We start from the raw sequence: 57,671 nt of genomic DNA on the forward strand, positions 1-57,671 counted from the left end.
CCGTCGCAAGAAAGCTCATCACGATCCTCAATGCAATGCAGCGCGACAAAACTAACTTCGCTTGAACACAGTTGCCACGTCCCCACCCCGCGGGGTGGATGGTCGGGTCAAGCCCGACCATGACGAAGGAGAGGGTTTTACGGTTTTAGAGTGTTCGGCTCGTTTCACTCACGAAAGCTCGAACCAGACCGGCATATGGTCCGAGCCGTAGGCGGTCTCGTCGACCCAGGCGTCCGTCAGCCGTTCCACGAGGCCATGGCTGAGGAAGCAGTAATCGAGGAAGAGGCGCTCGGCATGGTTCTTCGGATCGACCCAGCTGTAGCTGGCGGCATGGCGCTTGCCGAGGCCGGCCAGCGCGTCCACCGGATGGGTGGCGCGGATCTGGCGGCCGTAGAGCGCATCCACGCCGCCGACCATCTCGCAATATTCCGGCGATTCCGGCACCATGTTGAAATCGCCCATCAGCACGTAGTCCTCCGGCACCGGCGGCTCGGCAAGGTCGAATTCATGGCCGCCGGAAATCGCGCCGCCCTCGACGGGGTAGAGCCGGGCACGGTCCTTCAGATACCGGATCTGCGCGATGCGCTCGTCGCGGTGCACATGGTCGAGATGCACGGAATAGACACGGAGCGGCCCCCTGGGCGTTGCGATCACCGCCTCGGTCGCGCCGCGCTGCAGGTTCAGCTTGTCGAGGGTGCGCGTGCGCGGCAGGAGCATGGTGCGGGTCGACAGGATCGGCCAGCGCGAGAAGATCATGTTGCCGAACTGGAAGCGGCGGTTGACCACGCGGCCCTGTTCGATCGCCGAGCCCGCATCGAGATCGCAGGCCGCCCCGAAGACGGAATAGTGATTGGCAAGCAGCGTCTGCAGCTCGGCGACCATGTCGACATGGCCGTTGCGGCTGAAATTGCGGGTCACTTCCTGCAGCGCGATGATATCGGCGCCGTGAATGCTGGAGACGATGCGCGGCAGATCGAACCGGTTGTCGAGACCGATGCCGTACTGGACGTTGTAGCTGACGAATTTCACGATAGTCTTTGACCTCTCACGGAAGCGGCTATATCGAAGACGGCACTATGAAAATACGAGAAAAGCGAACGGCGAGCCGATGAAGTTCCTGGACGAAGCAAAAGTCTATATCCGGTCCGGTGACGGCGGGGCAGGGGCTGTCTCGTTCCGCCGTGAAAAATTCGTCGAATTCGGCGGCCCCGACGGCGGCGATGGCGGGCGCGGCGGCGATGTCTGGGTGGAGGCCGTCAACGGCCTCAACACGCTGATCGACTTCCGCTACCAGCAGCATTTCAAGGCCGCGACCGGCACGCACGGCATGGGCCGCAACCGCACCGGCGCGAACGGCGCCAGCGTGACGCTGAAGGTGCCGGTCGGCACGCAGATCTTCGAGGAAGACAACGAGACGCTGATCGTCGACCTGGTGACGGAAGGCCAGCGCTTCAAGCTGGCCGCGGGCGGCAATGGCGGCTTCGGCAACGCGCATTTCAAGTCGGCGACCAACCAGGCGCCGAACTGGGCCAATCCGGGCCTGGAAGGCGACGAGAAGACCATCTGGCTCCGATTGAAGCTGATCGCCGATGCTGGCCTTGTCGGCCTGCCCAATGCGGGGAAATCGACCTTCCTCGCCACCTGCACGCGGGCCCGGCCGAAGATCGCCAACTATCCCTTCACCACGCTGCACCCCAATCTCGGCGTCGCGACGATCGACGGCAGCGAGTTCATCCTCGCCGACATTCCCGGCCTCATCGAGGGCGCGCATGACGGCATCGGGCTCGGCGACCGGTTCCTCGGCCATGTCGAGCGCACGCGCGTGCTGCTGCACCTCGTCTCCGCACAGGAAGAGGACGTCGCCAAGGCCTACAAGACGGTGAAGCACGAGCTGGAAGCCTATGGCGGCGGCATCACCGACAAGCCGGAGATCGTCGCGCTCTCGCAGATCGACCTGCTCGACGAGGACGAGCTGAAGAAGAAGACCAAGGCGCTGGCGAAGGCGAGCGGGCAGACGCCGTTCCAGATTTCCGCCGTCGCCAATGTCGGCATGACGGGCACGCTCAGGGCGCTGCGCGACATCATCGTTGAGGCGAAGAACTCCGGATCCGACGACTGAGATGACGAAGCACCGCAAACCGCTCGGAAAATACCGCCGGATTGTGATCAAGATCGGCTCGGCCCTGCTCGTCGATCGCGCGAGCGGCCTGAAAAAGGCCTGGCTCGACGCCATGTGCAGGGATATCGCGGCGCTGCGCGCCGGCGGCACGGAGGTGCTCGTCGTCTCCTCCGGCGCCATCGCGCTCGGCCGCTCCGTGCTGAAGGTGCCCTCGGGCGCCCTGAAGCTGGAGGAGAGCCAGGCCGCCGCCGCCGTCGGCCAGATCGCGCTGGCCCGCGCCTGGTCGGAAAGCCTCTCGACCGACGGCATCGTCGCCGGCCAGATCCTCCTGACGCTCGGCGACACAGAGGAACGGCGTCGCTACCTCAACGCCCGCGCCACGATCAACCAGCTCCTGAAACTCGGCGCCGTCCCCATCATCAACGAGAACGACACGGTCGCGACGACGGAAATCCGCTACGGCGACAACGACCGGCTCGCCGCGCGCGTCGCCACCATGACCGGCGCCGACCTGCTCGTCCTACTCTCCGATATCGACGGGCTCTACACGGCCCCGCCGCATCTCGACCCGGAGGCGCGGTTCCTCGAAACCATCGCGGCGATCACGCCCGAGATCGAGGCCATGGCCGGCGGCGCGGCCTCGGAACTGTCGCGCGGCGGCATGCGCACCAAGATCGATGCCGGCAAGATCGCGACGGGCGCGGGCTGCGCCATGATCATCGCCTCCGGCAAGGTCGACCACCCGCTGCGCGCCGTCGAGCAAGGCGCGCGCTCCTCCTGGTTCGCGCCCTCGGGCTCGCCGGTGACGGCGCGCAAGACCTGGATCGCCGGGCAGCTGCAGCCGGCCGGCCGGCTGGAGATCGACGCCGGCGCGGAAACGGCGCTGACCTCGGGCAAGAGCCTGCTGCCCGCCGGCGTGCGCGGCGTCTGGGGCACGTTCTCGCGCGGCGACACGGTCTCGATCTACGGCACGAACGGGCGCGAGATCGCCCGCGGGCTTGCCGGCTACGACGCGGACGAGGCCCGTATGATCATCGGCAAGAAATCGGCGGAGATCGCCACCATTCTCGGTTATGCCGGCCGCGCCGCCATGGTGCACAGGGATGACCTCGTGGTGACCGGCCTTTCCGCGCCGCTCGCCGCCGAGGCGAAAAAGGACGTCAGCCATGCTTGACCAGGTCAGGACCGATATCGACAGCCTGATGGCCGAGATCGGCTGCAATGCCCGCGCCGCGGCGCGGCCGCTCGCCATCGCCACCGCCGATGCGAAGAACCGCGCGCTCGACGCGATGGCCACGGAAATCCTTGCCGGCCGCGATGCCATCCTCGCCGCCAATGCCGTCGACCTTGCCAATGCCCGGGAAAGCGGCGTCGCCGCTTCCTTCATCGACCGGCTGACGCTGACGGCCGAGCGCATCGAGGGCATCGCGGGCGCGATCCGCGACATTGCCGGCCTGAAGGACCCGGTCGGCGACGTCATCGCCGAATGGGACCGGCCGAACGGCCTGCATATCGAGCGCGTGCGCACGCCGCTCGGCGTCATCGGCGTCATCTATGAAAGCCGGCCGAACGTGACGGCGGATGCCGGGGCGCTGTGCCTCAAGGCCGGCAATGCGGTGATCCTGCGCGGCGGCTCGGACAGCGTGAATTCATCGCAGGCGATCCATTCCTGCCTCGTCGCCGGCCTCAAGGCCGCCGGCCTGCCGGAACACGCCATCCAGTACGTGCCCGTCACGGACCGTGCCGCCGTCGGCGCCATGCTGTCCGGTCTCGGCGGCACGATCGACGTCATCGTGCCGCGCGGGGGAAAAAGCCTCGTCGCGCGCGTGCAGAGCGAGGCGCGCGTGCCGGTCTTCGCCCATCTCGAAGGCCTGTGCCACATCTACGTCGACAAATCCGCCGATCTCGACATGGCAAAGACGATCGTCGTCAACGCGAAGATGCGCCGCACGGGCATCTGCGGCGCGGCGGAGACGCTGCTGATCGACCGCGCCGCGGCCGACACGCATCTCGCGCCGCTTCTTGAAGGCCTGCGCGCCGCCGGCTGCGAGGTGCGTGCGACGGGCGAGATCCGCGCCCGCATCGAAAACCTTGTCGCCGCGACGGAGGCGGACTGGTCGACCGAATATCTCGACGCCATCATCTCCGTCACGCTCGTCGACGGCATCTCCGGCGCGATCGAGCATATCAACCGCTGGTCCTCCGCCCATACGGAAGCCGTGGTCGCCGAGGATCCCGCGGTCGTCGAGCGCTTCTTCACGGAGATCGATTCGGCGATCCTGCTGCACAACGCCTCCACCCAGTTCGCCGATGGCGGCGAGTTCGGCATGGGCGGCGAGATCGGCATCGCGACGGGCAAGATGCATGCGCGCGGCCCCGTCGGCGTCGAGCAGCTCACCTCCTTCAAATACCGCGTGCGCGGCACCGGACAGGTGCGGCCCTAAGGTGACGTCGGACGCGGTTGCAGAGCGCTACCTGAGAATGCCGCATGCGGAAAAGGGCATGGCGATCGGCCTGTTCGGCGGCTCGTTCAACCCGCCGCACGAGGGCCATGCGCTGGTCGCGGAAATCGCCCTGCGCCGCCTCGGCCTCGACCAGCTCTGGTGGATGGTGACGCCCGGCAACCCCTTGAAGAACCACCGCGAACTCGCTCCGCTCAGCGAGCGCATCCGGCTCAGCGAGGACATCGCCCCCGGCCCGCGCGTCAAGGTGACGGCCTTCGAGAAGCGGCTCGGCCAGAGCTATACGGCAAGGACACTCCAGCGCGTGCAGGCGCTCAACCGCGGCGTCCACTTCGTCTGGATCATGGGCGCCGACAATCTCGGCACCTTCCACCGCTGGCAGAACTGGCAGAAGATCGCCTGCACCTTCCCCATCGCCGTCATCGACCGGCCGGGCTCGACGCTCGCCTACCTCTCCTCGCGCATGGCCAAGACCTTCGACTATGCGCGCATCGACGAGGAGGATGCGATGTCGCTTGCCCGCCGCCGGGCGCCGGCCTGGACCTTCATCCACGGCCCCCGCTCGCCGCTCAGCTCCACGGCGCTGCGCAGCCAGGCGGCGCTAGAGAAAACCATCCCTCAGAAGTGACGTCTTGAAAGTGGTAACCTTTGATGCCTACATTTGGTAGGTGCCGGCCCGACACGCCGGCACAAGACGTGCTTGTCCTGTTACACAGAAAGGAACGAACCTGACAACAGTGCACGCGAAGGGAAACGTCATCGGCGTTTTCTCCAAGAGCGCGGGAAGGGGCGACGATGCCGCCGACCGTGCCCTTCAACTGGTCCTCGCAAGCCTCGAGGACTCGAAGGCAGAAGATATCGTCACCATCAACATTGCCGGCAAATCGGCGCTGGGCGACTACATGGTGGTCGTGTCCGGACGCTCGAACCGTCATGTCATGGCGATTGCCGACCATCTCATCTCCGATCTCAAGGACGAAGGCCTGGGCAATGCCCGCGTCGAGGGCCTGGAGGCGGGTGACTGGGTGCTGATCGACACGGGCGATATCATCGTTCACGTGTTCCGGCCGGAAGTCCGGGAGTTCTACAACATCGAACGGATGTGGGCAGCTCCCGAGATCGAGGACGGCACCGTCCATTGAAATGACGCCGGGCGCCTGTCCGGCGAGGAAAAACGGTGGCGCGGCTTAGGCGTCACCCGAACGGACAGGGCTTGCGGCGATGCGGGTTGGACTTTTTGCGGTTGGACGGCTGAAGGCCGGCCCTGAGAAGGATCTTGCGGCCCGCTACATGGAGCGTTTCGCCAAGGCCGGCCCCGCGATCGGCCTCGAGCTCGGCAAGCTTGCCGAGGTCGGCGAAAGCCGCGCCGGCAATGCCGAGACGCGCAAGCGCGAGGAAGCGGCCATGCTGCAGAAGGCGCTGCCCGACGGCGCCGTGCTGATCCTGCTCGACGAGCGCGGCAAGGCGCTCGACTCCCCCGCCTTTGCCGATCTCATCGGCGGGTTTCGCGATGCCGGCAAGCGCGAGCTGATGATCGCCGTCGGCGGCGCCGACGGGCTCGATCCCGCCCTCTACGCGCGCGCCGACGCCACGCTCTGCCTCGGCAAGATGACCTGGCCGCACCAGCTCGTGCGCATCCTCATCGCCGAACAGCTCTATCGCGCCGTCACCATCCTCTCCGGCCATCCCTATCACCGCAGCTGACGCAAGCGTCACCGCCGCGCAAGGCTGAAGGCGCAGGATGGGCGCAGCCGTATTTTCGGCGCGGTTTGTTGACCAAGTGACATTCTTGGCGAAAGCGCCAAATCAGCATAGAGCGGGAAGAACGGACGTTCGGAAAGCGATGAGGAAAGCCCATACAGCCAATCGGGGGGAAGGCGTCGGCCGCCTGCTGCGGTCGGCTTGGCTTTGTGCTGCCCTGGTGCTGGCTTTTCTGCCCCACCCCATCGCCGCCGAGCCGAACGAGACTGGCGTCGCGCAGGAAAAGACGGGATCGCTGCCCAAGGCCGAGCCCGATCCGGCCGCCGCCCTGACGCTGCGCCGCGACAGCACGCGCCGCGAGCTGGAAACATTGTCCCGGTCGCTCACGGTTTCCGAAGAGAAGACGAAAGAGCTCGAAGCCGAGATCGCCAAGCTGGAGAAGACCCGCCAGACCCTGCGCGAGGAAATCGTCAAGTCGGCCGCCATGCGCAAGAGCATGGAGGAAAAGATCCTCGCCGGCGAAAAGCGGCTGGAGGGCATGCGCGAGCGGGAGGCGGGCGTTCGCGCCTCGCTGCACGAGCGCCGCGGCCTCCTGGCGGAGGTTCTCGCCGCGCTCCAGCGCATGGGGCGAAATCCGCCGCCTGCCCTGCTCGTCAACCCCGAGGATGCCCTGTCTTCGGTCAGGAGCGCCATTCTCCTCGGCGCGGTCGTCCCGGGCATCCGCAAGGAGACGGAAGAGCTCGTCGACGACCTGACGGCGTTGATGGACATCAAGAGCGATATCGACCGCGAGCGCACGGAACTGACCGATGCCATGCAGCTGCGCATCGAAGAGGAGAAGCGCTCCGAACTGCTTGTCGCCCAGAACGAGGCGCTGGCGCAGACCAACAGCCGCACGCTGGCCGCCGAACGCCGCCGCGCCGAGGAGCTCGCCGCCCGCGCGACCAGCCTCGAGGGCCTGATCGGCAGCCTGGAGCGCGACATCGGCTCGGTGCGCGACGCCGCCGCGCTCGCCCGCGCCAAGGAGGAGGAACGCCGGAACCAGAGCGCGGCCGAACGGGAGAAGGCGAGGGCGCTCGCCCGCGACGGCGTGCCCGACAAAAACCGCATTGCTCCGGCATATGAATTCTCCGAACTGCAGGCAAAACTGGACTTTCCCGTGGCCGGCGACGTTCTGCGCCAATTCGGCGAAGCGGACGGCACCGGCCATGATTCGCAGGGGCTGACGCTGGCGGCCAATCCGGGCGCGCTCGTCACGGCCCCCGCCGATGGATGGATCGTCTTTGCCGGCACGTTCCGCAGTTATGGGCGCATGATCATCCTGAACGCCGGGGAGGGCTACCATCTGGTGCTCGCCGGCATGGATCGGGTGAGCGTGCGGGAGGGTCAATTCGTCGTGGCGGGAGAACCGCTCGCCGTGATGGGTGAAAAAAGGGTGGCGAGTGTCAACGCTTTGACGCTGGAAACGGACAAGCCGACACTTTACATTGAATTCCGAAAGAACGGAAAACCGGTTGATTCCCGGCCGTGGTGGTCCGCAAAAAATTCTGGAAAGGCACGCAATGATACGTAGGGCTTCTCTTGTTCTCGTCGGTGCACTCATGGGTGCCACGGCGATGAGCGTCATCAACACGGCCACGCTGCCGGCCGAAGCCGCCGGCTCGTCGACCTATCGCGAGCTTTCCATCTTCGGCGACGTCTTCGAGCGCGTGCGCGCGCAATACGTGACGCCGCCCAAGGAAGACCAGCTCATCGAGAATGCCATCAACGGCATGCTCACCTCGCTCGACCCGCATTCCTCCTACATGAATGCCAAGGACGCCGAGGACATGCGCACCCAGACGCGCGGCGAATTCGGTGGCCTCGGCATCGAGGTCACGATGGAGGACGAGCTCGTCAAGGTCATCACGCCGATCGACGACACGCCGGCCGCCCGCGCGGGCGTTCTTGCCGGCGACTTCATTTCCAAGATCGACGGCCAGGACGTGCGCGGCCTGAAGCTTGAGGAAGCGGTCGAGAAGATGCGCGGCGCGGTCAACACGCCGATCAAGCTGACGCTGATCCGCAAGGGCGCCGAAAAGCCGATCGAGCTGACCATCATGCGCGACATCATCGCCGTGAAGGCCGTCAAGTCCCGTGTCGAGAACGATGTCGGCTATCTGCGCGTCATCTCCTTCACGGAGAAGACCTATGACGACCTGGAAGCCGCGATCACCAAGATCAAGGAAGAGGTTCCGGCCGACAAGCTGAAGGGCTACGTGCTCGACCTCCGCCTCAACCCGGGCGGCCTGCTCGACCAGGCGATCAACGTCTCCGACGCCTTCCTGGAGCGCGGCGAGGTCGTTTCGACCCGCGGCCGCAACGAGGACGAGACCCGCCGCTTCAACGCGACGCCGGGCGACATCACCGACGGCAAGCCGGTCATCGTCATGGTCAATGGCGGCTCGGCATCGGCATCGGAAATCGTCGCCGGCGCGCTGCAGGACCTGCGCCGCGCCACCGTGCTCGGCACGCGCTCCTTCGGCAAGGGCTCCGTCCAGACCATCATCCCGATGGGCGATGCCGGCGCGTTGCGCCTGACGACGGCGCTCTATTACACGCCATCTGGCAAGTCGATCCAGGGCACCGGCATCACGCCGGACATCACGGTCGAGCAGCCGCTGCCGCCCGAATTGCAGGGCAAGCTGGAATCCGCCGGCGAATCGAACCTACGCGGTCACATCCAGGGCCAGAGCGAGACGGAGGCCGGCTCCGGCTCCTCCGCCTATGTGCCGCCGGAAGCCAAGGACGACCTCCAGCTTCAATATGCGCTGGAACTGCTGCGCGGCCAGAAGACCGACAAGGCCTTCCCGGCCAATCCGGAAAAGGCCGAGCTGAACAAGTAACCCGCCTCCTCCGGGCCCGTGACCGCACGGGCCCGGATTTCTTCATGCACCAGACGCATGTCGTGATCGCAAAACAGCCACTGCTTTTGCGCGACATGCCCTAGAGTCTTGTTTTTACCGCATTCTCCGACGCCGAAGCGCTGCCGCTTCGGCTGGAAATGCTCTAGCGGCCGACGCGGACTGACCTTGGGCACAGACATTCACGCACCTCTCGGCCAGGACCGCAAGGCAAGGCCCCGACCGGCGGGGCCGCCGCGATTCTCCGCCGGCACGATCCTGTTCACGCTTGCCGCCATCGGCCTCATCGGCTTTTCCGGCTGGACCGCAACCGCCCCGAGCGGCCTCGGCACCACGCCTTACACCCCGCCGGCAGAAGAAACCGCCGCGCAGGCGACCGCCGGAACCGGAGCCGACCAGAAGGCCGTTGCGGCGAGGGACGGCGTGCGCCGGGCGAACGGCCTTTCCGGCGCCCGCGTCCAGGAAACGCTGACCGACGACGGCAATGTCGTGCGCACCTATACGCCCGGCACGCGCACCGGCACCGGCCCGCTCATCATCGAGACGAACCGTATCGGCCAGGACGCGCGCTCCGCCGCCTTCCCGAACGAGGACCTGCTGGAGGAAACCTCCGACGGCAAGATCCCGATCATCGGCCTCGACGGCACGCGCCCGATGGATCAATATGCAAGGCCGTGGTCCGGCGCGCGCGGCACGCGCATCGCCATCGTGGTCGGCGGGCTCGGTCTCAGCCAGACGGGCACGCAGCGCGCCATCCGCGAACTGCCGGGCGAGGTGACGCTCGCCTTCGCCGCAAGCGGCAACAGCCTGCAGCGCTGGATGCAGGAGGCCCGCCGCGGCGGCCACGAGATCCTGCTGCAGATGCCGCTCGAGCCCTTCGACTACCCGCAGAACGACCCCGGGCCCTATACGCTGCGCACCGATCTCGGCGAGGCCGGCAATCTTGCGGAACTGCACCGCGCCATGGCGCAGATCACCAACTATACCGGCATCGTGAATTTCATGGGCGGCCGCTTCCTGTCCGATGCCGACGCGCTGGAGCCGGTCATCCGCGACATTTCGAGCCGTGGCCTCCTCTTCCTCGACGACGGCAGCTCGGCACAGTCGCTGTCCGGCACCCTTGCCGGCGCCGTCGAGGCGCCGCACGCCTTTGCCGACCTCCAGCTCGACGGCGACCTGTCGCGCGAGGCGATCCTGAAGAAGCTCGACGAGCTGGAGCGCATCGCCCGGCGCAACGGCACGGCGATCGGCATGGCATCGGCCTTCGATGAAAGTGTGGACGCGATCCGCGAATGGTGCGAGGAAGCAGGCGGCCGCGGCATCGAGATCGTCGGCGTCGCGTCGCTCGCAGCGGTTCCCGCCAAACAATAGGAATTTTCGATGGGCAAGGAAAAGGACAGGGTGGTTCGGGCCGAGGACCTGCCGTACCGCCCCTGTGTCGGCATCATGGTGCTGAATGCCGAGAACAAGGTCTGGGCTGGCCGGCGGCTGGCCGTCGGCAATTCCGAATATGACGGTTCGCCGCAGCTCTGGCAGATGCCGCAGGGCGGCATCGACAAGGACGAGGATCCGCTGGCAGCGGCCTATCGCGAACTCTACGAGGAAACCGGCATCAGGAATGTGTCGTTGCTTGCCGATGCCGGCCGCTGGATCAATTACGACCTGCCGGCCCATTTGATCGGCATCGGCCTCAAGGGCAGGTATCGCGGCCAGACGCAGCGCTGGTATGCCTTCCGCTTCGAAGGCGCGGAGGACGAGATCGCCATCAACCCGCCGCCGGGCGGCCACGAGGCGGAGTTCGACGCCTGGGAATGGAAACCGATGCGCGACCTGCCGGATCTCATCGTGCCGTTCAAGCGCAGGGTCTACGAAGAGGTCGTCGCGACCTTCGCATATCTGGCGCCCTGAAGCGCAAACGAAAACCCCGGCCGCAGGACCGGGGTTTCTGTATCGGGCGTATGGCTGCGCCTTACTCGGCTTCGTTCGCCGGCGCCGCGTTGAGCTGGCCGTACTTTTCCTCGCCGAGCTTGTCGAGCAGTTCCAGCTGGGTTTCGAGAAAGTCGATATGGCCTTCCTCGTCGATCAGCAGCTCCTCGAACAGCTTCATGGTGACGTAGTCACCGGCGTCATGACAGATGTCGCGCGATTTCTTGTAGGCCGTGCGGGCATCGTACTCGCCGGCAAGGTCGGCCTCCAGCACTTCCTTGACGTTCTGGCCGATGCGAAGCGGCGCGACGGTCTGGAGGTTCGGGTGGCCTTCGAGAAAGATGATGCGGGCGACGAGCTTGTCGGCGTGCTGCATCTCTTCGATCGACTCGGCGCGCTCCTTCTTGGCAAGAAGCGTGTAACCCCAGTCTTCCAGCAGACGGTAGTGAAGCCAGTACTGGTTGACGGCACCGAGTTCGAGATAGAGCGCTTCGTTAAGCTGCTCGATGACTTTTTTGTCGCCTTTCAAGGTCCGCTCTCCTGTTTTCCTCATGGAATTGTTTGAGGCGGATCATGAAATCAAATATCTCGGCGTCCGTCGAGTCGCGGCGGGCGTGGTACTGCTCGGTCGTGCGGATGATGATGTCCACGACGTTCGGGAAACAGCCGCAGCAGCGGCCCCGTTTTTGCATCGCATGGTAGACTTTTGCAGGCACGATGAGCTGCCAACAGTCCTCGTCGAGGAGGCTGTTGATCACGTCGACAATTTCCTTATCGGTGATGAAGTTGCAGCTGCAAACCAGCATTTCGTCTTGCCTGCCATACGCAAAGTACTGAGTTTCCGGGATTAAGCAAAAGACGACCTTCGTTGTCAAGAATGAACAGGTCAGCCTTGTTGACTCATAAATTTAGAGTCATTCTAATCTTGATTTAAAATGTCGTCTTTTCAGAAGGTTACGGCTTCCCGCCAGGCACGAAAGGCACCGCCACCTGCGGCAAACTGACCGATCACATTTTGTTGCAAAACGCCTGTGGCCAACGATTTTGCGCCCGCGCCCGTTTCGGTCGGGAATGGGCTTAGCATCCGAATCGTCCCGCCCTGCGCAGGCAGGCCATGCAAATTCGACCCTCGAAAAACGCTGGAAATCGTCTATATGACGGGCAAAGGAGAGCCCATGGCCCGCATTGACCAGACCGATGATTGGCGCACGCGCCATGCCCCGACCATCAGCACGTTCGAATCCCTGGCGCTGGAGGCCTACGGCCACCTGCCGGAGGAGTTCCGTGCGCTGACGGGCAACCTCATCATCGAGATCGCCGAGTTCCCGAGCGACGACGTTTTCGAGGACATGGCGCTGGAAACGCCCTTCGACCTGTTGGGCCTCTTCGAGGGTCGCGGCATCACCGAGCGCTTCACCGTCGAGACCGGCGAGATGCCGAACCGCATCACCCTCTACCGTCGCCCGATCCTCGACTACTGGGCCGAGAACGAGGAGACGCTGGGCGACATCATCACCCATGTCCTCATCCACGAGATCGGCCACCATTTCGGCCTGTCGGACGACGACATGGAACGCATCGAGGCGAGCGCGGAGATCGCGGCGGGCTGAGCCGCCATCACCGAACCACAACCGTCTCTCTCGTCATGGTCTGTCCTCGGGTTAACCCCGAGGATGGCGAAGGTGCGCGAGGCCGAAGTGTCGGCGGCACAGGGCGCACGGGAGCATGGTCTCCCGCCTACTGCTCGGAAAGCTTGATATCCGGCGTGTAGTCCTTGCCCGGAACGTCCTTCACCACCGCCTGGCCGCATTGCATCAGCTTGGTTTCGCCGTTGTAGGCATAGGTCGGCGAGCCGTGCAACGCCCAGCCCTTGTTCAGCGCCAGCGTCACCTTGTGGCAGAACGAGGCGTCGTCGGGGCCGGTGAGGAAGCGGTAGACTTTCATGCTTTCTTCTTTCTCTCGTTGATCAGGTCGGCCTTGGCGATGAGGCGCCGGGCCTGGTCGGCATGCAGCTTTTCGACCATGCGGCCGGCGAGGCTCACCACCGCCTTGCCCGCATTTTCCGGCGCCGCGAAGGCCGCGACGATGGCGAGCGCTTCGGCGGCCTCCGCCTCCGTGACGCCGAAGACGTCGTTGGCGGCGGCGATCTGCGCAGGATGGATCAGCATCTTGCCGTCAAAGCCCATCTGCCGGCCCTGCCGGCATTCCGCCTGAAGGTTCTCGTCGTCGGAGAAATCGTTGAAGACGCTGTCGATGACGTCGAGGCCGCAGGCCCGCGCCGCCACGACGACCTGGAGCAGCAGCGGCACGAGGAAAGGGCGCCCGGGAATATCGGCGATGCCGGTTTCCTTGCGCAGGTCGTTGAGGCCGACGACAAAGCAATCGAGCCGGCCGCCATGCGTGCGGCCCGTCTCGGCGATGGCGGGAAGGTTGAGGAGGCACGCCGCCGTCTCGATCATCGCCCAGAGGCGCGGGCCGTCATCGGCCCCCGCCTCGGAAAGCCAGTCTGCGACGGCCAGCACATCCTGCGGCTCGCAGACCTTCGGCAGGAGAACCGCATCGGGCATGCACTCGAGCACCGCTTCGAGATCGAGCGCACCGTCCGGCCCCTCGAGCGGGTTGATCCGGATGACATGCTCGCGGCCGGGGGAACGGTCGAGCGTCTTGAAATGACGGATGAGGGCCGCGCGGGCTTCCGCCTTCTTCTCTGGCAGAACGGAATCCTCGAGATCGAAGATGATCGCGTCGCAATCGAGCAGGGCGGACTTGGCGAGCGCCCGGGCATTGACGGCGGGAACGCTGAGCACCGAGCGGCGCAGGCGAAGCGGGTGATGGTGCGGTGTCCTGTTCATCCGTCCTTTTTGCCGCGCTTTGCCGCGGCCGGCAAGCGCTGCGGCGCCGCGCGTCCTCCACGACGCCGCGGGACGCCGCAGCGGCGGCAAATCCGGCCCTTTCGGCCTTGCAATGGACAAAATCGCTCCCCACATTGCCTTTCAGAGAAAGGGCAAATCAAAATGCAGCGCATCCGCTCCATCGTCTTTACCGTCTTCACCATGCTTGTCGCAGGCGCGACCTTCCTGTTCGCCGCCTCCGTGGGCCTTGCCATCGCCGGCATCGTCGCCGTGCTGATGCTCGGCTCCATGCTTGCCGCCAAGCTTCAGCCGGCTCCGGTCCGCGCCAGCGCGCGCAACGACCGCCGGGCGCCCGGCGAGCGCGAACCGCGCATCTGGAACGACGGCCGCGGCACGATCATCGACCTTTAAAAGAGGTTTTGCTCCCCAAGGGGATGCACCGGGCGCTTTTTCCGCGCCCGGCATTTGCGTTTGACACCCGGCTTTTGCGAAGATTCTCCTTCAAATCCGGGGAAAACTCATCTAAACGCTTGCATCAACCGACATCACTGCATTTCGAGGGTTCTTCGCATGGAAAAGTTCGTCAAGCTGACCGGCGTCGCCGCGCCGCTTCCCGTCGTCAACATCGACACGGACATGATCATTCCGAAGGACTACCTCAAGACGATCAAGCGCACCGGCCTCGGCAAGGGCCTCTTCGCCGAAGCACGCTATAACGAGGACGGCAGCGTCAATCCGGACTTCGTGCTGAACAAGCCGGCTTACCAGAACGCCACGATCCTCGTTGCCGGCGACAATTTCGGCTGCGGCTCCTCGCGTGAGCATGCGCCTTGGGCGCTGCTCGATTTCGGCATCCGCTGCGTCATCTCCACCAGCTTCGCCGACATCTTCTACAACAACTGTTTCAAGAACGGCATCCTGCCGATCGTCGTCAGCCAGGACGACCTCGACAAACTGATGGACGACGCCAGCCGCGGTTCCAACGCCATCCTGACCGTCGACCTGGAGACCCAGGAGATCACCGGCCCCGACGGCGGCCGCATCACGTTCGAGATCGACGCCTTCCGCCGCCATTGCCTGCTGAACGGCCTCGACGACATCGGCCTGACGCTGGAGAAGGCGGCCTCGATCGACAGTTTCGAGAAGCAGACCGCGACCTCGCGCCCCTGGGCGTGAAGAGCATGCGCCGGCTGATCTCGTCCGGCTCCCCCTTTGAAGCGACGGCGGGCTATTCGCGCGCCGTCGTGGAGGGCAACTGGTGCTTCGTGTCGGGCACGACCGGCTACGACTACGCCACGATGACCATGCCCGAAAGCGTCGAGGACCAGACGCGCAACGCACTCGCCACCATCGGCAAGGTTCTGCAGGACGCCGGCTTTTCTTTCGCCGACGTCGTGCGCTGCCACTATTACGTGACCGACGCCGCCTTCGCCAACCGCGTCTTCCCGATCCTCGGCGAGACCTTCGGAACGATCCGCCCCGCCGCGACCATGATCGTCTGCGGCCTTATCCGGCCGGAAATGCTCATCGAGATCGAAGTCACGGCGCTGCGCGCGAACTGAAACATGCCGCGCAAAAGTGTGCAGCGGTTTTGCGATACGACATGCGAAAAATCAAAGACCTAAAGCGCGGGAACAAACCTGGAAGATCGCGACGCGCTTAGCCGAAAGGCGCAACGCCTCGCGCAAAATTCTTTCTTTTCGACGATTTTCCTTGAACGGAAGTTGCGCTAAGAAGCGCGCGACCATTCCGTGACATCAAGGACAATCCCATGACAGCGCGCACCCTCCTCCTTCTGCCCGGCGACGGCATCGGCCCGGAAGCCATGGCGGAAGTCCGCAAGATCATCGCCTATATGAACGCCGAACGCGGCGCGGGCTTTGAGACCGACGAAGGCCTCGTCGGCGGCTCGGCCTACGACGCGCATGGCGCGGCGATCTCGGAAGGCGACATGAAGAAGGCGCTGGCGGCCGACGCGGTGCTGTTCGGCGCCGTCGGCGGCCCGAAATGGGATGCCGTGCCCTATGAGGTACGCCCGGAGGCCGGCCTCCTGCGCCTGCGCAAGGACCTGAAGCTGTTCGCGAACCTGCGCCCGGCCATCTGCTATCCGGCGCTCGCCAGCGCCTCCTCGCTGAAGCCCGAACTCGTCGAAGGCCTTGACATCCTCATCGTGCGCGAACTGACGGGCGGCGTCTATTTCGGCGAACCGAAGGAGATCATCGACCTCGGCAACGGCCAGAAGCGCGGCATCGACACGCAGGTCTACGACACCTACGAGATCGAACGCATCGCCGGCGTTGCCTTCGAACTGGCGCGCACCCGCCAGAACCGCGTCTGCTCCATGGAGAAGCGCAACGTCATGAAGTCCGGCGTGCTCTGGAACCAGGTGGTGACGGAAACGCACAAGCGCAGCTATTCCGACGTCCAGCTCGAGCACATGCTCGCCGATGCCGGCGGCATGCAGCTCGTGCGCGCGCCGAAGCAGTTCGACGTCATCGTGACGGACAACCTCTTCGGCGACATGCTCTCCGACGTCGCGGCCATGCTGACCGGCTCGCTCGGCATGCTGCCGTCCGCCTCGCTCGGCGCGCCCGATGCCAAGGGGCAGCGCAAGGCGCTCTACGAGCCCGTGCACGGCTCGGCGCCGGACATTGCCGGCAAGGGAATCGCCAACCCGATCGCCATGATCGCCTCCTTTGCCATGTGCCTGCGTTACTCGTTCAACATGGTCGCGGACGCCGACAACCTGGAGAAGGCGATCGCCGAGGTGCTCGACAGCGGCATCCGCACCGGCGACATCATGGCCGAAGGCTGCCGCAAGGTCGGCACCGCCGAAATGGGCGACGCCATCCTCGCCGCGTTCAGGAAGCTTTCGGCCTGAACCTGACGTCATCGCGAGAAGGCTCCCGGCGCGATCGCGCGTGGAGCCTTTTTCGTTTGCCTCCCTTGAAATGCCGGCGCTCGCCAACACATGGAAGCAACGCCGTTATCAGGGTATGCTCATGAACCGATCGCTCGCGACCTCCTCGCTCTGGATCCTCGCCGCCACCGCCATTCTCGTCGTGGCCCTCGTTCCCCTCGATCCCATGCTGTCGCAGCGCGCGCAGGGCCTTCCCGACGCGATCGTGACCTTCAACGCGCGCATCACCGATTTCGGCACTTTCGCCTGGATGATCTACGGCTCCGGCTTCATCGTGATCCTCGCCTATATCGTGCGTCGGGTAAGCCGCAACGAAACGCTCGCCGGCCGGGCGCGTACCGCCCGGCGGCTGTCGCTCTACTTCTTCCTGACCATCGGCGCGACGAGCGCCCTCGTGCACCTCTTCAAGCTGATCGTCGGCCGGGCGCGCCCTGAACTCTTCGCCGAACTGGGTGCCTACAGCCTGACGCCCTTTGCCTATGACAATCTCTATGCCAGCTTTCCCTCCGGGCATTCGGCGGCGGCCGGGTCGTTCTTCGGGGCCTTTTCGATGCTGGCGCCGCGGCTGCGCCCGTTGTTCCTGCTCGGGGCGCTGGCGATCGGCATCTCCCGCGTCATCGTCGGGGCGCACTATCCGAGCGACGTCGCCGCCGGCCTTCTGCTCGGCCTGTGGGCCGCCATCGCCACGGCTTTCTTCTTCGCCGGCAGGGAATGGCTCTTCCGCTTCGATGCGCGCGGCTGGCCGCTGCCGAAATCCCTGCTGCCGCCCAAGGGCCAATAAAGAACCCGGCCCGTGTCGCCACGAGCCGGGTCGCCATGAACTATCGGAAGGGGGAGATCAATCCATGGCGTGGATGTCGCGGTCCTTCGTTTCCGGCAGGAAGAGAAGGCCGATGACCAGCGTGATGCCGGCGAAGACGATTGGGTACCAGAGGCCGTAGTAGATATCGCCCTGGGCCGCGCTCATCGCGAAGGCCGTCGCCGGAAGCAGGCCGCCGAACCAGCCGTTGCCGATATGGTAGGGCAGCGACATGCCGGTGTAGCGGATGCGGGTCGGGAAGAGCTCGACCAGGAGCGCGGCAATCGGGCCGTAGACCATCGTGACGTAGATCACGAGCACGGTCAGCACGGCGATGATCGTGATCCAGTTCACGCGCGCCGGGTCTGCCACCATGGTGAAGGCACCGCCCTTGTCGATCGTGTAGACCGCCATGTCGGTGACCCCGGCGGCTTCCTCGGCCGTCAGCAGCTTGGCCGTGACGAGGTCGACAGCCGGCATGGTCGCCTTCTCGCCGGCGCGGATGGCGGCGGCATCGAGGGCGAGTTCCGGGTTGCCTGCGACGAAGGCATCCAGCTTGGACTCCGGGACCTTGACCGCACCGCGGACCAGCGGATAACCGTTCGCCTGAAGGGCCAGGTTGGTTTCCTTCTGGAAGGCCGCGTCGAGCGTCTTGACCTGGTCGGCCGAAGCGATGGCATCGTAGCTCGAGATCGTCTTGTCGCCGATCTGGACCGTTGCGGCCGTGCCGGCAGCCGCCGTGGTGACGACGTCATAGGGCACCGAGTTGCGGGTCAGGAACGACGTCGCGATGTCGCACGAGGTGGTGAACTTCGCCGTGCCGGTCGGGTTGAACTGGAACTTGCAGTCGCCCGGAGCAGCGGTGACCGTTGCGCGGATCGTGTCCTGCGCCGTTGCCAGCGCCGGGTTGCCGGCCCAGGTCAGGGCCTTGAACAGCGGGAAGTAGGTCAGCATGGCGAGCACCAGGCCGGCCATGATGATCGGCTTGCGGCCGATCTTGTCCGACAGCCAGCCGAAGAAGACGAAGAAGCCGGTACCGATGAGCAGCGAGCAGGCGACCATGATGTTGGCCGACTGGCTCTCGACCTTGAGAACGCCCGTCAGGAAGAAGAGCGCATAGAACTGGCCGGAATACCAGACGACGGCCTGGCCGACGACGGCGCCGAAGAGCGCGAGCAGCGCGATCTTGGCGTTGCGCCACTGACCGAAGGCTTCCGTCAGCGGTGCCTTGGAGCCCTTGCCTTCTTCCTTCATCTTCGCGAAGGCCGGCGATTCGTTCATCTTCAGACGGATCCAGACGGAAACGCCGAGGAGCACGACCGACAGCAGGAACGGAATGCGCCAGCCCCATTCGGCGAAGGCTTCCTTGCCGACGATGAACTGCACCGCGAGGATGACGATCAGCGACAGGAACAGGCCGAGCGTCGCCGTCGTCTGGATCCACGAGGTGAAGTAACCGCGTCTGCCGTCCGGAGCGTGCTCGGCCACGTAGGTCGCGGCACCGCCATATTCCCCGCCGAGCGCCAGACCCTGCAGCATGCGCAGGATGATCAGGATGATCGGCGCGGCGATGCCGATGGTGGCGGCACCGGGCAGGAGGCCCACGACGAAGGTCGAGACGCCCATGATGAGAATGGTGATAAGGAAGGTGTACTTGCGGCCGACGAGGTCGCCGAGGCGGCCGAACACCAGCGCGCCGAACGGACGCACAAGGAAGCCGGCGGCGAAGGCGAGCAGCGCGAAGATGTTGCGCGTCGTCTCGGGATACTGGCTGAAGAAGGTGGCGCCGATATAGATCGCCAGCGAGCCGTAAAGATAGAAGTCGTACCATTCGAAAACGGTGCCGAGCGAAGAGGCGAAGATCACCTTCTTCTGCTCGCCCGTCATGGGCGCGGCCTTGGCGTTGCCCACCGTCGAAACATTTGCCATTTCATTGTCCTCCACGAAAACGGCGTATCGGGGCAGCCCATGACAGTCCGGAGTTTCTCCCTAAAAACGCCGGACGGGGTGCGCCTGATGAAAGGATGGCAGAAAACGCCTTGCCGCATCAGCGCTGCTTTGGGCTTATGACTTTCGGCGTAAGACTTAAGTCGAGGGCCTTGGCGAAATCCCGGATCGTTCACGCAAGGCTTGACTCTTCGGCAGATGAGCGTATGCAGCACGCACGCAAAGGAACCGCCATGTACCGCTATGGTCTCGCCATCGCCCGCATGATCGCTCCGGCCTTCAACGCCGGACGGGTTCGTCGTTGCGTATCGATTTCCAAAACAATGGCCAAAACGACGACGAAAACCGTCTGACGTCTCTGGCCACCGCTCTCTCCCCGGTACGGCCGGGGACCGAAACCCGCGCATGGCCGGCGGGTTTCACCTCCTGAACCCGCGGAGAGACAGAGAAAGAGAGCTTTAGACATGGGTTTCAAGATCGCAGTCGCCGGCGCGACCGGCAATGTCGGCCGCGAAATGCTGAACATCCTTTCCGAGCGCGGCTTCCCGGCTGACGAAGTCGTGGCGCTGGCCTCCAGCCGCTCGATCGGCACCGAGGTCTCCTTCGGCGACAAGACGCTGAAGGTGCAGAACCTCGAGAACTACGATTTCTCCGACACGGACATCTGCCTGATGTCGGCCGGCGGCACGGTTTCCCAGAAGTTCTCGCCGAAGATCGGCGCGCAGGGCTGCGTCGTCATCGACAATTCCTCCGCCTGGCGCTACGACGCCGACGTGCCGCTGATCGTTCCGGAAGTGAACCCCGACGCCGTCGCCCAGTTCACCCGCAAGAACATCATCGCCAACCCCAATTGCTCGACCGCCCAGCTCGTCGTGGCGCTGAAGCCGCTGCATGACCGCGCGACGATCAAGCGCGTCGTCGTCTCGACCTACCAGTCCGTCTCCGGCGCCGGCAAGGACGGCATGGACGAGCTCTTCAACCAGACCCGCGCCGTCTTCGTCGCCGATCCGGTCGAATCGAAGAAGTTCACCAAGCGCATCGCCTTCAACGTCATCCCGCACATCGACGTGTTCATGGAGGACGGCTACACGAAGGAAGAGTGGAAGGTGCTCGCCGAGACCAAGAAGATGCTCGACCCGAAGATCAAGGTGACCTGCACGGCGGTGCGCGTGCCCGTCTTCATCGGCCATTCCGAATCGGTCAACATCGAGTTCGAGAAGGAGATCACCGCGGACGAGGCGCGCGACATCCTGCGCGAAGCGCCGGGTTGCCAGGTCATCGACAAGCACGAGAACGGCGGCTACATCACCCCGTACGAATCGGCCGGTGAAGACGCCACCTACATCTCGCGCATCCGCGAGGACGCCACGGTCGAGAACGGCCTCAACATGTGGGTCGTCTCCGACAACCTGCGCAAGGGTGCCGCCCTCAACGCCATCCAGATCGCCGAGCTGCTCGTCAACCGCGGCCTGATCAAGGCGAAGAAGCAGGCCGCCTGACCGGGCAGGCGCCACGGAAAGACGGAACGCTTTCTGCCTTTTGGAAAAATTGGCAACGCTCCGTTAATCGACTTTAAATAAAAGTCCCGGTTGTTCCGTCTGAGGACAATCGGGACTTCGCTTTGAGGCGGTCCCGGCGGCATCGCCGGAACGGTTCACGGCAAGGTGCGGTGACAGGAACAGGGGAGCATGGCATGCTCCCGCAGAATTGACGAGATCACGGGGTTTTTCATGGGCATGACAAAGAGCGTGGCCAAGGTGCTGGCCGCAATGATCGCCACGGCAGCGGTGCCGGCGGCGGCAGAGGCAGCAAAATGCGGCAATGATGCAAGCGGGTTTCCGGCCTGGGTGGAAGCCTTCAAGGACGAGGCGGCCGGACGCGGCATCAGCCGCTCGACGATCGACAAGGCCTTCGCCAATGTCAGCTATGCCCGCGCCACGATTCGCGCCGACCGCGGCCAGAAGAGCTTCAAGCTCTCGCTCGAGCAGTTCATGCAGAAGCGCGGCGGCCAGGCGATCATCCGCCGCGGCAAGAGCCTGAAGAAGCAGAACGCCGCGCTCTTCCAGCGCATCGAGGCGCGCTACGGCGTGCCGGCCGGTCCGCTGCTCGCCATCTGGGGCATGGAAACCGGCTTCGGCGGCTTCCTCGGCAAGGAACACACGATCTCGGCCGTCGCGACACTCGCCTATGACTGCCGCCGTTCCGAATATTTCACGAACCAGCTCTACGCCACGCTGCAGCTCGTGCAGAAGGGCATCCTGTCGACCTCGGCCCGCGGCGCGGCGCATGGCGAAATCGGCCAGACGCAGTTCCTGCCGGCCAACGTGCTGAAATACGGCGTCGACGGCGACGGCAACGGCCGCATCGACCTTGTCGGCTCCAAGGCCGACGCGCTCGCCTCCACGGCGAACTTCCTGCGCGGCCACGGCTGGAGCGCCGGCGGCGGCTACCAGCCGGGCCAGGGCAATTTCGGCGCATTGCAGGGCTGGAACGCGGCCAGCGTCTACCAGCGCGCAATCGCCATCATCGGCGCGGAAATCGACGGCGAATAAACGCAGCGAACCGTCCCTCGCCAGGCCCCGGCAAGCCGGGTGACGTCGGGGACGGGCGGCATTGCCGGTCGTGACGACATGAACCCGGCCGGGCGACCGCGCCGGGTTTTCCGTTACGCGCCGGGGCGCTGGAAATCGCCGCTCTTGGCGTCCATGATCCACAATTCGCCGGTCGAGATGTCGAACCAGGCGCCATGGAGCTGGAGACGGCCGCGCTCTTCCAGGATGCGCACGCAGGGGAAGGTGCGCAGGTTGGCGATGGAATTGCGGATCGAGACGCGCTCCAGTGCGCGTTGGCGCTCGCCCTGCGTCAGGATTTCGGCGCCCTGGATCTGTTCGGCGACCGGCTTGAGCATGCCCATCCACTTGCCGATGAAATCGCCGGGCGACAGCGGCTCGGCATCCGGGTCGAGCGCGGCGGAAATGCCCCCGCAGCGGCCATGGCCCATCACCACGATATCGCTGACCTTCAGCGACTGCACGGCGAATTCGAGCGCCGCCGAGGTCGCATGGAAATTGCTGTCCGGCTCGTAGGGCGGCACGAGGTTCGCGACGTTGCGCACGACGAAGAGCTCGCCCGGCCCGCTGTCGAAAATCGTCTCCGGCGCGGCACGGGAGTCGCAACAGGCGATCACCAGCGTCTTCGGTTTCTGCCCGGTCTCGGCCAGGGCCTTGTAGCGCGCCGACTGCTCGACATAGCGGCCGGACATGAAGTTGCGGTAGCCATTCAGAAGACGATCGGGAAAGCGGTTCATGGTGTCAAAGTACCCCCGGGTGCGAGCGATCTGCTGGATGAGGCCCCATCCGGCTTCCGCATAAACCACTCTGCAAGGCATGGCGCAAGGCCGGATCGTCAAGAACGCCGCGGCTGCGCCGGATGCACGAGACGGCGCATGTGCACCATGGCCATGGGCGTGGAGATGCTGGACGCATCCTGTTCCAGCGTCAATTCGTCGGCGCCGCGCTTGGCGGTGCGCGCGACGATCTCGAAGACGCTGGCGGTGGCCATCATCAAGGCACGTTCCTCCGGCAGGCCCTCCATCAGCCGCGACAGGAAGATGGCGGCCAATAGGTCCCCGGTGCCATTCGGCGGGTTCGGCACGAGCCGGTGTTCCGCCAGCAGCGCATGGCGTCCGGAGAGATAGAGATTGCCGGTGCTTCCCGTCATCAGCGCCAGCGAGGAGGTGACGAGCATGCGGGAAGGCCCGAGCGACAGCGCCGCCTCCATGATCGCCGCATTGGTCTCGAGCGGCGCGCCGGCAAGCCAGGCAAGCTCGAACCGGTTGGGCGTGGCGATGGAAGCAAGCGGGATCAACGCGTCGCGGATCGCCGCCGCCGTCTCCTCCGGCACGTAGAGGCCGCGATCGTCGCCGCAGACCGGATCGCACATATAAAGCAGGTCGGGATTTTCCGCCCGCAGGGCCGTGACGAGCCGCGCCACCGAATGCGCCTGCGCCGCGCTGCCGAGATAGCCGGAAAGCACCGCCTTGACCTCGCCCCGCCAGGTCGCGCGGATGAGATCGGAGATCATCGCGTCGAAATCGTCCGCCGAGATCGCCACGCGGGTCGAGCGCCCGCGACCGGGATGCCAGGGCAGGATGACCGTCGGCAGCGCCCAGACCGGATGGCCGAGCGTTTCGAGCGCGAAGACGGCGGCGCGGTTGCCCACCGTGCCGCGCACCACATGGCTCGAAATCACGATGACCGCGCCCTTGTCGCTCTCGTTCATAACCGGCTCCCCTGGTTCCGGCGAAGTGATGACAAGGGGGTCATTTCCTGTCAACGCCCGCCCCTTTTCCGGCCACCGGCCGAAAAGCGGAAAAATGCCGCCGCAGCCGGTTTTGGGCTGCTTTTCGACGAAAAAACATGAATTTCGCAACAAAACGACAGCAAAACTGACCTATCTCGGACAAAATCGATTGAATTTTCTCGCAAATGCACAAATTCCGTCGCGCGTATTTTTTCTTCTGCTAACGTCCGGCCATCGGATTCGAGGGAGAATTCCATGGGTGCCAGGACCAACGTGAAACGAGAAAAACACATCGAGGCCGCAAAGGCCGCAGCCGCAGCCCTCGGCGCGAAGACGCTGAACCCGGACATCCTCTTCGGGCGGGCCAGCAAGGACGATATCGAGCACTATACCGGCGAGATGCTGGCCGTTGCCGCCGCCCATGCCATGGCCGAAATCGAGGCCTGGGACGGTACCGGGCCCCGCGTCACGGTCACCACGCTTGCGGACGTGCGCCCGCAGGGCGAGCCCGTCTCCGTACTCTCCGTCACGGACCGCAACCAGCCGTTCCTTTACGATTCGGTGATGGGCGAGGTAACGAGCACCCATCGCGACATCCATCTGGCGATCCACCCGATCCTCGTCGTGGCACCCGGCGAAACGCCGAAGCTTTTCTCGCCGGACGAAGACAGCGATCCGGCCCAGCGGGTCAGCCATATCGAGATCCACCTTTCCGAGCTCGCGCCGAACGAAGCCGCCGCGCTCGCCGAGCGGATCGGAACCGTGCTCGACCAGGTCCACCTCGCCGTCGACGACTGGCCTTCCATGCTGGAAAAGCTCGATAGCACCATGGCCGACATGGAGCGCTACGCCAAGGAAAAGCCGGGTAAGGAAGAGGCGCTCGCCTTCCTCGACTGGCTGCGCGGCAACAACTTCACCTTCCTTGGCATGCGCGAATACAGCTATTCCGGCAAGGGCGAGGCGGCCACCGTCGAACGGGGTGGCGAAGGCCTCGGCATCCTGTCCGATCCGGACGTGCGCGTGCTGCGCCTCGGCAAGGACGCTGTGACGACGACGCCGGAGATCCTCGAATTCCTCGAAGGTCCGGATTTCCTGATCGTCACCAAGGCCAATGTGAAGTCGCTCGTGCATCGCCGGGCCTATATGGACTATGTCGGCCTCAAGCGCTTCAACGAGAAGGGCAAGGTAATCGGGGAGCTGCGCATCGTCGGCCTCTTCACCTCGACGGCCTACACCCACGCCGCCGGCCAGATTCCGCTGCTGCGCTCCAAGGTGGCCGCGGTCATCGAGCATTTCGGCTACGACCCGAAGAGCCATTCCGGCAAGATGCTGATCAACACGCTGGAATCCTACCCGCGCGACGACCTCTTCCAGATCGACACCGGCCTGCTCGCCACCTTCTGCGAACAGATCAACGAACTTTCCGACCGGCCGCGCATCCGCGTGCTGCCGCGTATCGACCGCTTCGACCGCTTCGTCTCGGTCATCGTCTACGTGCCGCGCGAACAGTACGATTCCGACGTGCGCGAAAAGATCGGCAACTATCTGAAGTCGGCTTACGATGGCCGCGTCTCGGCCTATTATCCGGCGTTCCCGGAAGGCGGCCTTGCCCGCGTGCACTTCATCATCGGCCGCTCCGGCGGCAAGACGCCACGCCTTCCGCAGCAAAAGCTCGAGCAGGCGGTGCGCGAGATCGCAACCCGCTGGACCGACCGCTTCGAAGCGCTCTCCGATGCGGACGGCGTGCGGCTGGTCACCGACCGCGGCTACCAGGAGGATTTCACGCCCGCCGAAGCCCATGCGGACCTTGCCCTGATCACCACGGCGACGCCCGAGAACCCGATCAGCATCGCCTTCTACCGCAAGGCTTGGCATACGGACCTCGCCACCGTCGAATTGAAGATCTTCCATGCCGGCGAGCCCGTTTCGCTGTCGCGGCGCGTGCCTCTGCTGGAAAACCTCGGCTTCAACGTCATCAGCGAGCAGACGCACGACCTGACGCTCGCCAGCCTCGACGGCGGCGAGCGCCGCGTCATCCTGCATGACATGGAGCTGCGGCATCGCGACGGCATCGAGATCAACCTCGCCAAGCTGAGCCCGATGCTGGAGGAAGCGTTCCTCGCGGCCTGGCACGGCGAGGTGGACGACGACGCCCTGAACCGCCTCATCCTCACCGGCGGCCTTTCCGCCCGCGAAATCATGGCGCTGCGCACCTATTCGCGCTACCTGCGCCAGACGGGCATCGCCTATTCGCAGGGCTATATCGCCGATACGCTCAACAAGTACCCGACGATCGCCGCCGACCTCTTCCGCCTGTTCGAGACCCGTCTCGACCCGAAGCTTTCCGAGCGCCAGCGCGAGAAGAAATCCGCGGATGTGGCGGCGGCGATCGAGGACGCGCTAGCGAACGTGCCGAGCCTCGACGAGGACCGCATCCTGCGCCGCTACGTCAACGCCATCCAGGCCACGTTGCGCACCAACTATTTCCAGCGCGACGCGGACGGAAAGCCGCGCAAAACGCTGGCCATCAAGCTCGACCCGAAGGCCCTCGACGGCCTGCCGGAACCGCGCCCCTTCCGCGAGATCTTCGTCTACGGCGCCGAGGTCGAGGGCGTGCACCTGCGCTTCGGCAAGGTCGCCCGCGGCGGCCTGCGCTGGTCCGACCGCGCGCAGGACTACCGCACGGAAGTGCTCGGCCTCGTCAAGGCACAGCAGGTCAAGAACTCGGTCATCGTGCCGGTCGGCGCCAAGGGCGGCTTCTATCCGAAGCAGCTTCCCGCCGGCGGCAGCCGCGACGCCGTCTTCAAGGCCGGCACCGAGGCCTACAAGACCTATATCCGCACGCTGCTCTCCGTCACCGACAACATCGTCGGCCAGGACGTCGTGCCGCCGGCCGATACGGTGCGGCTCGATGGGGACGACCCCTATTTCGTCGTCGCCGCCGACAAGGGCACCGCGACCTTCTCCGACACGGCGAACGGCCTGGCGCAGGAAGCCGGCTTCTGGCTCGACGACGCCTTTGCCTCCGGCGGCTCGGCCGGCTACGACCACAAGAAGATGGGGATTACCGCCCGCGGCGCCTGGGAAACCGTCAAGCGCCATTTCCGCGAGATGAACATCGACATCCAGAAGACACCGTTCACCGTCGCCGGCGTCGGCGACATGTCGGGCGACGTCTTCGGCAACGGCATGCTGCTGTCGCGCAAGATCCGGCTCGTCGCGGCCTTCGACCACCGCGACATCTTCATCGATCCCAACCCGGACACCGACACGTCCTTCGCCGAGCGGCGGCGCATGTTCAACCTGCCGCGCTCCAGCTGGCAGGACTATGACCGCTCCGTGCTCTCCAAGGGTGCGATGATCATCCCGCGCACGGAAAAATCCGTGACGCTGACGCCGGAAGCCATGGCCGTCATTGGCATCGACAAGGCCAAGGCGACGCCCTTCGAGATCATGACGGCGATCCTGAAGGCGCCGGTCGATCTCCTGTGGTTCGGCGGCATCGGGACCTATATCCGCGGCCAGAACGAGACGGATGCGGAGGTCGGCGACCGCGCCAACGACCCGATCCGCATCGTCGCCGACGACGTGCGTGCCAAGGTGATCGGCGAGGGCGCGAACCTCGGCGTCACCCAGCGCGGCCGCATCGCCTTCGGCCTCAAGGGCGGACGCTGCAATTCCGACGCCATCGACAACTCGGCCGGCGTGAATTCGTCCGACGTCGAGGTCAACATCAAGATCGCGCTCGCTTCGGCCATGCGCGACGAGCGGCTGACGCGCGCCAAGCGCAACGTCCTGCTCGCCTCGATGACGGATGAGGTGGGCCATCTCGTGCTGCGCAACAACTACCTGCAGTCCCTGGCGATCTCGCTGACGGAACGGCAGGGCGCGGCCAACCGCGCGCCGCTCACCCGCCTGATGGATCGCCTGGAGGCCGCCGGCCAGCTCAACCGCAAGGTCGAGACGCTACCCGACGACCGCACCATGGCCGAGCGCTACCAGGCCGGCAAGCCGCTGACGCGGCCGGAGATCGGCGTGCTGCTCTCCTATGCCAAGCTGGTGCTGTTCGACGAGCTCATCCATACCGGCCTGCCGGACGAACCCTATTTCGAACCGGCGCTGACCGGCTACTTCCCGGCCAAGATGCAGAAGGCCTATGCGGATGACATACGTTCGCACCGCCTGCGCCGCGAGATCATCGCGACGATCCTCGCCAACGAGGTGATCAACCGCGGCGGCCCGGCCTTCGTCAACACGCTGACGGACGGCACCGGCTTCGGCCCGGCGGACGCCGTGAAGGCCGCCGTCATCGCCCGTGACGGCTACGGCCTCGCCGCGCTCTACGCCGGCGTGGACGCGCTGGACAATGTGGTGTCCGGTTCGGTGCAGAACGAACTCTACGAGGAGATCGGCCGCATCTACGCCTCCGTCACCAGCCTGCTCCTGACCACCGGGGCCGTTTCGGGCCCGATGAGCGAGGCCGTGCACAAGCTCAGGCAGGCGCTGAAGCAGCTGCGTCCGCATCTTTCCACCCTCATCTCCGAGCAGGCCGGCGACGAGGCCCGCCGCAAGGCCCATGCCTATGAGGACGAGGGCGTGCCGACGGAGCTTGCGGAGGAGATCGCCACGCTCTCCATGCTGACCTTCGTGCCGGAGGTCATGCTGATCGCCGGGGCGACGGGCGACACGCTCGGCAAGACGGCGCAGACCTTTGCCGGCATCAGCGCGACGCTCAATATCGGCCGGCTGCTTTCGGCGGCCAGCCGCATCCCGACCGGCGATCTCTACGAGGCGCTCGCCCTGCAGCGCAGCCTCACCGACATCGCCAATGCCCGCCGCGACCTCGCCACCGTGGTGCTGACGCGCCACAAGGGCGACAAGGCACCGCTCGCCGCCTGGCAGCAGGGCGGCCGCGAGCGTCTCGCCCGCGTCACCGCCAACCTCTCGGCGCTGACGGAAGCCGGCGAAGCCACGCTCGCCAAGGTCAGCGTCGCCGCCGGCATCCTGAGCGACCTCGCGCAGGAACGGGCACGGTAAGGCAAGCCTTGCCTCACCGCAGCCGCCTCACGCGGCTGCGGCTATCCCACGGTTGCATAATTCCAATCGCGACTACCCCCTTTGCCCGGCAGCGCAGAGGGCGCCCTAACCACACCCGTTGAATCCCGCCATCGGCAAATGCTAGCCTCCCGCCGGAACCGGCGTGAGAACCCGCCGCAGCGATTCGAGAAACGAGGGCGAGCGTGGCGGAAGTGGCAGCAGGGCGGACGAGCCGCCTCGGCATAACGGGCTGGATGCTGTTCGACTGGGCGGCACAGCCCTTCTTCACGGTCATCACCACCTTCATCTTCGGCCCCTACCTCGTCTCGCGCCTCACCGAGGACCACGCGGCCGGGCAGGCGGCCTGGAGCTACACGCTCACCATCGCCGGCGTCGCCATCGCGCTGCTCGCCCCCGTCATGGGCTCCATCGCCGATGCTTCCGGCGCGCGAAAACCCTGGATCGCCGCCTTCGCCGCCGTCAAAATCCTGTCGCTCCTCGCCCTCTGGTATGCGGCGCCCGGCAGCAGCCTCGTCTTCGCCATGGCGATGATCGTGCTCGCCACCGTGGCGGCGGAATTCTCCATCGTCTTCAACGATTCGATGATGCCGCGCCTCGTCAGCCCGGCGGATGTCGGCCGCATCTCCAACATCGCCTGGGGCCTCGGCTATCTCGGCGGCATGATCGTGCTGATCGCGGTCGTCGCGCTGCTGGCCGCAAACCCGGAGACCGGACGGACGGCGATCGGCATCAGCCCGCTCTTCGGCCTCGATGCCGCCGCCGGCGAGGACGCCCGCATCACCGGGCCGATCTCGGCGCTCTGGTATCTCGTCTTCATCCTGCCGATGTTCTTCTTCACGCCGGACCAGAGCCGGGGGCTGCCCATTGCGGCCGCGGTGCGCGCCGGCTTTGCCGACCTCTCCGTCGCCCTCGGGGAATTGCGCAGGAAGCCGGGCATCCTGCGCTTCCTCATTGCCCGGATGATCTACCAGGACGGGGTCAACGGACTGCTGGCGCTTGGCGGAACCTTCGCCGCCGGCATGTTCGCCTGGCAGACCTTCGAACTCGGCATCTACGGCATCATCCTCAACGTTGTGGCGATCGGCGGCTGCCTCTATGCCAGCCGCATGGACAGGCGCCTCGGCTCGAAGGCCGTCGTCGTGATGAGCCTTGTCTGCCTGATCCTCGCCACCATCGGCATCGTCTCCACCGGCCCGGGCTTCACGCTGTTCGGCCTCGTGCCGCTGCCGACCGCCGATTCCGGCGGCCTGTTCGGCACGGCGGCGGAAAAGGCCTATATCGTCTACGGCCTCATGATCGGCGTCGCCTTCGGCCCTGTCCAGGCCTCCGCGCGGTCCTATCTTGCCCAAAGCATCCATCCCGACGAGGCGGGCCGCTATTTCGGCCTCTATGCCCTGTCCGGCCGGGCCACGTCCTTCCTCGCGCCGCTCTCCGTCGCGCTCGTCACCACCGCGACGGGCTCCGCCCGCCTCGGCATGATGGCACTCATCGCTTTCCTGCTCGCCGGCTTCCTGCTCCTGCTGCGCACGCCCTATCCCGCGGCAAAGGTCGAGGCCTGAAACGCAAGACGCCCGGCAAGCGGGGCGTCAGGGGGATGACAGACATCGCCCCACCCACTGTCGTCATCCTCGGGTTTAACCCGAGGATCCACACGCCACCTGCGGCCATGGACGGTCGGGGCAAGCCTCGACCATGACGGAGGAAAGGAGAGGTCTGCGAAGAATCCGGCTCAGTGACGGAAATGGCGCATGCCGGTGAAGACCATGGCGACGCCGGCCTCGTCGGCCGCGGCGATCACCTCCGCATCACGCATCGAGCCGCCCGGCTGGATGACCGCCGTGGCGCCTGCGGCAATCGCCGAGAGCAGGCCGTCGGCGAAGGGCAGGAAAGCTTCCGACGCGACGGCCGATCCACGCGTCAGCGGCTCGGCAAGGCCCATGGCCTTGGCCGCTTCCTCGGCCTTCAGGCCGGCGATGCGAGCGGAATCGACGCGGCTCATCTGGCCGGCGCCGATGCCGGCCGTCTGGCCGTCCTTGGCATAGACCACGGCATTCGACTTGACGTGCTTGGCGACCTTGAAGGCGAACTTCATGTCTTCCAGCTCCTGCGCCGTCGGCGCACGCTTGGTCACGACCTTCAGTTCGAGGTCCTCGACCATGCCGTTGTCGCGGCTCTGTACCAGGAGGCCGCCCGACACCGTCTTGGCGGAAAGGCCCGGCACGCGCGGATCGGGCAGGGCGCCCGTCACCAGCAGGCGCAGGTTCGGCTTGCCGGCGATGACGGCGCGGGCCTTCTCGTCCGCGTCCGGCGCGATGATGACCTCGGTGAAGAGCTTGACGATCTCTTCCGCCGTCTCGCCGTCCAGCACCGTGTTGAGCGCGATGATGCCGCCGAAGGCCGAGACCGGATCGCAGGCGAGCGCCCGCGCATAGGCCTCCTTCAGCGTCCTGCCGGTAGCCACGCCGCAGGGATTGGCATGCTTGATGATCGCGCAGGCCGGGCCGTTTTCCGGCAGGAACTCGGCAACGAGCTCGAAGGCGGCGTCGGTGTCGTTGATATTGTTGTAGGAAAGCTGCTTGCCCTGCAGCAGCGTGGCGGACGCGACGCCCGGGCGGTTTTCGCCGGTCACGTAGAAGCCCGCCTTCTGGTGCGGGTTCTCGCCGTAGCGCATCGCCTCCTTCAGGACGCCGCCGAGCACGCGGTGGCGCGGCATGGGTATATCGAGCGCATCGGCGAACCAGTTGGAGATCGCCGCGTCATAGGCCGCCGTGCGGGCATAGGCCTTCGCCGCCATGCGCTGGCGGAAGGCGTAGGAAGTCGAACCGTCCGCAAGTTCCTCCAGCAGCGCGGGATAATCGGCGGGATCCGTGACGATGGTCACATAGGCGTGGTTCTTCGCCGAGGCGCGGATCATCGCCGGCCCGCCGATGTCGATGTTCTCGACCGTCGTCGGATAGTCGCCACCCTTGGCGCGTACCTCCTCGAAGGGATAGAGGTTGATGACGGCAAGGTCGATCGCGCCGATGCCATGCGCCTTCATCGCCTCGACATGCTCCGCATCGTCGCGGATCGCCAGCAGGCCGCCATGCACGGTGGGATGCAGCGTCTTGACGCGGCCATCCATGATTTCCGGAAAGCCCGTGACCTCGGAAACGTCGGTGACGTCGAACCCGGCATCGCTGAGCGCCTTGTGCGTGCCGCCGGTCGACAACAGCCGCACGCCCTTTTCGGCAAGGGCGCGGGCGAGATCGACGACACCGGCCTTGTCGGAGACGGACAGCAGCGCCGTGCGCAGGGCGACCCGGTCTGGGGCGGGGATTTTCTTGGAAATGACGGCCATGGGACGCTCCGTTCTGACGGCCCTGGAGAGGGGCCGGATGGTCATGCGCCCCGTTATCACAGGCCCGGCCCCGAGAAAACCGCCAAAAGCCGGGAATTCTCAACGCTGCCGCATCAGCGACCACTGGACTTCCGCCACCTTGGCAAGCGGCATGGTCAGCGTGAGCTGGCGCGACGCCCGGACGCCGGAGGGATCGGCGAAGAAGACATCCTCCTCCTCCTCCACGGCAACATCGATGCAGGTCAGCGCCCAGGCCTCGCCGTCCGGCGCGATCAGCCGCATCTCGTTGGCCGATACCCGGTAGAGCTGGATCGTCGGATGAATGTGGAAGCGCACCACGGCCGTGCCCTTCTCGATTGCCCCGTCGGGGTCGGCGGGCTTGTAGAAACGCTCCCGGCCGCGGATCTCGCTGCCCGTCGCCGCCACGAGGATGTCCCGTTCGTAGAGAAGGCCGAAGCGCTTGAGATAACCGTCATGGGTCGCCGTCACGCTGTCGGCGCCGGACTGGCGCTCGGCACGCGACACGTCCACCTTGCTGACGCCGCCGACGACGATCGGCCCGAGGAAACGGGACGTGGAGATGCGCGAGGAGGAGGTGTCGTTGAGCGTGGCGACGGAATGGGCCGCGGTGGTGCGCGCCATCTGCCTGAGCGCCTCGCCGGCAAAGCGCGGTCGCCCGGAATTGACGATGAAGCGGTTCCTGCCCGAGGACATCTCGATGGAAAGCGCACCGGCGGCTGCCGTCGCCGAAAGATCGACCGACTTGGGCACGCCGGTATCCATCAGCACGACCGTTTCCTTGACGGCCAGGCGGTCGTACCGGCTCTGCGGCAGCGCCTTGAAGGGCGCGCCGCCGGTCTCGTCGTAGCGCAGCACCGACATCAGCTCGTTCGCCAACGTATAGGTCGCGCCGTTGAACAGCGCGAGCTCGCCGCCCTGGTGGCGGAAGAAGCGCAGCGCCGGGTAGATGCGGTCGATGGAGGGGATGAGCTGCGCGGGCACGTCATGGCCGAGATTGACATAGGTCTGGCGCAGCGGAAGCAGGTCGAGCAGCACGTCGAGCGCGGCCCGCGGATTGCGCGAGGAATGGCCGCCATCGGGCAGGATCTGCCGGTCGAGCTCCTCGTCGAGATGGCGGGCGGCCCTGCGCATGCGCGAGGCGGAGGCCGGCATGGCGATGGAGGCCATGGCAAGCGCGATGCGCACCCGCAGTCGCGGCTCACCGTCACGCGTCGTGTCGGCGACATGGCGCAGATAGCGGACCTGGAAGGCGAGGCTCTTCAGGAAGCGGCGATAGAAGGGATAGTCGGCATCCTTCAGGACCACCGGCGAATGGGACAGCCAGGCGATGATGCGTTGCGCGACGACATCGGGCCGCCAGGCAAGCCCGCCGATGACGCGCCCATGGCTCTGCAGCCAGTCGTCCACGATGAAGCGGGCCGTATGGGCGGCCTTTTCCGGATCGACCAGCCGCATATGGCGCAGCCAGCCGAAGGAATGCAGGCGCACGGCGAACTCCTCCGAGGGAAGCTCCAGTGCAAAGGGTGATTCGCCGTCGCATTCGAGAACGCGGCCGGCCAGCGGGAAACGCCCGGCGACGATTTCTTCGCCGGCAAACGAATCAGCGGGGTGAAGGTCCGTCGGCGCGACGACCAGCCGGTCCGGCGTGCCGCCGGAAAAGCGCATCGCGCTGATTCGCCCGAGGGCGAGCCTCCGCGAAAACCGGCGCCAACCCTCACGCATATACAGATAGAGAAGCCGCTGCCTGTCGGAAAGCTGCATGGTTAACGAACGCCTCCTTGGCCTATAGCTAGGCCGAGAAGGCAAGCGGCGTCAATTGACCGGCGGTCGATGGGCTGTTGACGACGGCATATGTCTTTCGGAAGAGCCTGTGCAGCTCAGCCGGCACGGACGAGCCGAACGGCATAAAACCCGTCCACGCCGCCGGCATGGCCGAGTGTCGCGGGCAGCATGGCAGGCGTGGTGCGGAATTCGCCGCGCGGGGAGATCGCCGCTTCCAGACCCGGCCAGTCGGCGGGATCGACCGGCGCGATGCGCCAGTCCGGATTGTCGGCGAGAACCCGGGCGACCATGTCCTCCCCCTCGCTCGGATCGAGCGAGCAGTTGGAGAAGACCAGCTCCCCGCCGGGACGCACGAGCGTCAGCGCGTGGCGCAGCAGGCGCTCCTGCAGGCCGGCCAGCTTGCCGATATCCTCCGGCCCCTTGGTCCACAAGACATCGGGATGGCGGCGGATCGTGCCCGTCGAGGAGCAGGGCGCATCGAGCAGCACGGCATCGAACAGCTCGCCCGGATGGTATTCCGCCATGTTCGCCTCGACCGTCTCGGCCGAAAGACGCAGCCGGTCGAGATTGCCGATGAGCCGCTTCAGACGGTTGCCGGACTGGTCGAGGGCGGTGACCCTGGCGCCGGCGGCGGCAAGCTGCGCGGTCTTGCCGCCGGGCGCGGCGCAGAGATCGGCGACCCGCTTGCCGGCAAGGTCCGAAAACAGTTTTGCCGGCAGGCTTGCCGCGGCATCCTGCACCCACCATTCCCCGGCCTCGAAGCCTTCGAGCGCCGGAATGGCGCCGGACGCGACGGGCAGGCGCACCGAACCGGTCGGCAGCACCAGGCCGCCGAGCCGCGCGGCCCAGCCTTCCGGATCCGATTTTACGGTGAGGTCGACAGTGGAGGGTTCGAGCAGCGCATCGGCAATGCGCGCGGCATGGTCACGGCCATAGACGGCGGAGAGCCGCTCGTGGAACCAGGCCGGAATGACGGAAACCGCCTGCGTCGCCGTCAGGTGCGAGGCCTTTTCGCGCGACAGGCGGCGTAGCACCGCATTGGTGAGGCTGGCGAAGCGGCGGTTGCGCGGGTCGATCTGCGCCTGCTCGACCGCAAGGTCGACGGCGGAATGATCGGGCACGTCGAGATAGAGGATCTGCGCCGCCGCGACCGTCAGCACATGATGCAGCGCGCGGGCACCGTCCGGCAGCGGCGTGCCGACGAGCGTATCCAGGATGGCCTCGATACGGGGGAGGTGGCGCAGCGCCGTGTTGAGGATGGCCCGGACGAGCGCGCGGTCGGCATCGTTCAGCTGGCGGTAGGCCGGGTTGCCGTTTTCGAGGTCGAGCATGCCGTCGAGCGGCGTCTTGCGATCGACAACCGCCGCCAGGATCTTGGCCGCGGCCTGCCGGGCCCGCAGGCCCGGCTTTTCCGGATGGTTCGCAGCAGGCCCCGGAAGCGGCCCCTTGCCGGGGCGATGGCGTTTCGAATGTGTTCTGTTTTTGTGTTTGTCGTCGTTCAAGACCAGGGACCTTTGGGCGGTTCGGAACCACCGCGTCCCCAGCCGGTCGATGGGACGGAGCGCGATTTGCGCACCGGATTATCAGCCCGCACCGGCTCCGTCGAGCGTGTCTGCATGCCGCGGGCCATTTCCTCGAGCGCCGCTATGCGGTTCTCCGTGTTCGGGTGGGTGGAGAACAGATTGTCCATGCGCTCGCCCGACAGCGGATTGATGATGAACATATGGGCGGTCGCCGGATTGTGCTCGGCGGCCTCGTTGGGAATGCGGCCGGCGGCGATGGCGATCTTCTTCAAGGCCGAGGCGAGCCAGAGCGGGTTGCCGCAGATCTCCGCCCCGCGCTTGTCGGCGGAATATTCGCGCGTCCGGCTGATCGCCATCTGCACCAGCATGGCGGCGAAAGGCGCGACGATCATGGCGACGAGCACGCCGATGAAGCCGAGCGGATTGTTGTTTTCCCGGTTGCCGCTGCCGCCGAAGAACATCGCGAAGTTGGCAAGCATCGAGATCGCACCGGCGATCGTCGCCGTCAGCGTCATGGTCAGCGTGTCGCGGTTCTGGATATGGGCGAGTTCATGCGCCATCACGCCCGCGACCTCTTCATAGCTCAGGGCCTGAAGCAGGCCCGTCGAGGCGGCAACCGCGGCGTTCTGCGGGTTGCGGCCGGTGGCAAAGGCATTCGGCTGGTCGCTGTTGATGACATAGACGCGCGGCATGGGCAGACCGGCACGTTTGGCGAGATCGCGCACGATGCCGTAATATTCCGGTGCCGAGCGCTCGTCGACCTCCTTGGCGCCGTACATGGACAGCACCATGCGGTCGGAATTCCAGTAGGAGAAGAAGTTCATGGCGATCGCGACGAGAAGCGCGATCATCATGCCGCCCTTGCCGCCGATGAGCAGGCCCACGCCCATGAAAAGCGCCGTCATGGCGGCAAGAAGCATGGCTGTTCGAACGATGTTCATGCGTTTTCGGCTCCTGTCTGGTCTCTTGCCGGGTTGCCACTCCCTGTTGTCAAGGGAATGTTTCACGTGAATCAGCGCTTTCCACAGCGCCTTCATACCTAGCTTTTTGCATGTCGTTGTCGCAAAACCGCTGCACACTTTTGCGCGACATGCCTTATATGATGGGAAGCGAACAGGAATTCTTCAATATCCGGGAAGGATGCCCAATTTCATGCAAAGCGACAACGACAATCATGCCGACGGCCGGAAAGTGCTGCCGCCCGCCGCCCTGCGCGCCCTCCAGGAAGCCGAGGAGCGGCGCAAGGCCGCCCCGCAGGCCGAGCCCGCGCCGGAGATCGGCGGACGCGGCGGCGCCGACCCGGCACGCTTCGGGGACTGGGAGATCAAGGGCCGGGCGATCGATTTCTGAGAGGAAATTCGGCGAGCGGCCGTGACACATCGCCTCCCTCTCCATCGTCATGGTCAGGCTTGACCCGATCATCCACGGCCACGGGTGCCGCACGGATCCTCGGGTCGAGCCCGAGGATGACGTAGAGAGCAGGAACGAAAACGGCGGCCAAATGGCCGCCGTTTCGCTTCATGCTTCAAACTCAGCCGGCAGCCTTGTTCTGCCGGTTGGCGATCAGGTCGTCCACGACGGCCGGATCGGCGAGGGTCGAGGTGTCGCCGAGCGAACCGAAATCGTCCTCGGCGATCTTGCGCAGGATGCGGCGCATGATCTTGCCGGAGCGCGTCTTCGGCAGGCCGGGCGAGAACTGGATCTTGTCGGGCGTCGCGATCGGGCCGATCTCCTTGCGCACATGCTTGACGAGGTCCTGGCGCAGCGCATCGGTGCCTTCCTCCCCGGCCATCAGCGAGACGTAGCAATAGATGCCCTGGCCCTTGAGGCTGTGCGGATAGCCGACGACGGCGGCTTCCGAGACGAGGTGGTGCGAGACGAGGGCCGATTCGATTTCCGCCGTGCCGAGGCGGTGGCCGGAAATGTTGAGCACGTCGTCGACACGGCCGGTGATCCAGTAGTAGCCGTCCTCGTCGCGCCGGCAGCCGTCGCCGGTGAAGTACTTGCCCTTGTAGGTCGAAAAATAGGTTTCGACGAAGCGCTTGTGGTCGCCGTAGACCGTGCGCATCTGGCCCGGCCAGCTGTCGATGATGCAGAGATTGCCGTCGGCCGGCCCTTCCAGCACCTTGCCCTCGTTGTCGACCAGCTGCGGCTTGATGCCGAAGAACGGCCGCGTGGCGGAGCCCGGCTTGAGCTCCGTCGCACCCGGCAGCGGGGTGATCAGGATGCCACCGGTCTCCGTCTGCCACCAGGTATCGACGATCGGTGAACGGCCCTCGCCGACGACGTTGTAGTACCACTCCCAGGCTTCCGGGTTGATCGGCTCGCCGACCGAACCGAGCAGGCGTAGCGACGAGCGCGACGAGCGCTTCACGAAGGCGTCGCCGGCCCCCATCAGGGCGCGGATCGCCGTCGGGGCGGTGTAGAAGATGTTGACCTTGTGCTTGTCGATCACCTCCCAGAAGCGGCCGGCATCCGGGAAATTCGGCACGCCTTCGAACATCAGCGTGGTCGCGCGGTTCGCCAGCGGGCCGTAGACGATGTAGGAATGGCCGGTGACCCAGCCGACATCGGCCGTGCACCAGTAGACATCGCCGTCCTGGTAGTCGAAGACGTATTTGTGCGTCATCGAGGCATAGACGAGGTAGCCCGCCGTGGTGTGCAGCACGCCCTTCGGCTTGCCGGTCGAACCGGACGTGTAGAGAATGAAGAGCGGATCTTCCGCCTTCATCTTTGCCGGCGGACAATCGCGCGGCACCGTCAGCACCTCCTGGTGATGCCAGATGTCGCGGCCCGGCGCCCAGCCGGTCTTGCCGCCGGTGCGGCGCACGACGAGCACCTTGTTGACGATGACATGGTTCTTGGCGGCGATGTCGATCGCGGTATCGGTGTTTTCCTTGAGCGGGATCGGCTTGCCGCCGCGCACGCCCTCGTCGCAGGTGACGACGAAGGTGGATTCGCAGTCGACGATGCGGCCGGCCAGCGCATCCGGCGAGAAGCCGCCGAAGACGACGGAATGCACGGCGCCGATGCGCGCGCAGGCGAGCATGGCATAGGCCGCCTCCGGGATCATCGGCATGTAGATGGTGACGCGGTCGCCCTTCTTGACGCCGTGCTTCTTCATCACGTTCGCCATGCGGCAGACGTGTTCGTAGAGCTCGTTATAGGTGATCTTCTTGTCGATATAGGGATTGTCGCCTTCCCAGATGATGGCGACGTCGTCGCCATGCGCCTTGAGGTGGCGGTCGATGCAATTGTAGGAGACGTTTGTGATGCCGTCCTCGAACCACTTGATCGGCACCTTGCCGGTAAACGACGTGTTCTTCACCTTGGTATAGGGCTTGAACCAGTCGATGCGCATGCCGTGCTTGTCCCAGAAGCGCTCCGGGTTCTCGATGCTTTCGCGGTACCAGTTCTGATAGGTCTCGTTGTCGATCAGCGCACGGCTTTTCGCGGATTTCAGCACCGGATAGGTCTTTGCGGACATGGATTCCTCCTCACTGCGCATAGGCGGGAAAGCCGCGTCTCCTCCAGCTCCCCGCATCTCCGTTGCCATACATATCAGGTCAAATCCCTCGGGCAATTAGACAAAAGGTCATTTGCGCTTGAAGAATTGCATTTCTGCGACAGTGATTGTATAGAGGGCGCAATTCCCGGAACATAGTGGTTACACCCCACGGCCCGCGACACCGGCGCGGACGGACAGAAGGACTATATCCATGGCTCAGCAGCTCCTCATGCCAAAGGCGACCGCGGTCTGGCTGGTCGACAACACGGCGCTGTCGTTCGACCAGATCGCCACATTCTGCAAACTGCACCCGCTCGAAGTGAAGGCGATCGCCGACGGCGAATCGGCCCAGGGCATCAAGGGCCTCGACCCCATCTCGACCGGCCAGCTGTCGCGCGAAGAGATCGCCCGCGCCGAAGCCAATCCGAATCACAAGCTGAAGCTTTCCGAACCGAAGGTCCGCGTGCCGGAATCCAAGCGCAAGGGCCCGCGCTACACGCCGGTCTCCAAGCGCCAGGACCGCCCCAACGCCATTCTCTGGCTGGTACGCAACCATCCCGAACTGAAGGATGCGCAGATCTCGCGTCTCGTCGGCACGACCAAATCGACGATCGAGCAGATCCGCGAACGCACCCACTGGAACTCGACCAACCTGACACCGATGGACCCCGTGACGCTGGGCCTGTGCTCGCAGATCGACCTCGACCTCGAAGTCGAACGCGCTTCGAAGGGCCGTCCGCTGCCGACCGCCGCCGAGCTCGGTGCGACGCTGGAATCCGCGCAGGAAACGGAAAAGCTGCCCTACAGCACCGACCGCGAGGACGAGAAGGAAATCGACGCCGACGCCGTCTTCGCCAAGCTGAAGTCGCTGAAGTCGGCCACGCCGGACGAAGACGAGGACGACCGCTTCTAAGCCGCGCTCTTTTGAGGTGTTGCTCTCTCATCCGTCATGCTCGGGCTTGACCCGAGCATCCACCCGCCGCGGGTGAGGCGTAGATCCTCGGATTTAACCCGAGAATGACAACAGTGGACGGTAAGGTCTATCATTTATGCAACCCGGCCTTTCGGCCGGGTTTTTTACTACTCAAACAATCCGCCGCCCGGACAGCACTTCAGCGATCTCATCCAGGATGGCCGGATCGTCGATGGTCGCCGGCATCTTCCAGTCCACCCCGTCGGCGATCTTCTGCATGGTGCCGCGCAGGATCTTTCCGGAACGTGTCTTCGGCAGGCGCTTCACGCAGATCGCCGTCTTGAAGGCGGCGACCGGGCCGATGCGCTCGCGCACGAGGCCCACCACCTCCTGCTCCACGAGCGATGATTCACGTGAAACACCGCTCTTCAGCACGAGGAAACCGGCCGGCAGCTGGCCTTTCAGCGCATCGGCGACGCCGATGACGGCGCATTCGGCGACATCCGGGTGGCTGGCGCAGACCTCCTCCATCGCTCCCGTCGAGAGACGGTGGCCGGCAACGTTGATGATATCGTCGGTGCGCGACATGATGAAGACGTAGCCGTCCTCGTCGACATAACCGGCATCGGCGGTCTTGTAATAGCCCGGGAATTCCGAAAGGCAGGCCGAGCGGAACCGTTCGTCGGCATTCCAGAAGGTCGTCAGGCAGCCGGGGGGGAGGGGCAGCTTGATGGCGATGTTGCCGAGCGTGCCGGGCGAAACCTCATGGCCGGCATCGTCCAGCACATGCAGTTCGTAGCCCGGCATGGGCACGGTGGGGGAGCCGTGTTTCACGGGCAACTGGCCGAGGCCGAGCGGATTGCCGACGATCGCCCAACCGGTCTCCGTCTGCCACCAGTGATCGATGACCGGCACGCCGAGCACCGCCTCGGCCCAGCGGATCGTGTCCGGATCGGCCCGCTCGCCGGCAAGGAAGAGCGCGCGCAGGCTGGAAGTGTCGTGCCGCTTGACGAGCGCGCCCTCCGGATCCTCCTTGCGGATGGCGCGGAAGGCCGTCGGGGCGGTGAAGAGCACCGAGACCTTGTAATCCTCCACCACGCGCCAGAAGGCGCCGGCATCCGGCGTGCCAACCGGCTTGCCCTCATAGAGCACCGTGGTGCTGCCGTTGAGAAGCGGCGCATAGACGATGTAGGAATGGCCGACGACCCAGCCGATATCCGACGCCGCCCAATAGACCTCGCCGCGCTCCACGCCGTAGAACGCCTGCATCGTCCAGGCGAGCGCGACCATGTGGCCGCCATTGTCGCGGATGACGCCCTTGGGCTGGCCGGTCGTGCCCGACGTATAGAGGATGTAGAGCGGATCGGTGGCCGCCAGCGGCGCACAGGGAATGACGCGCCCCGCATCCCGCGCCGCCGCAAGCGCGGGGCCGAGATCGACGTCGCGCCCCGCCTTCAGCTCCGCCGCCAGTTCCGGCCGCTGCAAGACGAGGCAGCGTTCCGGCTTGTGTGCAGCAAGCTCGATCGCCGTATCCAGCAGCGGCTTGTAGGCGACCACGCGATTGGGCTCGATGCCGCAGCTTGCGGTGACGACGAGCTTGGCGGTGGAATCATCGATGCGCGCCGCAAGCTCGCTCGCGGCGAAGCCGCCGAACACCACCGAATGGATCGCCCCGATGCGCGCGCAGGCGAGCATGGCGAAGACCGCCTCGGGGATCATCGGCATGTAGAGAATGACGCGGTCGCCCTTTTCCACGCCCTGATCGACGAGCACCGCCGCCATGGCGTTCACATGGGTGAGGAGTTCGTCGTAGCTGTAGCGCGCCTTGCGGCCGGTCACCGGGCTGTCATAGATCAGCGCGGCGTCCGCGCCATGCCCCGCCGCCACATGCCGGTCCACGCAATTGTGACAGGTATTGCCGACCGCATCGGGAAACCAGCGCCCATAGACGCCCTGCTCTCCGTCGAAAATATCCGCCGGTTCGCTGAACCAGTCGATTGCCCGGGCCGCCTCGGCCCAATGACCCCTGTGGTCATTCTTCCACGCCCGATAGATCTCGGCATAGGTCTTCTGCATCGCATCCTCCATGTCCGGCCTCCTGAAACGGCCGGCTCCTCCAGAAGGAAGAATAGGAGAGGACGATGCATCGGAAAAGCCAGACGAAAGCCTCAAGCGGCACATCGCCTCTTGCGCTTCGTCAAGCGAGGATGTCAGCGCGTTCCGAAAATCGCCGAACCGACGCGCACGCTGGTCGCACCGAAGCCGATGGCGACATCATAGTCGCCGGACATGCCCATCGACAGCCGATCGAGATTGCAGCGTTCGGCGAGCTTGGCGAGCAAGGCGAAATGCGGGCCTGGATTCTCGTCCGCCGGCGGAATGCACATCAGCCCCTCGATGGTGAGGCCGAGCTCGTCGCGGCAGAGGGCGACGAAGGCGACCGTATCGTCCGGCGCGATGCCGGCCTTCTGCGGTTCAAGCCCGGTATTGACCTGGACATAGAGCCGCAAGGCGCGCCCCTGCCGCGCCATTTCGGCGGCGATCGCGCGGGCGATCTTTTCCCGGTCCACCGTCTCGATGACATCGAAGAGCGCCACGGCCTCGGCCGTCTTGTTGGATTGCAGCGGGCCGATCAGGTGAAGCTCGATGCCGGCCGCCTCGGCGCGCAGCGCGGGCCACTTGCCTTGGGCCTCCTGCACGCGGTTCTCGCCGAACACCCGCTGGCCGGCCGCGATCGCCGGGCGAATCGCCTCGGCATCGAAGGTTTTCGAGACCGCCACCAGCGTCACCGCCTCGGGCCTGCGGCCGGCCTCGGCAGCCGCCTTGCGCATCCGGTTGCGAACGTCTTCGAGACGGTCCTGAAGGTCCATGCTCATTCTCCATCGGCATCTGGTTCCGGACCTAGCGAAATCGACGCGGTTTGCCAAGCGTGCGCATGCCGCATCTCTTTGGCCCGGGGGCTGGAAAACTTGACGCTTCGGCGGTTTCATGATGAAGGTCTCGGCACCATATTCGCATGGGCGCACCGCCCTCCAAGACTCCCAAAAGACTTCCGGAACATCAAAGACATGGCCACCGAACGTTACAATCCGCGCGATGCCGAACCCCGCTGGCAGGCAAAATGGAACGACGACAGCGTCTTCCTGACCAATAACGACGACCCGCGCGAAAAGTACTACGTGCTCGAGATGTTCCCCTACCCGTCGGGCCGCATCCATATGGGCCATGTGCGCAACTATGCGATGGGCGACGTCGTCGCGCGCTACAAGCGCGCCCGCGGCTACAACGTGCTGCATCCGATGGGCTGGGACGCCTTCGGCATGCCCGCCGAGAACGCCGCCATGCAGAACAAGGTGCACCCCAAGGGCTGGACCTATGACAACATCGCGACCATGCGCAACCAGTTGAAGTCCATGGGCCTGTCGCTGGACTGGTCGCGCGAATTCGCCACCTGCGACGTGGAATATTACCACCGCCAGCAGCACCTCTTCCTCGACTTCCTGGAAAAGGGCCTCGTCTACCGCAAGCAGTCCAAGGTGAACTGGGACCCGGTCGACCATACGGTGCTTGCCAACGAGCAGGTCATCGACGGCCGCGGCTGGCGCTCCGGCGCGCTCGTCGAGCAGCGCGAGCTGACCCAGTGGTTCTTCCGCATCACCGATTTCAGCCAGGACCTGCTCGATTCGCTGGAAACGCTCGACCAGTGGCCTGAAAAAGTCCGCCTGATGCAGAAGAACTGGATCGGCCGTTCCGAAGGCATGCTGGTGCGCTGGGAAATTTCCGAAGGCGCGGGCCTGACGGGCGAAAAGGACGTCACCGTTTACACGACCCGTCCCGACACGCTGTTCGGCGCCTCCTTCATCGCCATCTCCGCCGACCACCCGCTTGCCCGCGAGGCGTCTGCGAAGAACCCCGAGATCATGGCGTTCGCCGAGGAATGCCGCCGCGCCAGCACCTCGCTCGCGGCGCTGGAAACGGCGGAGAAGAAAGGCATGGACACCGGCATCCGCGTGCGCCATCCCTTCGACGCGGCCTGGGAGCTCCCCGTCTACATCGCCAACTTCGTGCTGATGGACTACGGCACGGGCGCCATCTTCGGCTGCCCCTCCGGCGACCAGCGCGACCTCGACTTCGCCCGCAAATATAACCTGCCGGTCGTGCCCGTCGTCATGCCGAAGGATGGCGACGCGGCCACCTTCACCATTGCCGACGAGGCCTATGTCGGCGACGGCGTAATGATCAATTCCGGCTTCCTCGACGGCCTTGGCACCGAGGAAGCCTTCGAGGAGGTCGCGAACCGCCTCTCCGCCATCACGCTCGGCAACGCCCCGCAGGGCGAGCGCAAGGTGAACTTTCGCCTGCGCGACTGGGGTATTTCGCGCCAGCGCTACTGGGGCTGCCCGATCCCGGTCATCCATTGCGAGCAGTGCGGCGTGGTGCCCGTGCCGAAGGCCGACCTGCCGGTCAAGCTGCCCGACGACGTCACCTTCGACAAGCCGGGCAACCCGCTCGACCGCCATCCGACCTGGCGCCACGTCGCCTGCCCGCAGTGCGGCGGGGACGCCCGCCGCGAAACGGACACGATGGACACCTTCGTCGATTCGTCCTGGTACTTCGCCCGCTTCACCGCCCCGTGGGAAAACGACCCGACGGATCCCGCCGCCGCCAACGCCTGGCTGCCGGTCGACCAGTATATCGGCGGCATCGAGCATGCGATCCTGCACCTGCTCTATTCGCGCTTCTTCACCCGCGCCATGCAGGTTTCCGGCCATCTCGACCTGAAGGAGCCCTTCAAGGGTCTCTTCACCCAGGGCATGGTGGTGCACGAGACCTACAGCCGCAGCGTCGCCGACAAGCGCGAATGGGTGACGCCCGCCGAAATCCGCATCGAGGAGGAGGGCGGCAAGCGCCGCGCGGTCCATCTCGAATCCGGCGAAGAAATCGCCATCGGCTCGATCGAGAAGATGTCGAAGTCGAAGAAGAACGTCGTCGATCCGGATGACATCATCGCCTCCTACGGCGCCGATACCGCCCGCTTCTTCGTGCTCTCCGACTCCCCGCCGGACCGCGACGTCATCTGGTCGGAAGCCGGCGTCGAAGGGGCCCATCGCTTCGTCCAGCGCGTCTGGCGCCTCGTTTCCGAGGCAGCGCCGGCCCTGAAGGCCGCGGAAAGCCGTCCCGGCACGGAGGGCGAGGCACTCGCCGTCTCGCAGGTCGCGCACAAGACGCTGAAGGCCGTGCAGGCCGATTACGACAAGCTCGCCTTCAACAAGGCCGTCGCGCGCATCTACGAATTCGTCAACGCGCTCGCCGCGCCGCTCACCGTCGCCGCTGCCGGCAAGGCCTCGCCAGACCTCGCAGCCGCCCTGCGCGAAGCCGTCGGCATCCTGATCCGCGTCGTCGCCCCCATGACGCCGCATCTGGCCGAAGAATGCTGGCGCGAGATCGGCGGAGAAGGCCTCGTCGCCAACACACCTTGGCCCTCCTACGAAGACCGCCTCGTCGCCGACGACGAGATCACGCTGCCCGTGCAGATCAACGGCAAGAAGCGTGCGGATTTGACAATCGCCCGCGATGCGGACCAGACTGCCGTCCAGGCGGCCGTTCTGGCGCTCGAGGCGGTCCAGGCCGTGCTCGCCGGCCAGCAGCCCAAGAAGATCATCGTCGTACCGCAGAGGATCGTGAATGTTGTTGTCTGACGGAACCGGCCTTTCCCGGTTCGCAAAGGCGTTCGCCGGCATCGCCATCCTCGGCGTCGTCGCCGGCTGCCAGGTGCGGCCGCTGTATTCCACGCCCGCCGGCACGGAGGGCAAGCTTGCCTCCGTGGCCATCTCGAAGGCCGACGACCGCGTGGAACAAAGGGTCCGCAATGAGCTGATCTTCCTCTTCTCCGGCGGCGGCGGCGAGACGCAGAGCGCGCTCTACCACCTCGAGCTCAATGTCGCCGTCCGCAAGGTCGGCGTGCTGCTCGACGTGCGCGACGACATTCCCCGCGCCGGCCGCATCGTCGTCTCGGCCGACTACAATCTCGTGCAGACCGACTCCGGCGAAACATTGGCGTCCGGAAAGCGCTCCACCGTCGCGCTCGTCGATTATCCCGTGCAGGAATTCGCCAAGCTGCGCGCCGTGCGGGACGCCGAGGATCGTGCTGCCCGCGAGCTGGCGGAGCTGATCCGCGCGGATGTCGCGTCGGCGCTCGGCCGTCGCTGAGCCGGCTATGGCCGAAGTCAAGTCGCACGAGTTCGACGGTTTCCTGAAGCGCAAACCGCTGCCCGTGCGGCTGTTCCTCGTCTATGGTCCCGATCGGGGCCTGGTTTCCGAGCGGGCGGCCGCACTGGCGGCGGTCAGCGGCGTCGATCTCAACGACGCCTTTTCCGTCGTGAAACTCGATGCTGGCGAGGTCGGCAGCCAGCCGGGCCGGCTTATCGACGAGATGAACGCCATCGGCCTCTTCGGCGGCGACCGCCTCGTCTGGGTCCGCAATGCCGGCAGCGAGAAGGGTCTTTCCGACGCGCTGGAAATCCTTTCCAAGATGCCGGCCGGGCCATCCACGCTGATCATCGAGGCAGGTGACCTGAAGAAGGGCGCCGGACTGCGCAAGGCGGCCGAATCCGGTTCCGCAGTCGTCGCTATCCCCTGTTACGCCGATGACGGACGTGCCCTGCAGGCACTCATCGATCAGGAGCTCGCCGCCGAGGGCTTGCGCATTTCCCCCGCAGCCCGTTCACGCCTGGTGGAAACCATCGGCGGCGACCGGCTCGCCTCGCGCAACGAGGTGCGCAAGCTTGCGCTCTATTGCCGTGGCAGGGAACTGATCGAGGAGCAGGATGTCGAGGAGATCGTCGGCGATGCCAGCGCGATCTCGACGGACGATGCCGTCGATGCCATTCTCAAGGGCGACAAGGACGGTTTCCTGCACGCCATCCAGAAGATCGTTTCCTCCAAGACGCCGGTCTTCCTGGTGCTGCAGGGTTGCCTTCGGCAGTTCCAGCTTCTGGAGCTGATGCGCGCGGAAATGGATGAAAAACGCGCACCGGCCGCCCAAGCCATGGCGACCCTTGGCCGCCATCTGCATTTCCGTCGCAAGCCGATCGTCGAAAATGCCCTGAAAACCTGGACGGGGCCGGCGATCCGGCGCGAAACGCAACGCCTGCAGGCTGCTATCCTGCAAAGCCGGCAACGCCCGGCCTTGGAGGACACGATCGCCATGCAGACGATGCTGGCGACCGTGCTTCAATCCGCGCGGCGTTGAATCCGGCTAAGGATGTTACCGCCGGTTACCGCCGCTCAAGAAGCCGGCAGATTTCCTCGAGCTGCTCGAGCGTCTTGTAAGCAATTCGCAGCTGCCCGCCGTTTCCCTTGTGATTGACGGTCACATCGAGGCCCAGCACGTCCGACAGCGTGCGCTCCAGCGCCAGCGTATCGGCATCCTTCTCGTCCTTGCGCGGCGCCTGGCCGTGATTGGGATCGCCCTGCGCCTTGATATCGTTCTGTGCAAGACGTTCCGCGTCACGCACCGACATGCCCTTCGCCACGACGGTCTTTGCCAGGGCGACAGGATCGGAGGTCGGGATGAGCGCACGCGCATGGCCGGCCGATAGCGAACCGGAGGCCAGCATGTCGCGCACCGGTTCCGGCAGCTTGAGCAGGCGAAGGCTGTTTGCCACATGGCTGCGGCTCTTGCCGATGATCTCGCCGAGATCGTTTTGCGTGTAACCGTGATCGGCGATCAGCAGCTCATAGCCCATCGCCTCTTCCAGCGGATTGAGGTCGGAGCGCTGTACGTTCTCCACGATGGCGATTTCCAGCGCCGTGCGGTCGTCCACGTCGCGAATGATGACCGGAATGTCGATCAGCCCCGCCAGCTGCGCGGCGCGCCAGCGGCGCTCGCCGGCGATGATCTCGTAGCGACTGTCGGCCGTGGTGCGCACGACGACCGGCTGAACGATGCCGTGCTGGCGAATGGACGAGGCCAGATCCTGCAGCTCCGATTCGTCAAAATAGCGCCGCGGATTGCGCGGATTGCGACCGACGAATTCGATCGGAACCAGGCGATCGGGATTGACCGCCGGGCGCTCGCCGACATCGGCGGCGGGCAGCTGGTCCATTTCACCGATCAAGGCGGCGAGGCCGCGGCCAAGGCGCCGCTTCGAGTTGTCTTCATTCATCGGTTCTACTCACGGATACTGAAATCAGGCAGCCCGGCGCTGCCTTTCACGCTGGATCACCTCGGAAGCGAGCTGAAGATAGGCCTGGCTTCCGGCGCATTTGAGATCGTAGAGAATGGCCGGCTTGCCATAGGACGGCGCCTCGGACACGCGGACATTGCGCGGAATAAGTGTATGATAGACTTTTTCACCGAGATGCGTGCGCACGTCGTTGACGACCTGCTGCGCAAGATTGTTGCGCGAATCGAACATGGTGAGCACGATGCCCTGGATATCCAGATACGGATTGATGGTGCGGCGAACCTGGTCCACCGTCTCCAGCAGCTGGCTCAGGCCTTCCAGCGCAAAGAACTCGCATTGCAGCGGCACCAGCACGGAATGCGCCGCGGCGAGCGCATTCATCGTCAGGAGGTTGAAAGACGGCGGGCAATCGACCAGCACGTAAGAGTAAGTCAGCGCTTCGGCCGAGGCGAGGGCGCGCCGCAGCCGGAAAACGCGGTCGTTCTGCTGCGCGATTTCCATTTCGATGCCCAGGAGGTCCATCGTCGAGGGAATGATCGACAGATTGGGCACGGCCGTCTGCAGCACCGTCTCCGCGACGCCGTGGCTGCCGATCAGCAGATCATAGGAAGAGAGTTCCCGGGTGCGGCGATCGATGCCGAGGCCCGTGCTGGCATTGCCCTGCGGATCAAGATCGACAATCAGCACGCGCTCACCGATCGCGGCCAGCGCCGTGGCGAGGTTGATCGCGGTCGTCGTCTTGCCGACGCCGCCCTTCTGATTCGCAATGGTGATGATCCGGTTCTTTTCGATTGCCATGGGCATCCGCCAATCACTCGCGTCTTCGCGAAAGCTTCGAGAGTTCGAGCACCACGGAATCCGGCTCGACGACACTGGCATGTTTTACCAGATCGAATCTCCACCGACCAAGCGCTTTATCGACCTCGCGCTGGTAATCCCGGCCTTTATGAAGGAAAAACCGTAGATCCGGATTACGCTCGGCCCATGGCCAGCCGAAATCCATCAGGAGATCGAGGTCCGCCAAGGCCCGGGCGGAGATCGCGTCGCAATGGGCGATTGCCGCCGGCGCCTCTTCGATGCGAATCGCATGCACCGACGCGCGCGCACCGGTTTCGCGGATAGCCGTTCGCAGGAAGGCGGCCTTCTTGTTGTTGCTTTCGATGAGATGAACCCATCCGTCTCCCGCGCCGGCCAGCAGAATACCCGTGACAATGCCCGGGAAACCGCCCCCGCTGCCGAGATCCGCCCAAATCCGCGGCCCAGAATATAGGGCATAGATCTGCATGCTATCGACAACATGGCGGCTCCAGACTTCCGCTAAGGTCGAGGGAGCCACCAGATTGATGGTCTTCGCCCACTTCTGAAAAAGCGCAACGAAGGCGTTCAGCCTGTCCTCGGTTTCACGTGAAACATTCAGCGCGGCAAATTCGCGGGGCAAAGGCTTCATGCGCTGGCAGTCCGTTCCATCGCTGCCGCGGCGGGCACGCGCTTAAGATAGGCAAGCAGGAGAGTCAAGGCAGCCGGCGTCATGCCGTCCACCCGCGCGGCCTGTGCAAGATTCGCCGGGCGCGCCGCGGCCAATTTCTGCTGCAATTCGATGGAGAGGCCGGGGAGGGCGGCAAAATCAAAGTCGGCGGGGATGCCACGATCTTCTTCCCGCCTTGCCTCGGCTATATCTGCTGCCTGCCGATTCATGTAGACCGCATAGCCGGCCTCGATTTCGATGGCATCGCGAACACGGGGGGAGAAGGCGTCGAGCTCTGGCCAAACGGCCGCCAGCCGCGCGAAGTCGACGTCCGGATAGGCGAGCAGATCGTAGGCGGAACGGCGAACACCATCCTGGTTGATCCGGATCCCCTTGCTCGCCGCCTCATTGGGCGACAGCTTCAGCGTATCGAGCCGTTCTCGCAGGCGCTGCATGTACGCCGACCATTCCTCGAAGCGTCGGCGCCGGTCTGCACCGACAATGCCAAGCGCCATGCCGGATGCCGTCAACCGCGCGTCGGCATTGTCAGCCCGCAGCGAAAGGCGATACTCCGCACGCGAGGTGAACATGCGGTACGGCTCGGTCACGCCGCGGGACGTCAAGTCATCGAGCATCACCCCGATATAGCTCTCCGTGCGGCTGAAGACGTGTCCCTCCATGCCCGCGGCCCGCCGGGCGGCGTTCAGTCCGGCAACCAGCCCCTGCGCCGCGGCCTCCTCGTACCCGGTCGTACCGTTGATCTGGCCGGCCAGGAAAAGCCCACGCTGCCGCCGGGTTTCCAGGGTGGCGGACAGTTCCCGCGGATCGACATGGTCGTATTCGATGGCGTAACCCGGCTGCAGAATACGCACCCTCTCCAAGCCGGGGATGGTCTGAATGAAGGCCTGCTGTATATCCGCCGGAAGCGATGTCGAGATGCCGTTCGGATAGACGGTGTCGTCGTCCAGACCCTCGGGCTCCAAGAAAATCTGATGACCGTCCCGTTCGCCGAACTTCACGATCTTGTCCTCGATCGACGGGCAATAGCGTGGGCCGACACCTTCGATCTGGCCGGAATACATGGCCGATCGGCCGATATTCTCCTCAATGATGCGGTGCGTCGCGGCCGTCGTTCGCGTGACGCCGCATTCGATCTGCGGTGTCGTGATACGATCGGTCATGAAGGAGAACGGCACCGGCGTCTCATCTGCCGCCTGGCGCCCAACCGCGTTCCAATCGATGGTACGGCCATCGAGGCGTGCGGGCGTGCCGGTTTTCAAGCGGCCAAGCCGGAAGCCGAAGCGCTCGAACGTCGCCGACAGCCCAAGGGAGGGGTCTTCTCCCACGCGGCCAGCCGGGATTTTTTCGGAACCGATATGAATAAGGCCACGCAGGAACGTGCCCGTAGTGACTACCACCGCACCGCAGGAAAGACGTCGTCCGTCCTTCAAGGCCACAGCCTGAATACGACCATCTGCGCAAGCGAGATCATACGCGTCGCCTTCGACGACGGTCAGGCCGGCAATCTGCGCAATCTCCGCCTGCATCGCCTCGCGATAGAGCTTCCGATCGGCCTGGCTGCGCGGGCCGCGCACCGCGGGGCCTTTACGCCGGTTCAGCAGGCGGAACTGAATACCGGCCCGGTCGGCAACCCGTCCCATCAAGCCATCCAGCGCGTCCACTTCCCGGACAAGATGACCCTTGCCAAGACCGCCAATCGCAGGATTGCAGGACATAACCCCGATCGTCGAGGCCTTGTGGGTGAGTAGAGCCGTTTGCGCGCCGAACCGCGCGGCGGCGGCAGCGGCCTCGACGCCCGCATGCCCACCACCGATCACCACCACATCATATGTCTTCACTGTCGTCATATTGTACCACCTGTTTCACGTGAAACGCCCAGCGCGACTCGTGTACGTTGTGTTGTTTCACGTGAATCACTTGCCAATGCAAAATTCCGAAAAGATCACGTCCAGCAGGTTCTCTACATCCACCCGACCCGTGACCCGGCCCAGCGCCTGACCGGCGAGGCGGAGATGTTCCGCCTGTATATCGAGGCCGCTCCCGCCCGCATCCAGCGCCGTGCCGATGTGGCTGCGCGCTTCCGCGAGATTGTCCGCATGCCGTTGACGCGTTGGAAGCGCCAAGGCGCTTCCCTGATCCAGATCCGGCAGGTACCCGCTCACCAGATCCAGAAGTGCCGATATGCCTTCACCCGTCCGCACGGAAATCTTAACATCAGCTTCAGGATCCCGCCAAGCGGCATCCTGCCTGTCCGCCTTGGTCTGGACACGGATAATCGGACCGTCATATCCCTCGGTGAACGCGACCCAATCAGGCTCCGCAAGTGACGACAACAGAAGCACCAGATGGGCCTGGGCCATGGAGAGCTGTGTCCGGCGGATACCCTCCTGCTCGACAACGTCATCCGTCTCGCGCAGGCCTGCCGTATCATAGAGCCGAACGGCGAAGCCGTCGAGGTCCAGATCGACATGCAGCACATCCCGCGTCGTTCCCGGGACGTCAGTGACAATGGCGACATCCCGTTTTGCGAGATAATTCAACAGGCTCGACTTTCCCGCATTGGGTGGACCCACGATGACGACCTTGAGGCCATCCCGCACGATCTCCCCAGTTCTCACACCCGAAAGATGGTTAAGGATTTCTTGCTCCAATTGCCGCATGTCGCGCCAGACGGTATCTGCAATGGAACCGGGAACATCGTCCTCATCAGCAAAGTCCAGTTCGGCTTCGATCATGGCGCGCGCATGTGTCAGTCGTTTCGCCCACGAATCATAGAGCTTCGACAGACCGCCGGACGATTGCTCTGCCGCCAGACGGCGTTGCATCTCGGTTTCCGCCGCAATGAGATCCGCCAGGCCCTCCACTTCGATCAGATCCATGCGGCCGTTCAGGAAGGCGCGCCGGGAAAATTCACCTGCTTCCGCGGCACGAAGACCGGCCATGCCGGCAAGCTCCGCAAGAACAGCCTTGACCGTGGCCCGCCCGCCATGGATCTGAAGTTCCGCGCAATCCTCGCCCGTGAAAGAGTTTGGGCCGGGGAAGAACAAGACCAGGCCCGCGTCGAGCTTCTCACCGTTCCGGTTACGAATCGAGAGCAGGGACGCGCGTCTTTCCGCGGGCTGGCGGCCGCACAGCGCTTGCACCGCCTGGCCGCTTGCGGGTCCGCTCAGGCGAATCACCGCCACGCCGGAGGGCAAGCCACCGCTCGACAAGGCAAAGATCGTGTCCGTGGACATCATGATTTATCATTCCGGGTGCGAATCGGCGATTCCGTTTCGGAGGAGAATCGATTTCTTCTCCTGAAACGAAAATGGTCCCGCCTTACGGCGGGACCATGTCTTTACGCACGTTCGTGCCTATTGGCTATGTGTTCATCGAATCGAAGAAATCGCCGTTGTTCTTCGTCTGCTTCAGCTTGTCGATCAGGAATTCGATCGCATCCGTGGTGCCCATCGGGGCAAGAATGCGGCGCAACACGAAGATCTTCTGGAGATCCTGGCGCGGCACCAGAAGGTCTTCCTTGCGCGTGCCGGACTTGAGGATGTCCATGGCCGGGAAGATGCGCTTGTCGGCGACCTTGCGGTCCAGCACGATTTCCGAGTTGCCGGTGCCCTTGAACTCCTCGAAGATCACTTCGTCCATACGGCTGCCCGTGTCGATCAGCGCCGTCGCGATGATGGTCAGCGACCCGCCTTCCTCGATATTGCGCGCCGCGCCGAAGAAGCGCTTCGGGCGCTGCAGGGCGTTCGCGTCGACGCCGCCGGTCAGCACCTTGCCCGACGACGGAACAACCGTGTTGTAGGCGCGGCCGAGGCGGGTGATCGAATCAAGCAGGATCACGACGTCGCGGCCGTGCTCGACGAGGCGCTTTGCCTTCTCGATGACCATTTCGGCGACCTGGACGTGGCGCGTCGCCGGTTCGTCGAAGGTCGAGGAAACGACTTCGCCCCGCACCGATCGCTGCATGTCCGTCACTTCCTCCGGACGCTCGTCGATCAAGAGGACGATGAGATAACATTCCGGATGGTTTGCGGTGATCGAATGGGCGATGTTCTGCAGGAGAACCGTCTTACCCGTGCGCGGCGGGGCGACGATGAGGCCGCGCTGGCCCTTGCCGAGAGGCGCGACGAGATCGATGACGCGCGGCGACAGATCCTTCGAGGTCGGGATCTCGAGTTCCATCTTGAAGCGCTCGTTCGGGTAGAGCGGCGTCAGGTTGTCGAAGTGGACCTTGTGGCGGATCTTCTCCGGATCGTCGAAATTGATCGTGTTGACCTTGAGCAGCGCGAAATAGCGTTCGCCTTCCTTCGGGCCGCGGATCGGGCCTTCCACCGTATCGCCGGTCTTCAGCGAGAAGCGGCGGATCTGGGAGGGCGAGATATAGATATCATCCGGGCCGGGCAGGTAGTTCGCATTGGCCGACCGCAGGAAGCCGAAACCGTCCTGCAGCACTTCCACGACACCCTCGCCGATGATCTCCACGTCCTGCGCGGCCAGCATCTTCAGGATCGCAAACATCAGTTCCTGCTTGCGCATCGTGCTCGCGTTCTCGACCTCGAGCGATTCGGCAAAGGCAAGGAGGTCGGTCGGAGTCTTGTTCTTGAGGTCTTGTAGCTTCATTTCGGCCATGAATGGTCCATGCTGGGTGTCATCGGGATGGGAAAAGGCGTGCGGGTCAAGGCCGAACTGCGGGGGATCGGGTGCAGTTCACTGAACGAATACACATGCCACGAAAGATGAGATGCGCGGAAAATAGCGGTTCCGGTGCTGGCCCGCAAGGGGGCTTTGAAATTTCATCCGTTTTGTCGCAGAGGCTCAGAACGGTTTGACGACGACCAGAATGACGATGAGGATCATCAGGAGCGCCGGCGCCTCGTTCCAGATGCGCCACTGGCGGCCGCTCCGGGTGTTGCGGTCCTCGGCGAAGGCCTTGACGGCCCGACCATAGAACTGGTGCACGCCGGTCATGAGGACGACCAGGGCGAGCTTGGCGTGCAGCCAGCCGCCCTGGAAACCGTAGACGGACCAGGCGAGATAGAGGCCGAGCAGCCAGGAAAGGCCCATCGCCGGCTGCATGATGACCCGGTAGAGCCGCTGTTCCATCACCTTGAAGACCTGCGCCTCGGCCGAGCCGGGCGGGGCATCCGTGTGATAGACGAAGAGCCGCGGCAGGTAGAGCAGGCCCGCCATCCAGGAGATGACGGCGATGATGTGCAACGCCTTGATCCAAAGATAGAGATCGTCCGGCGGATGGAGGACGAGGAGGAGCGCAAGCAGCGCGAAGACGACAAGCACCACCGCGGCGCGCAGCCGCGCCCGGCGCCCGGCGCTCTCGCCCGCCTGCTTCTCGCTCACCGCGCTTCCCCGCGCACCCGCGCCACGAGGCGCGTGACAGTGTCCGGATCGGCCTGCGGCGTGATGCCATGGCCGAGATTGAAGATCAGCGGCCCATTGCCGAGCGCCTGCAGGATGGCGTCGATGCCTTCGTCGAGCGCCGCGCCGCCGGCGACGACGCGCATCGGATCGAGATTGCCCTGGACAGGGCCGTCCTTCTGCAGGTCGGCCGCGAAGGAGAGCGGTACGGACCAGTCGAGGCCGATGGCGTCGGCGCCGGTCTGCTGCCGGTAGGATTTCAGGAGCACGCCCGCTCCCTTGGCAAAGGCGATGATCTTCGCCTGCGGTCGGCGGGCCTTGACCGAAGAGATGATGCGCTGCACGGGCCGGACGGCGAAATCGGCAAACTCGCGTTCGCCGAGAACGCCGGCCCAGGAATCGAAGATCTGCACCGCATCGGCGCCGGCATCGATCTGCGCCACCAGGTAGTCGGCCGAGAGCTCGGCGAGCACGTCGAGCAGATGCGCGAAGGCGCGTGGCTCCCTGTAGGCGAAGAGACGCGCGGGGGCCTGGTCGGGCGTTCCATGCCCGGCGATCATGTAGGTGGCAACGGTCCAGGGCGCGCCGCAGAAGCCGAGCAATGCCGTTTCCTCCGGCAGGGCGCTGCGGATGCGGCCGACCGCCTCTATGACCGGCTGGAGGTGACCTACCACCCCGTCCCCCTTCAGGGCGAAAATGCCATCGGCGTCGATCGGGTCGAGGCGCGGTCCATGCCCTTCCTCGAAGCGCACATTGCGCCTCAGGGCATCGGGAATGACGAGGATATCGGAAAACAGGATCGCCGCGTCGAAGCCATAGCGGCGGATCGGCTGGAGCGTCACTTCCGTCGCCAACTCCGGCGAATAACAGAGGTCGAGGAAGCTTCCCGCTGCCGCGCGGGTCTGCCTGTATTCCGGCAGGTAGCGTCCGGCCTGGCGCATCAGCCAGAGGGGAGGAGGGGAGATTGTTTTCCCGTTCAGGACATCGACGATCTTCCGGCTTTTCGCAGACACCGCGGGGTTCTCCCAATCAATGAAATAATCTCTTTGAAAAGGTTTCTATTTCTTAGAGTCGGTGACTATCAAGGATTAAATCCTCTCCACAGGGATCCGGCCTTGCCGGCGGCAGGGCGGAAAAGACGAAGCCCGCAGGAAGATTTTCTGAGAATAATGCGGAGAACCGGATTCGCCTTTTCGAATCAAGCCGATCGGCGGCATCGACAAAAGAGCCTTGCTGTGGATGAGATGTGGAGAAGCGCGACACTTTGCCGTGTCATGAGTCTTATCCACATGGGCCGTGAATCCTGTTCCCGTCTCTCGCGGATTGTGGATAAAAAGGCGGTTATCCCCTTGCCTCCCGATCCCCGTCGTTCTTAGCTCGGTGCTGTCCCGGTTCATCAACAGGGGGCGGAGGATATTGTGGAAAGCACCAGAAACTACTTCCATCTGCACCTGATATCGGACTCGACGGGCGAGACGCTGATTGCCGCGGGGCGGGCGGCAGCCGCGCAGTTCCAGTCGTCCCAGGCGCTCGAACATGTCTATCCGCTGATCCGCAACCGCAAGCAGCTCATGCCCGTGCTCGATGCCATCGACGGAGCGCCGGGCATCGTGCTCTATACGATCGTCGACCGGGAGCTTTCGGAGATCATCGACCAGCGTTGCCGGGAGATGGGCGTGCCCTGCGTCTCTGTGCTCGAGCCGGTGATCGACCTCTTCCAGTCCTATCTCGGTGCGCCCTCGCGCCGGCGGGTGGGCGCGCAGCATGTGATGAACGCGGAATATTTCGCGCGGATCGACGCGCTCAACTTCACGATGGACCATGACGACGGGCAGCTGCCGGCCGATCTCGACGAGGCGGATGTCATCCTTGTCGGTATCAGCCGTACCTCGAAGACGCCGACGAGCATCTATCTCGCCAATCGCGGCATCAAGACCGCCAATGTACCGATCGTGCTCGGCGTGCCCCTGCCGGAGCGGCTGTCGACGACGACGAAACCGCTGGTCGTCGGGCTGATCGCCACCACGGACCGCATTGCCCAAGTGCGGCAGAACCGGGTGCTCGGCCAGACGCAGGATTTTCGCGGCGACGATTATGTCGACCGGTCGCAGATTTCCGAGGAACTGAAATATGCCCGTGCCATCTGTGCACGCAACAACTGGCCGATCATCGACGTCACCCGGCGATCGATCGAGGAAACGGCCGCCGCCATCGTTGCTCTTCGCCCGAAGCTTCGCTAACCCGGAGGGGAAACGGAGATTTTCATGACGTCGCTGATCCTCGCCTCGCAAAGTCCCTTTCGCCGCATGTTGATGGACAATGCGGGCCTTGCCTTTGAAACCGAGGCGGCCGATCTCGACGAGCGCGCGATCGAAACCGCGCTTGCGGCCGGCAACCCGACGCCGCCGGAGATCGCCCAGGCGCTGGCGATCGAAAAGGCCGTGAATGTGGCGCGGCGCAATCCCGGCGCCCTCGTCATCGGTTCCGACCAGACGCTGTCCCTGGAGGGGCGGGTGTTTCACAAGCCGGCTGACATGGCGGAGGCCA

General features: G+C 64.9%; 50 protein-coding genes (1 of these 50 running past the window's edge). 27 read left to right on the top strand and 23 right to left on the bottom strand.

Features of this window, described 5'->3' with window-relative positions; translation table 11 throughout:
• Positions 1 to 168 precede the first annotated feature (168 nt).
• Positions 169 to 1,029, bottom strand: a complete 861-nt coding sequence (locus MUU56_RS28755) for an endonuclease/exonuclease/phosphatase family protein (RefSeq protein ID WP_244770712.1) — start codon at positions 1,027 to 1,029, stop codon at positions 169 to 171.
• A 79-nt stretch (positions 1,030 to 1,108) separates the two neighbouring features.
• Here MUU56_RS28755 and obgE point away from each other — a divergent pair, with 79 nt between their 5' ends.
• From obgE to MUU56_RS28805, 10 genes are all read left to right on the top strand, one after another.
• Positions 1,109 to 2,119: a GTPase ObgE gene (obgE, locus tag MUU56_RS28760; RefSeq protein WP_244770713.1), complete on the top strand. Its 1,011-nt coding sequence runs from the start codon at positions 1,109 to 1,111 to the stop codon at positions 2,117 to 2,119.
• A gap of 1 nt (position 2,120) precedes the next feature.
• Complete coding sequence (gene proB / locus MUU56_RS28765) at positions 2,121 to 3,293, top strand: glutamate 5-kinase (protein ID WP_244770714.1); 1,173 nt, start codon at positions 2,121 to 2,123, stop codon at positions 3,291 to 3,293.
• Positions 3,286 to 4,563 (top strand): glutamate-5-semialdehyde dehydrogenase, encoded by a 1,278-nt coding sequence (locus tag MUU56_RS28770; RefSeq protein ID WP_244770715.1) that lies wholly within the window; start codon positions 3,286 to 3,288, stop codon positions 4,561 to 4,563. The genes proB and MUU56_RS28770 overlap by 8 nt, the downstream gene beginning before the upstream one ends.
• Before the next feature lie 37 nt (positions 4,564 to 4,600).
• Complete coding sequence (locus MUU56_RS28775) at positions 4,601 to 5,209, top strand: nicotinate-nucleotide adenylyltransferase (protein WP_244770816.1); 609 nt, start codon at positions 4,601 to 4,603, stop codon at positions 5,207 to 5,209.
• A 40-nt stretch (positions 5,210 to 5,249) separates the two neighbouring features.
• Entirely contained in the window at positions 5,250 to 5,723 is a 474-nt protein-coding gene (gene rsfS, locus MUU56_RS28780) for a ribosome silencing factor (protein ID WP_398432870.1), read from the top strand.
• 79 nt (positions 5,724 to 5,802) lie between these two features.
• A complete protein-coding gene (gene rlmH / locus MUU56_RS28785) occupies positions 5,803 to 6,285 on the top strand; it encodes a 23S rRNA (pseudouridine(1915)-N(3))-methyltransferase RlmH (RefSeq protein WP_244770716.1) in 483 nt (160 codons plus the stop codon).
• 139 nt (positions 6,286 to 6,424) lie between these two features.
• On the top strand, positions 6,425 to 7,855 hold the full coding sequence (locus MUU56_RS28790) for a murein hydrolase activator EnvC family protein (protein WP_398432916.1): 1,431 nt from the start codon (positions 6,425 to 6,427) through the stop codon (positions 7,853 to 7,855).
• The gene (locus MUU56_RS28795; protein ID WP_244770718.1) at positions 7,845 to 9,167 is read left to right on the top strand and encodes a S41 family peptidase; all 1,323 of its coding nucleotides are present in this window, start codon (positions 7,845 to 7,847) and stop codon (positions 9,165 to 9,167) included. The genes MUU56_RS28790 and MUU56_RS28795 overlap by 11 nt, the downstream gene beginning before the upstream one ends.
• A gap of 186 nt (positions 9,168 to 9,353) precedes the next feature.
• Positions 9,354 to 10,556 (top strand): divergent polysaccharide deacetylase family protein, encoded by a 1,203-nt coding sequence (locus MUU56_RS28800; protein ID WP_244770719.1) that lies wholly within the window; start codon positions 9,354 to 9,356, stop codon positions 10,554 to 10,556.
• A gap of 9 nt (positions 10,557 to 10,565) precedes the next feature.
• On the top strand, positions 10,566 to 11,093 hold the full coding sequence (locus MUU56_RS28805) for an RNA pyrophosphohydrolase (protein ID WP_244770720.1): 528 nt from the start codon (positions 10,566 to 10,568) through the stop codon (positions 11,091 to 11,093).
• 61 nt (positions 11,094 to 11,154) lie between these two features.
• Here MUU56_RS28805 and bfr read toward each other — a convergent pair whose 3' ends face one another.
• Both bfr and MUU56_RS28815 read right to left on the bottom strand, forming a co-directional pair.
• Positions 11,155 to 11,640 (bottom strand): bacterioferritin, encoded by a 486-nt coding sequence (gene bfr, locus MUU56_RS28810; RefSeq protein ID WP_244770721.1) that lies wholly within the window; start codon positions 11,638 to 11,640, stop codon positions 11,155 to 11,157.
• Positions 11,606 to 11,917, bottom strand: coding sequence for a (2Fe-2S)-binding protein (locus MUU56_RS28815; RefSeq protein WP_244770722.1), 312 nt, complete (start codon positions 11,915 to 11,917; stop codon positions 11,606 to 11,608). The genes bfr and MUU56_RS28815 overlap by 35 nt, the downstream gene beginning before the upstream one ends.
• A gap of 369 nt (positions 11,918 to 12,286) precedes the next feature.
• On the opposite strand from MUU56_RS28815, the gene MUU56_RS28820 reads away from it, so the two are divergent.
• Positions 12,287 to 12,721 (top strand): metallopeptidase family protein, encoded by a 435-nt coding sequence (locus MUU56_RS28820; protein ID WP_244770723.1) that lies wholly within the window; start codon positions 12,287 to 12,289, stop codon positions 12,719 to 12,721.
• A 127-nt stretch (positions 12,722 to 12,848) separates the two neighbouring features.
• On the opposite strand, the gene MUU56_RS28825 is transcribed toward MUU56_RS28820, so the two are convergent.
• Together MUU56_RS28825 and MUU56_RS28830 are read right to left on the bottom strand one after the other, a co-directional pair.
• Positions 12,849 to 13,055, bottom strand: coding sequence for a DUF1737 domain-containing protein (locus MUU56_RS28825; RefSeq protein ID WP_244770724.1), 207 nt, complete (start codon positions 13,053 to 13,055; stop codon positions 12,849 to 12,851).
• Positions 13,052 to 13,963, bottom strand: a complete 912-nt coding sequence (locus MUU56_RS28830) for an HpcH/HpaI aldolase/citrate lyase family protein (protein ID WP_244770725.1) — start codon at positions 13,961 to 13,963, stop codon at positions 13,052 to 13,054. Before MUU56_RS28830 ends, MUU56_RS28825 begins: the two co-directional genes overlap by 4 nt.
• A 162-nt stretch (positions 13,964 to 14,125) precedes the next feature.
• Here MUU56_RS28830 and MUU56_RS28835 point away from each other — a divergent pair, with 162 nt between their 5' ends.
• The 5 genes from MUU56_RS28835 (at position 14,126) to MUU56_RS28855 (ending at position 17,664) form a co-directional block, all read left to right on the top strand.
• Positions 14,126 to 14,374 (top strand): hypothetical protein, encoded by a 249-nt coding sequence (locus MUU56_RS28835; protein WP_398432876.1) that lies wholly within the window; start codon positions 14,126 to 14,128, stop codon positions 14,372 to 14,374.
• Between the two features lie 159 nt (positions 14,375 to 14,533).
• Positions 14,534 to 15,139 carry a 3-isopropylmalate dehydratase small subunit gene (gene leuD, locus MUU56_RS28840; RefSeq protein WP_244770726.1) on the top strand — a complete coding sequence of 202 codons (606 nt, stop codon included), beginning with the start codon at positions 14,534 to 14,536 and terminating at the stop codon, positions 15,137 to 15,139.
• 5 nt (positions 15,140 to 15,144) lie between these two features.
• A complete protein-coding gene (locus tag MUU56_RS28845) occupies positions 15,145 to 15,525 on the top strand; it encodes a RidA family protein (protein ID WP_244770727.1) in 381 nt (126 codons plus the stop codon).
• Between the two features lie 209 nt (positions 15,526 to 15,734).
• Positions 15,735 to 16,844, top strand: a complete 1,110-nt coding sequence (gene leuB, locus MUU56_RS28850) for a 3-isopropylmalate dehydrogenase (RefSeq protein WP_244770728.1) — start codon at positions 15,735 to 15,737, stop codon at positions 16,842 to 16,844.
• A gap of 121 nt (positions 16,845 to 16,965) precedes the next feature.
• Positions 16,966 to 17,664 (top strand): phosphatase PAP2 family protein, encoded by a 699-nt coding sequence (locus MUU56_RS28855; RefSeq protein ID WP_244770729.1) that lies wholly within the window; start codon positions 16,966 to 16,968, stop codon positions 17,662 to 17,664.
• Between the two features lie 57 nt (positions 17,665 to 17,721).
• Here MUU56_RS28855 and MUU56_RS28860 read toward each other — a convergent pair whose 3' ends face one another.
• Positions 17,722 to 19,611: an MFS transporter gene (locus tag MUU56_RS28860; protein ID WP_244770730.1), complete on the bottom strand. Its 1,890-nt coding sequence runs from the start codon at positions 19,609 to 19,611 to the stop codon at positions 17,722 to 17,724.
• Between the two features lie 482 nt (positions 19,612 to 20,093).
• Between MUU56_RS28860 and MUU56_RS28865 the strand changes: the two genes are divergently transcribed.
• Together MUU56_RS28865 and MUU56_RS28870 are read left to right on the top strand one after the other, a co-directional pair.
• A complete protein-coding gene (locus MUU56_RS28865; protein ID WP_244770731.1) occupies positions 20,094 to 21,128 on the top strand; it encodes an aspartate-semialdehyde dehydrogenase in 1,035 nt (344 codons plus the stop codon).
• Between the two features lie 231 nt (positions 21,129 to 21,359).
• Entirely contained in the window at positions 21,360 to 22,181 is an 822-nt protein-coding gene (locus MUU56_RS28870; RefSeq protein ID WP_244770732.1) for a lytic murein transglycosylase, read from the top strand.
• Positions 22,182 to 22,294: 113 nt separating this feature from the next.
• On the opposite strand, the gene MUU56_RS28875 is transcribed toward MUU56_RS28870, so the two are convergent.
• Both MUU56_RS28875 and pdxY read right to left on the bottom strand, forming a co-directional pair.
• Positions 22,295 to 22,936: a carbonic anhydrase gene (locus MUU56_RS28875; RefSeq protein WP_244770733.1), complete on the bottom strand. Its 642-nt coding sequence runs from the start codon at positions 22,934 to 22,936 to the stop codon at positions 22,295 to 22,297.
• A gap of 98 nt (positions 22,937 to 23,034) precedes the next feature.
• Positions 23,035 to 23,910, bottom strand: a complete 876-nt coding sequence (gene pdxY, locus MUU56_RS28880) for a pyridoxal kinase PdxY (RefSeq protein WP_244770734.1) — start codon at positions 23,908 to 23,910, stop codon at positions 23,035 to 23,037.
• A 276-nt stretch (positions 23,911 to 24,186) separates the two neighbouring features.
• On the opposite strand from pdxY, the gene MUU56_RS28885 reads away from it, so the two are divergent.
• On the top strand, positions 24,187 to 28,968 hold the full coding sequence (locus MUU56_RS28885) for an NAD-glutamate dehydrogenase (protein ID WP_244770735.1): 4,782 nt from the start codon (positions 24,187 to 24,189) through the stop codon (positions 28,966 to 28,968).
• A gap of 254 nt (positions 28,969 to 29,222) precedes the next feature.
• Positions 29,223 to 30,548: an MFS transporter gene (locus MUU56_RS28890; RefSeq protein WP_244770818.1), complete on the top strand. Its 1,326-nt coding sequence runs from the start codon at positions 29,223 to 29,225 to the stop codon at positions 30,546 to 30,548.
• A 170-nt stretch (positions 30,549 to 30,718) separates the two neighbouring features.
• Here MUU56_RS28890 and purH read toward each other — a convergent pair whose 3' ends face one another.
• From purH to htpX, 4 genes are all read right to left on the bottom strand, one after another.
• On the bottom strand, positions 30,719 to 32,329 hold the full coding sequence (gene purH, locus MUU56_RS28895; protein WP_244770736.1) for a bifunctional phosphoribosylaminoimidazolecarboxamide formyltransferase/IMP cyclohydrolase: 1,611 nt from the start codon (positions 32,327 to 32,329) through the stop codon (positions 30,719 to 30,721).
• A 99-nt stretch (positions 32,330 to 32,428) separates the two neighbouring features.
• On the bottom strand, positions 32,429 to 34,111 hold the full coding sequence (locus MUU56_RS28900) for a heparinase II/III family protein (protein ID WP_244770737.1): 1,683 nt from the start codon (positions 34,109 to 34,111) through the stop codon (positions 32,429 to 32,431).
• A 116-nt stretch (positions 34,112 to 34,227) separates the two neighbouring features.
• Complete coding sequence (locus MUU56_RS28905; RefSeq protein ID WP_244770819.1) at positions 34,228 to 35,532, bottom strand: RsmB/NOP family class I SAM-dependent RNA methyltransferase; 1,305 nt, start codon at positions 35,530 to 35,532, stop codon at positions 34,228 to 34,230.
• Positions 35,533 to 35,630: 98 nt separating this feature from the next.
• The gene (gene htpX, locus MUU56_RS28910) at positions 35,631 to 36,596 is read right to left on the bottom strand and encodes a zinc metalloprotease HtpX (protein ID WP_244770738.1); all 966 of its coding nucleotides are present in this window, start codon (positions 36,594 to 36,596) and stop codon (positions 35,631 to 35,633) included.
• Positions 36,597 to 36,807: 211 nt separating this feature from the next.
• Between htpX and MUU56_RS28915 the strand changes: the two genes are divergently transcribed.
• Positions 36,808 to 37,005: a DUF1674 domain-containing protein gene (locus MUU56_RS28915; RefSeq protein ID WP_244770739.1), complete on the top strand. Its 198-nt coding sequence runs from the start codon at positions 36,808 to 36,810 to the stop codon at positions 37,003 to 37,005.
• A gap of 181 nt (positions 37,006 to 37,186) precedes the next feature.
• Here the strand turns inward: MUU56_RS28915 and acs are convergent, their stop codons facing one another.
• Positions 37,187 to 39,142 (bottom strand): acetate--CoA ligase, encoded by a 1,956-nt coding sequence (gene acs / locus MUU56_RS28920; protein ID WP_244770740.1) that lies wholly within the window; start codon positions 39,140 to 39,142, stop codon positions 37,187 to 37,189.
• 232 nt (positions 39,143 to 39,374) lie between these two features.
• Between acs and MUU56_RS28925 the strand changes: the two genes are divergently transcribed.
• Positions 39,375 to 40,076 (top strand): DUF1013 domain-containing protein, encoded by a 702-nt coding sequence (locus MUU56_RS28925; protein WP_064331962.1) that lies wholly within the window; start codon positions 39,375 to 39,377, stop codon positions 40,074 to 40,076.
• 171 nt (positions 40,077 to 40,247) lie between these two features.
• Here MUU56_RS28925 and MUU56_RS28930 read toward each other — a convergent pair whose 3' ends face one another.
• On the bottom strand, positions 40,248 to 42,152 hold the full coding sequence (locus MUU56_RS28930) for a propionyl-CoA synthetase (protein ID WP_244770820.1): 1,905 nt from the start codon (positions 42,150 to 42,152) through the stop codon (positions 40,248 to 40,250).
• Between the two features lie 134 nt (positions 42,153 to 42,286).
• Positions 42,287 to 42,946: a YggS family pyridoxal phosphate-dependent enzyme gene (locus MUU56_RS28935; protein WP_244770741.1), complete on the bottom strand. Its 660-nt coding sequence runs from the start codon at positions 42,944 to 42,946 to the stop codon at positions 42,287 to 42,289.
• Between the two features lie 198 nt (positions 42,947 to 43,144).
• Here MUU56_RS28935 and leuS point away from each other — a divergent pair, with 198 nt between their 5' ends.
• From leuS to holA, 3 genes are read left to right on the top strand one after another with little or no spacing between them, the layout of a single operon-like run.
• On the top strand, positions 43,145 to 45,775 hold the full coding sequence (gene leuS / locus MUU56_RS28940; protein WP_244770742.1) for a leucine--tRNA ligase: 2,631 nt from the start codon (positions 43,145 to 43,147) through the stop codon (positions 45,773 to 45,775).
• Positions 45,762 to 46,286 (top strand): LPS assembly lipoprotein LptE, encoded by a 525-nt coding sequence (gene lptE / locus MUU56_RS28945; RefSeq protein WP_244770743.1) that lies wholly within the window; start codon positions 45,762 to 45,764, stop codon positions 46,284 to 46,286. The genes leuS and lptE overlap by 14 nt, the downstream gene beginning before the upstream one ends.
• 7 nt (positions 46,287 to 46,293) lie before the next feature.
• The gene (holA, locus tag MUU56_RS28950; RefSeq protein WP_244770744.1) at positions 46,294 to 47,328 is read left to right on the top strand and encodes a DNA polymerase III subunit delta; all 1,035 of its coding nucleotides are present in this window, start codon (positions 46,294 to 46,296) and stop codon (positions 47,326 to 47,328) included.
• A gap of 25 nt (positions 47,329 to 47,353) precedes the next feature.
• Here the strand turns inward: holA and MUU56_RS28955 are convergent, their stop codons facing one another.
• The 8 genes from MUU56_RS28955 to hemE form a co-directional block, all read right to left on the bottom strand.
• Positions 47,354 to 48,244 carry a ParB/RepB/Spo0J family partition protein gene (locus tag MUU56_RS28955; protein WP_244770745.1) on the bottom strand — a complete coding sequence of 297 codons (891 nt, stop codon included), beginning with the start codon at positions 48,242 to 48,244 and terminating at the stop codon, positions 47,354 to 47,356.
• Positions 48,245 to 48,268: 24 nt separating this feature from the next.
• Entirely contained in the window at positions 48,269 to 49,063 is a 795-nt protein-coding gene (locus tag MUU56_RS28960; RefSeq protein ID WP_244770746.1) for a ParA family protein, read from the bottom strand.
• A 13-nt stretch (positions 49,064 to 49,076) separates the two neighbouring features.
• The gene (gene rsmG / locus MUU56_RS28965; RefSeq protein ID WP_244770747.1) at positions 49,077 to 49,712 is read right to left on the bottom strand and encodes a 16S rRNA (guanine(527)-N(7))-methyltransferase RsmG; all 636 of its coding nucleotides are present in this window, start codon (positions 49,710 to 49,712) and stop codon (positions 49,077 to 49,079) included.
• Complete coding sequence (mnmG, locus tag MUU56_RS28970) at positions 49,709 to 51,589, bottom strand: tRNA uridine-5-carboxymethylaminomethyl(34) synthesis enzyme MnmG (RefSeq protein ID WP_398432919.1); 1,881 nt, start codon at positions 51,587 to 51,589, stop codon at positions 49,709 to 49,711. Before mnmG ends, rsmG begins: the two co-directional genes overlap by 4 nt.
• 75 nt (positions 51,590 to 51,664) lie before the next feature.
• Positions 51,665 to 52,990 (bottom strand): tRNA uridine-5-carboxymethylaminomethyl(34) synthesis GTPase MnmE, encoded by a 1,326-nt coding sequence (mnmE, locus tag MUU56_RS28975; RefSeq protein WP_244770749.1) that lies wholly within the window; start codon positions 52,988 to 52,990, stop codon positions 51,665 to 51,667.
• Positions 52,991 to 53,114: 124 nt separating this feature from the next.
• Complete coding sequence (gene rho / locus MUU56_RS28980) at positions 53,115 to 54,380, bottom strand: transcription termination factor Rho (protein WP_024271281.1); 1,266 nt, start codon at positions 54,378 to 54,380, stop codon at positions 53,115 to 53,117.
• Between the two features lie 186 nt (positions 54,381 to 54,566).
• Positions 54,567 to 55,106, bottom strand: coding sequence for a protoporphyrinogen oxidase HemJ (gene hemJ / locus MUU56_RS28985; RefSeq protein WP_244770750.1), 540 nt, complete (start codon positions 55,104 to 55,106; stop codon positions 54,567 to 54,569).
• The gene (gene hemE, locus MUU56_RS28990; protein WP_244770751.1) at positions 55,103 to 56,137 is read right to left on the bottom strand and encodes a uroporphyrinogen decarboxylase; all 1,035 of its coding nucleotides are present in this window, start codon (positions 56,135 to 56,137) and stop codon (positions 55,103 to 55,105) included. Before hemE ends, hemJ begins: the two co-directional genes overlap by 4 nt.
• A 405-nt stretch (positions 56,138 to 56,542) precedes the next feature.
• On the opposite strand from hemE, the gene MUU56_RS28995 reads away from it, so the two are divergent.
• Positions 56,543 to 57,364: a pyruvate, water dikinase regulatory protein gene (locus MUU56_RS28995; protein WP_244770752.1), complete on the top strand. Its 822-nt coding sequence runs from the start codon at positions 56,543 to 56,545 to the stop codon at positions 57,362 to 57,364.
• Positions 57,365 to 57,388: 24 nt separating this feature from the next.
• Positions 57,389 to 57,671, top strand: the 5' end (the start) of a protein-coding gene (locus tag MUU56_RS29000; protein ID WP_244770753.1) for a Maf-like protein. It continues 314 nt past the right edge of the window; only the first 283 of its 597 coding nucleotides appear in the window; it begins with the start codon at positions 57,389 to 57,391; its stop codon lies off the right edge, out of view.

Origin of the sequence: Shinella yambaruensis (assembly GCF_022899355.1) — a bacterium.
Lineage (GTDB): Bacteria > Pseudomonadota > Alphaproteobacteria > Rhizobiales > Rhizobiaceae > Shinella > Shinella yambaruensis.

Coding starts and splice junctions, on each gene's coding strand:
- obgE (WP_244770713.1), top strand. CDS start 1,109: ATGAAGTTCCTGGACGAAGCAAAAGTCTATATCCGGTCCGGTGACGGC.
- proB (WP_244770714.1), top strand. CDS start 2,121: ATGACGAAGCACCGCAAACCGCTCGGAAAATACCGCCGGATTGTGATC.
- MUU56_RS28770 (WP_244770715.1), top strand. CDS start 3,286: ATGCTTGACCAGGTCAGGACCGATATCGACAGCCTGATGGCCGAGATC.
- MUU56_RS28775 (WP_244770816.1), top strand. CDS start 4,601: ATGCCGCATGCGGAAAAGGGCATGGCGATCGGCCTGTTCGGCGGCTCG.
- rlmH (WP_244770716.1), top strand. CDS start 5,803: ATGCGGGTTGGACTTTTTGCGGTTGGACGGCTGAAGGCCGGCCCTGAG.
- MUU56_RS28790 (WP_398432916.1), top strand. CDS start 6,425: ATGAGGAAAGCCCATACAGCCAATCGGGGGGAAGGCGTCGGCCGCCTG.
- MUU56_RS28795 (WP_244770718.1), top strand. CDS start 7,845: ATGATACGTAGGGCTTCTCTTGTTCTCGTCGGTGCACTCATGGGTGCC.
- MUU56_RS28805 (WP_244770720.1), top strand. CDS start 10,566: ATGGGCAAGGAAAAGGACAGGGTGGTTCGGGCCGAGGACCTGCCGTAC.
- MUU56_RS28815 (WP_244770722.1), bottom strand. CDS start 11,917: ATGCTGGTTTGCAGCTGCAACTTCATCACCGATAAGGAAATTGTCGAC.
- MUU56_RS28820 (WP_244770723.1), top strand. CDS start 12,287: ATGGCCCGCATTGACCAGACCGATGATTGGCGCACGCGCCATGCCCCG.
- MUU56_RS28825 (WP_244770724.1), bottom strand. CDS start 13,055: ATGAAAGTCTACCGCTTCCTCACCGGCCCCGACGACGCCTCGTTCTGC.
- MUU56_RS28830 (WP_244770725.1), bottom strand. CDS start 13,963: ATGAACAGGACACCGCACCATCACCCGCTTCGCCTGCGCCGCTCGGTG.
- MUU56_RS28835 (WP_398432876.1), top strand. CDS start 14,126: ATGCAGCGCATCCGCTCCATCGTCTTTACCGTCTTCACCATGCTTGTC.
- leuD (WP_244770726.1), top strand. CDS start 14,534: ATGGAAAAGTTCGTCAAGCTGACCGGCGTCGCCGCGCCGCTTCCCGTC.
- MUU56_RS28845 (WP_244770727.1), top strand. CDS start 15,145: ATGCGCCGGCTGATCTCGTCCGGCTCCCCCTTTGAAGCGACGGCGGGC.
- leuB (WP_244770728.1), top strand. CDS start 15,735: ATGACAGCGCGCACCCTCCTCCTTCTGCCCGGCGACGGCATCGGCCCG.
- MUU56_RS28855 (WP_244770729.1), top strand. CDS start 16,966: ATGAACCGATCGCTCGCGACCTCCTCGCTCTGGATCCTCGCCGCCACC.
- MUU56_RS28860 (WP_244770730.1), bottom strand. CDS start 19,611: ATGGCAAATGTTTCGACGGTGGGCAACGCCAAGGCCGCGCCCATGACG.
- MUU56_RS28865 (WP_244770731.1), top strand. CDS start 20,094: ATGGGTTTCAAGATCGCAGTCGCCGGCGCGACCGGCAATGTCGGCCGC.
- MUU56_RS28870 (WP_244770732.1), top strand. CDS start 21,360: ATGGGCATGACAAAGAGCGTGGCCAAGGTGCTGGCCGCAATGATCGCC.
- MUU56_RS28875 (WP_244770733.1), bottom strand. CDS start 22,936: ATGAACCGCTTTCCCGATCGTCTTCTGAATGGCTACCGCAACTTCATG.
- pdxY (WP_244770734.1), bottom strand. CDS start 23,910: ATGAACGAGAGCGACAAGGGCGCGGTCATCGTGATTTCGAGCCATGTG.
- MUU56_RS28885 (WP_244770735.1), top strand. CDS start 24,187: ATGGGTGCCAGGACCAACGTGAAACGAGAAAAACACATCGAGGCCGCA.
- MUU56_RS28890 (WP_244770818.1), top strand. CDS start 29,223: ATGCTGTTCGACTGGGCGGCACAGCCCTTCTTCACGGTCATCACCACC.
- purH (WP_244770736.1), bottom strand. CDS start 32,329: ATGGCCGTCATTTCCAAGAAAATCCCCGCCCCAGACCGGGTCGCCCTG.
- MUU56_RS28900 (WP_244770737.1), bottom strand. CDS start 34,111: ATGCAGCTTTCCGACAGGCAGCGGCTTCTCTATCTGTATATGCGTGAG.
- htpX (WP_244770738.1), bottom strand. CDS start 36,596: ATGAACATCGTTCGAACAGCCATGCTTCTTGCCGCCATGACGGCGCTT.
- MUU56_RS28915 (WP_244770739.1), top strand. CDS start 36,808: ATGCAAAGCGACAACGACAATCATGCCGACGGCCGGAAAGTGCTGCCG.
- acs (WP_244770740.1), bottom strand. CDS start 39,142: ATGTCCGCAAAGACCTATCCGGTGCTGAAATCCGCGAAAAGCCGTGCG.
- MUU56_RS28925 (WP_064331962.1), top strand. CDS start 39,375: ATGGCTCAGCAGCTCCTCATGCCAAAGGCGACCGCGGTCTGGCTGGTC.
- MUU56_RS28930 (WP_244770820.1), bottom strand. CDS start 42,152: ATGCAGAAGACCTATGCCGAGATCTATCGGGCGTGGAAGAATGACCAC.
- MUU56_RS28935 (WP_244770741.1), bottom strand. CDS start 42,946: ATGGACCTTCAGGACCGTCTCGAAGACGTTCGCAACCGGATGCGCAAG.
- leuS (WP_244770742.1), top strand. CDS start 43,145: ATGGCCACCGAACGTTACAATCCGCGCGATGCCGAACCCCGCTGGCAG.
- lptE (WP_244770743.1), top strand. CDS start 45,762: ATGTTGTTGTCTGACGGAACCGGCCTTTCCCGGTTCGCAAAGGCGTTC.
- holA (WP_244770744.1), top strand. CDS start 46,294: ATGGCCGAAGTCAAGTCGCACGAGTTCGACGGTTTCCTGAAGCGCAAA.
- MUU56_RS28955 (WP_244770745.1), bottom strand. CDS start 48,244: ATGAATGAAGACAACTCGAAGCGGCGCCTTGGCCGCGGCCTCGCCGCC.
- MUU56_RS28960 (WP_244770746.1), bottom strand. CDS start 49,063: ATGGCAATCGAAAAGAACCGGATCATCACCATTGCGAATCAGAAGGGC.
- rsmG (WP_244770747.1), bottom strand. CDS start 49,712: ATGAAGCCTTTGCCCCGCGAATTTGCCGCGCTGAATGTTTCACGTGAA.
- mnmE (WP_244770749.1), bottom strand. CDS start 52,990: ATGATGTCCACGGACACGATCTTTGCCTTGTCGAGCGGTGGCTTGCCC.
- rho (WP_024271281.1), bottom strand. CDS start 54,380: ATGGCCGAAATGAAGCTACAAGACCTCAAGAACAAGACTCCGACCGAC.